49 protein-coding genes and 2 tRNA genes (1 of these 51 running past the window's edge) are annotated in these 57,110 nt (G+C 71.7%); 10 read left to right on the top strand and 41 right to left on the bottom strand.

The window, feature by feature from the left end; genetic code table 11:
* The 23 genes from KA217_00255 to guaB all read right to left on the bottom strand — a co-directional run.
* On the bottom strand, positions 1-1,321 hold the 5' portion of the coding sequence (locus KA217_00255; GenBank protein ID MBP7710886.1) for a chain length-determining protein. It extends 251 nt beyond the left edge of the window; only the first 1,321 of its 1,572 coding nucleotides appear in the window; the start codon lies at positions 1,319-1,321; its stop codon lies off the left edge, out of view.
* A gap of 64 nt (positions 1,322-1,385) precedes the next feature.
* The gene (locus KA217_00250) at positions 1,386-2,018 is read right to left on the bottom strand and encodes a polysaccharide export protein (GenBank protein ID MBP7710885.1); all 633 of its coding nucleotides are present in this window, start codon (positions 2,016-2,018) and stop codon (positions 1,386-1,388) included.
* A gap of 30 nt (positions 2,019-2,048) precedes the next feature.
* Positions 2,049-3,467 (bottom strand): PEP-CTERM-box response regulator transcription factor, encoded by a 1,419-nt coding sequence (gene prsR, locus KA217_00245; GenBank protein ID MBP7710884.1) that lies wholly within the window; start codon positions 3,465-3,467, stop codon positions 2,049-2,051.
* A gap of 9 nt (positions 3,468-3,476) precedes the next feature.
* The gene (gene prsK / locus KA217_00240) at positions 3,477-5,588 is read right to left on the bottom strand and encodes a PEP-CTERM system histidine kinase PrsK (protein MBP7710883.1); all 2,112 of its coding nucleotides are present in this window, start codon (positions 5,586-5,588) and stop codon (positions 3,477-3,479) included.
* A gap of 34 nt (positions 5,589-5,622) precedes the next feature.
* Positions 5,623-7,023, bottom strand: coding sequence for a TIGR03013 family PEP-CTERM/XrtA system glycosyltransferase (locus tag KA217_00235; GenBank protein MBP7710882.1), 1,401 nt, complete (start codon positions 7,021-7,023; stop codon positions 5,623-5,625).
* Positions 7,024-7,253: 230 nt separating this feature from the next.
* A tRNA-Arg gene (locus KA217_00230) sits at positions 7,254-7,330 on the bottom strand.
* 55 nt (positions 7,331-7,385) lie between these two features.
* A tRNA-Ser gene (locus KA217_00225) sits at positions 7,386-7,479 on the bottom strand.
* Between the two features lie 55 nt (positions 7,480-7,534).
* Positions 7,535-7,729 (bottom strand): carbon storage regulator CsrA, encoded by a 195-nt coding sequence (gene csrA, locus KA217_00220; protein MBP7710881.1) that lies wholly within the window; start codon positions 7,727-7,729, stop codon positions 7,535-7,537.
* A gap of 278 nt (positions 7,730-8,007) precedes the next feature.
* On the bottom strand, positions 8,008-9,228 hold the full coding sequence (locus KA217_00215) for an aspartate kinase (protein MBP7710880.1): 1,221 nt from the start codon (positions 9,226-9,228) through the stop codon (positions 8,008-8,010).
* Positions 9,229-9,384: 156 nt separating this feature from the next.
* Positions 9,385-12,000, bottom strand: a complete 2,616-nt coding sequence (alaS, locus tag KA217_00210) for an alanine--tRNA ligase (protein MBP7710879.1) — start codon at positions 11,998-12,000, stop codon at positions 9,385-9,387.
* Between the two features lie 185 nt (positions 12,001-12,185).
* Positions 12,186-12,677 (bottom strand): regulatory protein RecX, encoded by a 492-nt coding sequence (locus tag KA217_00205; GenBank protein MBP7710878.1) that lies wholly within the window; start codon positions 12,675-12,677, stop codon positions 12,186-12,188.
* On the bottom strand, positions 12,674-13,711 hold the full coding sequence (gene recA, locus KA217_00200) for a recombinase RecA (protein ID MBP7710877.1): 1,038 nt from the start codon (positions 13,709-13,711) through the stop codon (positions 12,674-12,676). The genes KA217_00205 and recA overlap by 4 nt, the downstream gene beginning before the upstream one ends.
* A 193-nt stretch (positions 13,712-13,904) precedes the next feature.
* Positions 13,905-14,468 carry an RNA 2',3'-cyclic phosphodiesterase gene (thpR, locus tag KA217_00195; protein ID MBP7710876.1) on the bottom strand — a complete coding sequence of 188 codons (564 nt, stop codon included), beginning with the start codon at positions 14,466-14,468 and terminating at the stop codon, positions 13,905-13,907.
* Positions 14,469-14,951: a CinA family protein gene (locus KA217_00190; GenBank protein ID MBP7710875.1), complete on the bottom strand. Its 483-nt coding sequence runs from the start codon at positions 14,949-14,951 to the stop codon at positions 14,469-14,471. It abuts the gene before it with no gap.
* Positions 14,952-15,054: 103 nt separating this feature from the next.
* Positions 15,055-15,633, bottom strand: coding sequence for a tRNA adenosine(34) deaminase TadA (tadA, locus tag KA217_00185; GenBank protein MBP7710874.1), 579 nt, complete (start codon positions 15,631-15,633; stop codon positions 15,055-15,057).
* A gap of 345 nt (positions 15,634-15,978) precedes the next feature.
* Positions 15,979-16,287, bottom strand: coding sequence for a HigA family addiction module antidote protein (locus tag KA217_00180; protein MBP7710873.1), 309 nt, complete (start codon positions 16,285-16,287; stop codon positions 15,979-15,981).
* Between the two features lie 12 nt (positions 16,288-16,299).
* Positions 16,300-16,578, bottom strand: a complete 279-nt coding sequence (locus KA217_00175; protein MBP7710872.1) for a type II toxin-antitoxin system RelE/ParE family toxin — start codon at positions 16,576-16,578, stop codon at positions 16,300-16,302.
* A gap of 268 nt (positions 16,579-16,846) precedes the next feature.
* Positions 16,847-17,623, bottom strand: coding sequence for a hypothetical protein (locus KA217_00170; GenBank protein MBP7710871.1), 777 nt, complete (start codon positions 17,621-17,623; stop codon positions 16,847-16,849).
* Complete coding sequence (locus KA217_00165) at positions 17,617-18,630, bottom strand: hypothetical protein (protein MBP7710870.1); 1,014 nt, start codon at positions 18,628-18,630, stop codon at positions 17,617-17,619. Before KA217_00165 ends, KA217_00170 begins: the two co-directional genes overlap by 7 nt.
* A 433-nt stretch (positions 18,631-19,063) precedes the next feature.
* A complete protein-coding gene (locus KA217_00160; protein ID MBP7710869.1) occupies positions 19,064-19,369 on the bottom strand; it encodes a HigA family addiction module antidote protein in 306 nt (101 codons plus the stop codon).
* Positions 19,370-19,380: 11 nt separating this feature from the next.
* On the bottom strand, positions 19,381-19,659 hold the full coding sequence (locus tag KA217_00155) for a type II toxin-antitoxin system RelE/ParE family toxin (GenBank protein ID MBP7710868.1): 279 nt from the start codon (positions 19,657-19,659) through the stop codon (positions 19,381-19,383).
* Between the two features lie 406 nt (positions 19,660-20,065).
* Positions 20,066-21,637, bottom strand: coding sequence for a glutamine-hydrolyzing GMP synthase (gene guaA, locus KA217_00150; protein ID MBP7710867.1), 1,572 nt, complete (start codon positions 21,635-21,637; stop codon positions 20,066-20,068).
* A gap of 1 nt (position 21,638) precedes the next feature.
* Positions 21,639-23,105, bottom strand: a complete 1,467-nt coding sequence (gene guaB / locus KA217_00145) for an IMP dehydrogenase (GenBank protein MBP7710866.1) — start codon at positions 23,103-23,105, stop codon at positions 21,639-21,641.
* 132 nt (positions 23,106-23,237) lie between these two features.
* Here guaB and KA217_00140 point away from each other — a divergent pair, with 132 nt between their 5' ends.
* Positions 23,238-24,617 carry an exodeoxyribonuclease VII large subunit gene (locus KA217_00140; protein ID MBP7710865.1) on the top strand — a complete coding sequence of 460 codons (1,380 nt, stop codon included), beginning with the start codon at positions 23,238-23,240 and terminating at the stop codon, positions 24,615-24,617.
* Here the strand turns inward: KA217_00140 and lipA are convergent.
* Genes lipA through pyrC form a run of 3 tightly spaced genes read right to left on the bottom strand, consistent with a single transcriptional unit; the run spans position 24,614 to position 27,239 of the window.
* Positions 24,614-25,558: a lipoyl synthase gene (gene lipA, locus KA217_00135; protein MBP7710864.1), complete on the bottom strand. Its 945-nt coding sequence runs from the start codon at positions 25,556-25,558 to the stop codon at positions 24,614-24,616. The two genes, KA217_00140 and lipA, sit on opposite strands and share 4 nt — an antisense overlap.
* The gene (rnt, locus tag KA217_00130) at positions 25,555-26,196 is read right to left on the bottom strand and encodes a ribonuclease T (GenBank protein MBP7710863.1); all 642 of its coding nucleotides are present in this window, start codon (positions 26,194-26,196) and stop codon (positions 25,555-25,557) included. Before rnt ends, lipA begins: the two co-directional genes overlap by 4 nt.
* Positions 26,193-27,239 (bottom strand): dihydroorotase, encoded by a 1,047-nt coding sequence (pyrC, locus tag KA217_00125; protein MBP7710862.1) that lies wholly within the window; start codon positions 27,237-27,239, stop codon positions 26,193-26,195. The genes rnt and pyrC overlap by 4 nt, the downstream gene beginning before the upstream one ends.
* Before the next feature lie 241 nt (positions 27,240-27,480).
* On the opposite strand from pyrC, the gene KA217_00120 reads away from it, so the two are divergent.
* Together KA217_00120 and lpdA are read left to right on the top strand one after the other, a co-directional pair.
* The gene (locus KA217_00120; GenBank protein ID MBP7710861.1) at positions 27,481-27,819 is read left to right on the top strand and encodes a sulfur globule protein CV1; all 339 of its coding nucleotides are present in this window, start codon (positions 27,481-27,483) and stop codon (positions 27,817-27,819) included.
* Between the two features lie 210 nt (positions 27,820-28,029).
* Positions 28,030-29,496, top strand: coding sequence for a dihydrolipoyl dehydrogenase (gene lpdA, locus KA217_00115; protein MBP7710860.1), 1,467 nt, complete (start codon positions 28,030-28,032; stop codon positions 29,494-29,496).
* Here lpdA and KA217_00110 read toward each other — a convergent pair.
* Genes KA217_00110 through KA217_00100 form a run of 3 tightly spaced genes read right to left on the bottom strand, consistent with a single transcriptional unit; the run spans position 29,465 to position 35,648 of the window.
* Complete coding sequence (locus KA217_00110; protein MBP7710859.1) at positions 29,465-31,033, bottom strand: sensor domain-containing diguanylate cyclase; 1,569 nt, start codon at positions 31,031-31,033, stop codon at positions 29,465-29,467. The genes lpdA and KA217_00110 overlap by 32 nt on opposite strands.
* 50 nt (positions 31,034-31,083) lie before the next feature.
* Entirely contained in the window at positions 31,084-33,921 is a 2,838-nt protein-coding gene (locus KA217_00105) for a translocation/assembly module TamB domain-containing protein (protein MBP7710858.1), read from the bottom strand.
* The gene (locus KA217_00100) at positions 33,918-35,648 is read right to left on the bottom strand and encodes an outer membrane protein assembly factor (protein MBP7710857.1); all 1,731 of its coding nucleotides are present in this window, start codon (positions 35,646-35,648) and stop codon (positions 33,918-33,920) included. The genes KA217_00105 and KA217_00100 overlap by 4 nt, the downstream gene beginning before the upstream one ends.
* A gap of 113 nt (positions 35,649-35,761) precedes the next feature.
* Between KA217_00100 and KA217_00095 the strand changes: the two genes are divergently transcribed.
* On the top strand, positions 35,762-36,403 hold the full coding sequence (locus KA217_00095; GenBank protein ID MBP7710856.1) for a GAF domain-containing protein: 642 nt from the start codon (positions 35,762-35,764) through the stop codon (positions 36,401-36,403).
* 12 nt (positions 36,404-36,415) lie between these two features.
* Here KA217_00095 and glgP read toward each other — a convergent pair whose 3' ends face one another.
* The gene (gene glgP / locus KA217_00090) at positions 36,416-38,992 is read right to left on the bottom strand and encodes an alpha-glucan family phosphorylase (GenBank protein MBP7710855.1); all 2,577 of its coding nucleotides are present in this window, start codon (positions 38,990-38,992) and stop codon (positions 36,416-36,418) included.
* A gap of 398 nt (positions 38,993-39,390) precedes the next feature.
* Between glgP and KA217_00085 the strand changes: the two genes are divergently transcribed.
* The 4 genes from KA217_00085 (at position 39,391) to KA217_00070 (ending at position 43,546) form a co-directional block, all read left to right on the top strand.
* The gene (locus KA217_00085) at positions 39,391-39,570 is read left to right on the top strand and encodes a hypothetical protein (GenBank protein MBP7710854.1); all 180 of its coding nucleotides are present in this window, start codon (positions 39,391-39,393) and stop codon (positions 39,568-39,570) included.
* Between the two features lie 314 nt (positions 39,571-39,884).
* The gene (locus tag KA217_00080; protein ID MBP7710853.1) at positions 39,885-42,281 is read left to right on the top strand and encodes a DUF1631 domain-containing protein; all 2,397 of its coding nucleotides are present in this window, start codon (positions 39,885-39,887) and stop codon (positions 42,279-42,281) included.
* A 16-nt stretch (positions 42,282-42,297) separates the two neighbouring features.
* Positions 42,298-43,215 (top strand): HDOD domain-containing protein, encoded by a 918-nt coding sequence (locus KA217_00075; GenBank protein ID MBP7710852.1) that lies wholly within the window; start codon positions 42,298-42,300, stop codon positions 43,213-43,215.
* Between the two features lie 58 nt (positions 43,216-43,273).
* Complete coding sequence (locus KA217_00070) at positions 43,274-43,546, top strand: hypothetical protein (protein MBP7710851.1); 273 nt, start codon at positions 43,274-43,276, stop codon at positions 43,544-43,546.
* Positions 43,547-43,630: 84 nt separating this feature from the next.
* Here the strand turns inward: KA217_00070 and sufT are convergent, their stop codons facing one another.
* The gene (gene sufT / locus KA217_00065; GenBank protein MBP7710850.1) at positions 43,631-44,182 is read right to left on the bottom strand and encodes a putative Fe-S cluster assembly protein SufT; all 552 of its coding nucleotides are present in this window, start codon (positions 44,180-44,182) and stop codon (positions 43,631-43,633) included.
* A gap of 153 nt (positions 44,183-44,335) precedes the next feature.
* On the opposite strand from sufT, the gene KA217_00060 reads away from it, so the two are divergent.
* A complete protein-coding gene (locus KA217_00060; GenBank protein MBP7710849.1) occupies positions 44,336-44,863 on the top strand; it encodes a DUF2878 domain-containing protein in 528 nt (175 codons plus the stop codon).
* A 33-nt stretch (positions 44,864-44,896) separates the two neighbouring features.
* On the opposite strand, the gene KA217_00055 is transcribed toward KA217_00060, so the two are convergent.
* From KA217_00055 to secA, 4 genes are all read right to left on the bottom strand, one after another.
* Entirely contained in the window at positions 44,897-45,421 is a 525-nt protein-coding gene (locus KA217_00055; GenBank protein MBP7710848.1) for a TlpA family protein disulfide reductase, read from the bottom strand.
* On the bottom strand, positions 45,418-46,371 hold the full coding sequence (locus KA217_00050) for a Nudix family hydrolase (protein ID MBP7710847.1): 954 nt from the start codon (positions 46,369-46,371) through the stop codon (positions 45,418-45,420). The genes KA217_00055 and KA217_00050 overlap by 4 nt, the downstream gene beginning before the upstream one ends.
* Complete coding sequence (gene argJ / locus KA217_00045) at positions 46,368-47,588, bottom strand: bifunctional glutamate N-acetyltransferase/amino-acid acetyltransferase ArgJ (protein ID MBP7710846.1); 1,221 nt, start codon at positions 47,586-47,588, stop codon at positions 46,368-46,370. Before argJ ends, KA217_00050 begins: the two co-directional genes overlap by 4 nt.
* 88 nt (positions 47,589-47,676) lie before the next feature.
* On the bottom strand, positions 47,677-50,502 hold the full coding sequence (secA, locus tag KA217_00040) for a preprotein translocase subunit SecA (GenBank protein MBP7710845.1): 2,826 nt from the start codon (positions 50,500-50,502) through the stop codon (positions 47,677-47,679).
* Positions 50,503-50,648: 146 nt separating this feature from the next.
* Here secA and KA217_00035 point away from each other — a divergent pair, with 146 nt between their 5' ends.
* On the top strand, positions 50,649-51,116 hold the full coding sequence (locus KA217_00035; GenBank protein MBP7710844.1) for a DUF721 domain-containing protein: 468 nt from the start codon (positions 50,649-50,651) through the stop codon (positions 51,114-51,116).
* A gap of 59 nt (positions 51,117-51,175) precedes the next feature.
* Here the strand turns inward: KA217_00035 and KA217_00030 are convergent, their stop codons facing one another.
* The 6 genes from KA217_00030 to KA217_00005 all read right to left on the bottom strand — a co-directional run.
* Complete coding sequence (locus tag KA217_00030; GenBank protein MBP7710843.1) at positions 51,176-52,093, bottom strand: UDP-3-O-acyl-N-acetylglucosamine deacetylase; 918 nt, start codon at positions 52,091-52,093, stop codon at positions 51,176-51,178.
* A gap of 157 nt (positions 52,094-52,250) precedes the next feature.
* Positions 52,251-53,402 carry a cell division protein FtsZ gene (gene ftsZ, locus KA217_00025; protein ID MBP7710842.1) on the bottom strand — a complete coding sequence of 384 codons (1,152 nt, stop codon included), beginning with the start codon at positions 53,400-53,402 and terminating at the stop codon, positions 52,251-52,253.
* Positions 53,403-53,432: 30 nt separating this feature from the next.
* Entirely contained in the window at positions 53,433-54,668 is a 1,236-nt protein-coding gene (ftsA, locus tag KA217_00020) for a cell division protein FtsA (GenBank protein ID MBP7710841.1), read from the bottom strand.
* Positions 54,649-55,533 carry a cell division protein FtsQ/DivIB gene (locus KA217_00015; protein MBP7710840.1) on the bottom strand — a complete coding sequence of 295 codons (885 nt, stop codon included), beginning with the start codon at positions 55,531-55,533 and terminating at the stop codon, positions 54,649-54,651. The genes ftsA and KA217_00015 overlap by 20 nt, the downstream gene beginning before the upstream one ends.
* A gap of 3 nt (positions 55,534-55,536) precedes the next feature.
* Positions 55,537-56,514, bottom strand: a complete 978-nt coding sequence (locus KA217_00010; protein ID MBP7710839.1) for a D-alanine--D-alanine ligase — start codon at positions 56,512-56,514, stop codon at positions 55,537-55,539.
* Positions 56,511-57,110, bottom strand: a 600-nt coding sequence (locus tag KA217_00005; protein ID MBP7710838.1) for an FAD-binding protein, incomplete at its 5' end; no start/stop codon positions are given. The genes KA217_00005 and KA217_00010, both read right to left, overlap by 4 nt.

Raw genomic sequence — 57,110 nt, 5'->3', positions numbered from 1 at the left:
CGAGCCCGAGTGCGAGCACCACGCCGAGGAGCGCGGGCCGGTTGGGGCTCGTGGGCTTCAGCGGCACCCGCGGCGGGTCGACCACGTTGAACTGCACGTCCTCGGCGGTCTTGGAGGCCTGGTCGGACATGGCGAGCGACTCGCGGCGCTTGACCAGCTCCTGGTAGTTCTGCTGCTGGACGTCGTAGTCGCGATTGAGGCGCGCGAGCTCGGCCTCGACCTGGGGCACGGTGTTCACCAGGCGGGCGAGCTCCGTTTCGCGCTTGCGGTACTCCTCGACCCGGGCCTTCAGCGCGGCCGTCTCGGCGTCGGCCGCGCCGAGGGCGATCTTCAGCTGCTGGTACACGGGGTTCTCGTTCACCCGGTACTCGCCGGTCGCGGGGTTGATGGGCCGCAAGCGCGCGGCCTCGACCTCGCGCTCCTTGCGCAGGTCCGCGAGGAGCCGGCGGGTGGAGCTGACGTCCGGGTGGCGCTCGGTGTAGGAGAGGAGCAGCTGGTCGAGCTTCTCCTCCAGGATCTTGATGCGCCCGTCGACGGGGGTGCTGACCTCGACCGCCTGGGCCGTCGGCGGGCCGAGCCCGAAGGTGGGCTCGTCGCCCTCGATCTGCCGGCGCAGGGACTCGGCGCGCCGCTCGGTCTCCTGCAGCTGCAGCTCGGCCTCGCGGATCTGCGCCCGCACCGCCTCGCGCCGCTCGTAGTAGCCCGAGCCGTCGGAAGGCATCAACCCCATGTTGGCCTGCCGGAACTCCTTGACCCGGTTCTCGGCGGCCACCAGCCGAGCCTCGTACTCCTTGATCTGCTGGTCGATGAACTCCCGGGTCTTGGTGGTGTCCTTGCGGCTCATGCCGAGCGAGCGCTCCACCATGAGGTTCAGGAGCGCCTCGACCACCCGGGTCGCGAGCTGCGGGTCGGCGTTCTCGTAGGCGATCTCGAAGATGTTGTCGCGCTGGGTGCCGCCGATCTTGACGGTCTTCGCGAGGCCCTCCACCACCCCCTCCATCTCCTCGGGCGTCTTCGCCTTGAGGTCCATGTCGGCGGTGCGCGCGACCGCCTCCAGGTTCGGGCGGGTGAGGAGCGTGCGGCGCACCATCAGGATGGCCTCCTGGCGGGCGCTGGTCTCCACCGCGAGCCCCCGGAGCACCGGGCGCAGGAGCGACGAGGTGTCCAGGAACACCTTGGCGCTGACCTCGTACTTGTTCGGCATCAGCAGGACCGCCACCCACCCCACCAGGCAGACGACGGCCGCCGCGGCGAGCCCAACCCAGCGGTAGCGCCAGGCGGTGCGGAGGTGGGTTTCGAGCTGGGCGAGTAGTTCGTGCATGTCAGTCCGCCGTGGGTCGGCCGTCGATCAGGGCTCTGGGGCGCGCTCTAGCCAGGGCCGGCACCTAGAACCAGGACTCCGGGATGAGCAGCACGTCACCGGGCTGCACGGGGAGGTTCGCGTCGATGTCCCCGTCGCGCACGAGGTCGTCGAGGCGCACCAGGGTCTTCAGCCACTTGCCGTCCGCCGGGCGGCTGAGCACCGCCTTGTTGCCGTCGGCGAAGTCGGTGAGGCCGCCCACCGCGATCATCACGTCGAGGAGCGTCATGCCGGTGCGGTACGGCAGGGCCTGGGGCTCGGTCGCCTCGCCCACCACCCGGACCTGCTCGCTGTAGAGCCCGACGAAGCCGCCGGGCATGACGGTGACGAGCGGCTCCTTGATGTACTGGGAGAGCACCTGCTCCACCTCGCGGGCGAGCTGGGTCGGGGTCTTGCCCGCGGCCACCAGGTCCTCCACCAGCGGGGTGGAGAACTTGCCGTCGGGGCGCACGATGATCGAGCCTGGGGAGACCTCGGGGTTGCGCCAGACGAAGATGTTGAGGGAGTCGCCCGGGCCGATCTTGTACTCGTAGGCCTGGGGCTCTTCGCGGAACGCCGGGGCCACCTCCACCGGGACCGTCTCGCAGCCCGCCAGCACCAGCGCCGCCAGCGCGGCCAGCCAGTACCGCCCCCGATGCAATGCGTGTGTTCTCGTCATGTGGTCGTTCCTCGCTCGGAGCTCTTCCCTTTACCGCAAATCGTACTTCTTCACCAGGTCGTACAGGGTCGGTCGACTGACACCAAGTATATCAGCCGCTTGGGAAACATTCCCGTTGTAAAGTGCCAAGGCCCGCTCGATGGCCCGGCGCTCGGCCTCCTCGCGCACCTGGCGGAGGTTGAGCGGCATCGATTCCTCGGGGACCAGGAGCTCCAGGTCCTCCGCGGCGATGCGGTTGTTTTCGGCCATGATGACCGCGCGCTTGACCCGGTTCTCGAGCTCCCGGGCGTTGCCAGGCCAGGGGTAGGTCTCGATGGCGGCGAGCGCGTGCTCGGTGAAGCCCCGCAGCGAGCGGCCGTGGTCCCGTCCGAAGAGGTCGAGGAAGTGCCGGGCGAGGAGCACCGCGTCGCCCGTGCGCTCGCGCAGGGGCGGGATGCGCAGGGAGATCTCGCTCAGCCGGTAGTAGAGGTCTTCGCGGAAGCGCCCCTCCTCGATCAGGTGCCCCAGATCCTGGTGGGTGGCGCCGATGACCCGCACGTCGACCGGGATCTCCTCGCGCCCGCCGACCCGCTCGATCACCCGCTCCTGGAGGAAGCGCAGGAGCTTCGCCTGCAGGGACATGGGCAGGTCGCCGATCTCGTCGAGGAAGAGCGTGCCCTTGTGGGCGTATTCGATCTTGCCGAGGGTCTGCTTGGCCGCACCGGTGAACGCCCCCTTCTCGTAGCCGAAGAGCTCGCTCTCCAGCAGCGTCTCGGGGATGGCGGCACAGTTGATGGCGACGAAGCGCTGCTCGGCCCGGGGCGAGAGCCCGTGGAGCGCGCGGGCGAGGAGCTCCTTGCCGGTGCCGCTCTCGCCGAGGAGGAGCACGGTGGCGCTGGTCGGGGCGACCTTCTCCACCATCCGGCAGACCCGGGTCATCTCGCTGCTCGCCGCGATGATGCCGGCGAGCGGCGAGGGGCGCTCCTTGCGGGCGAGACGCCGGTTCTCCTCCTCCAACTCGAAGAGGTTGTAGGCACGGTCGACGATGAGCCCCAGCACCTCGGGGTCCACCGGCTTCTGGTAGAAGTCGTAGGCCCCGCGGCCCACCGCGCGGACCGCGTTGTCGCGGTCGTCGTTGCCGGTGACCACGATGACCTTGGTGTGGGGGGCGGCGGAGAGGATCTGGTCGAGCGCCTCGAGTCCCTCGGTGGCGTTGGCCGGGTCCGGGGGGAGCCCCAGATCGAGCGTGACCACAGGGGGCTCGTGCCGGCGCACCAGGTTCACCGCGCTCTCCCGGTCCTCGGCCACCAGCACCTCGTAGCCCTCGAAGTACCACCGGAGCTGGCTCTGCAGGCCAGGGTCGTCCTCGACGATGAGGAGGGTCCGGCGCTCCGGGGCGCCCCGGGGCGCGCCCGGGGGGGGTGTCTCGGGAGACGGCGCGGCGGCGGGCTTGCGGTGGGTGGCAGGCATCTTGGTTCCTCAGGCGGTGGCGGCGGCCGGCGGCCGCTCGTCCTCGCGGGTCAGCGGGAAGCGCAGGCGGAAGGTGGTGCCCTTGCCGGGGGCGCTCTCGACGTCGATGGTACCCCCGTGGGCGCGGACGAACTCGCGGGCCTCGTAGGCGCCGACGCCCATCCCCGCGTTGCCCTTGGTGGTGTCGAAGGGCTTGAACAGGCGCTCGCGGACGAAGTCCACGTCCATCCCGACGCCGTCGTCCTCGACCTCGATCAGGGCGGCGTCCGCCTCGCGGGCGAGCCGGAGGGTCACGTGCCCCTTCTTGCCGGTGGCCTCCTGGGCGTTCTGCACCAGGTGGCCCAGCACGGCCGCGAGGCGGTCGCGCTCGGCGAGGACGCGCAGGCCCTGGGCGTGGCTCTCCACCCGGGGCGCGGGCACGGTGCCGGAGCGCACCTTCGCCACCTCGGCGAGCACCTCGGCGAGGTCCACGGGCTGGGCCGGCTTCCACTGCAGGCGGTTCCGGCGCAGCTGTTCCAGCATGCGGTTCATCTTGGCGACCGCGTTGTCCACGGTGCGGATGGCGTCCTCGACGAAGGCCGGGTTCTGCAGGTGGCGCTTGGCGTTGGAGACCACGAGGGAGAGTTGGGCCACCAGGTTCTTGAGGTCGTGGACCACGAAGGCCGAGACGCGGTTGAAGGTCTCGAACTGGCGGGCGTCCGCGAGCTGCTCGGTCGCGCGCATGAGCGCGAGGTAGCTCGCGACCTGGCGGCCGACGGTCTTCAGGAGGTCGGTGTCCTCCCAGTTGAAGGTGAAGTGGGCCCGGGACTCGCTCAACACGATGAAGCCGAGGAGCGAGGGGCCCTGCAGGAGCGGCACCACGAGCCACGCGTGGGCCATGCTGGCGAGCCACTCGGGGAGCTCGAGGCCGGCGTAGAGCTCAGGCTCGCGGGCGCATTCGGTGAGGTCCACCACGAGCTCGCGGGTCTCGAGGAAGCGCGCGAGCGAGCCGCTCGCGGGCTCGCGGACGTCGCCCGGGTCCGGGAGGTGGTTGCGGGCCACGGGGCGGAAGGTCTCCGTCTCGTCGCACAGCCACAGGATCCCGCCCGTCGACTCGACGATCGCGGCGACCGCCTGGATGGCGTTCTCACGCAGCTCCTGCCCGGTGCGGGCGCCGGCGAGGGTGTGGATGAGGCGCAGCCACTCCTCGCGGTAGTCGTACTTGTACTCGAAGAAGTGGCGGTTGAGGAAGAGCTTCAGGCGCGCCCGCACCGCGCCGGAGAAGAGGAGGAGCGCGAGGAGCACCACCGCCCCGAAGAGGAACACCGCCTGGAGGGTCGTGCCCCACTCCCCGCCGTGGGCCCGGATGTAGTAGCCGGCCGCGGCCATGAGCAGGAGGTAGGCGCCCGCCCCCACCAGCGTCGCCGAGTGGAAGACGATGGTCTTGGAGGCGAAGATCGACACCGACCACTGGGCGTTGCGCTTGACCGCGACCGCGAGCAGCGGCACGACGAGGGCGTAGATGGCACCCCGGGCGGCCCAGATCGCGGGGTCGAGCCGGTGGAAGAGGAGCGCGTCGGCGTAGAGGTAGAAGTCGTAGGCGAAGGCCCCGCCGAGTCCCAGGCAGAGGAATTTGATCGCCCAGCGCCGGTCGACCGGGGTGTTGCGGTAGAGCTGCTCCACGAGGAGCAGCCCGCCGACCGGGAGCAGCACGTGGCCGGCGAGGAGCAGGTTCTCGAGCGCGTGCTCCGGGAGCCCGAGGGTCCCGGTGAGGCCGAGCGCGCCCAGAAGGGGCCCGGCCAGGGTGCCGAGGAGCGTGAGTGCCCCGAGGCCGTAGAGGCCGAGGGCGAGCCGCGGGAAACCCCGCGTCGGTGCGCCTGCGCCCCGGTAGCCGAGGAGCCGGGTGAGGAAGGCCAGCCAGGCGACGGTGCGCAGGGTCTCGAGCGCCTGCGCCCCGGGGCCGGGCTCGGTGCCGAAGAAGGCGTCCGCGGCGAGCAGCAGGAGCCACGCGGTGGTCAGGCCCGAGGCGGCGAGCAGCAGCCCGCCCTCGACCCGGCCGCGCCAGCCGATGGCGAGCAGGGCCGTGAGCGCCAGGAACAGCCCGGCGCCGAGCCCGTAGGAGAGAAGGGATACGAGGTCCAAAGGGTTCGGGATCAGGCCCTGCGCGCGTGCTCGGCTACCGGGCCCCCTGCCCGGAGAGGATCACCTGCACCGTCTGGAAGAGGATCGCCAGGTCCAGGAACAGGCTGTAGTTCTTGATGTAGTAGAGGTCGTACTGCAGCTTTTCCTTCGCGTCCCGCTCGGACGAGCCGTAGGGGTAACGCACCTGGGCCCAACCGGTGATGCCGGGGTCGACCCGGTGGCGGAGCGAGTAGTAGGGGATCTTGTGCTGCAGGTCCGTCACGAACTCCGGGCGCTCGGGGCGGGGACCGACGAAGCTCATGTCGCCCTGGAGCACGTTCCAGAGCTGGGGCAGCTCGTCGATGCGGACCTTGCGGATGAGGCCGCCGACGCGGGTCACCCGGGGGTCGTCCTTGGCGGCCCACTGGGCGCCGTGGCGCTCGGCGTCGGTGCGCATGCTGCGGAACTTGACGACCTTGAACAGGCGCCCGTTCCGCCCCACCCGGTCCTGCCGGTAGAAGACCGGCGCGCGCCACCCTTCCCCCAGCTTGATGGCAAGCGCCGTCCCGAGGGAGACCGGGAGCGTCACCAGCAGCATGCCGAGGCTCACCAGCACGTCGAAGAAGCGCTTCCCGGTGTTGCGCAGCACCGCGTGGCTGAAGCCGTCCAGGAACACGATGTGCACCGGCTGGAGCACGTCGAGGGGGATGGTCCCGGTCTGACGCTCGAAGAAGGTGAGGAGGTCGGTCACCCGGATCCCGCTCATCTTGCACTCGATGAGCTCGTCGATGGGGAAGTTGCTGCGCCGGTCGTCGAGCGCGATGACGATCTCCGAGACGCGGTAGCGCTCGGCGAGCTCAAGCAGGGTCGTTTCCACCTTGAGGAGCTTGCTGCGGGCGACGACGTCCTGCTCGAGGCGGGTGTGGACGTAGCCGACGATGGTGAGCCCGCGCCGGTCGGAGCGCCGGCGCAGGCGCTGCTCGATCAGGTTGGCCTGGGGCCCGGCGCCGAGGACCAGGATGCGGCGCTTGAACGCGTCGTGGTCGGCGAGCACGTAGTAAGCGAGGCGGACCACGACGATCGCGAGCGCACCGATGGCGAGCGAGGCGGCGAACGCGAGCGGGCCCATGTAGAGACTTGGGAAGGTGTAGTACATCAGCCCGAGCAGGAGTCCGCCGGCGAGGAGACTCGAGACCAGACGGATGGCGATGCCCTGGAGCCCGTCACGCAGACCGAGGTGGTAGAGGCCAGCCGCGCTCATCGTCGACAGGAAGATGACCGGGAAGAGGAGCGCGCGGGGCAGGAGCGGGTCGAGGACCGCATTGCCCGTGGGGAACCCCTGGTGGACGATGAGCCAGACCCCTGCGTAGACGGCCAGCGTGAGCAGGACCGCCTCGACCACCCCCAGCAGGAGCATGGGGGTGGGCACGTAGTGTCGGAAGATGCGGACCGTCATGGGCTCGTGACTGGGCTCTGGGGCTGGGCTCTGGGGCTGGCTCCCCCTGGGGGGCGCCGGTCGGCGCAGCGGTTGCGCCGGGGCGTGGCAGGCCGCGCGCCGCAGGCGCGGGGCCAGGGGGCTACGCGATCACGGGTGCTGCCGGTGAATCGGTGCTGCAGGTACCGCGCGTGTTACGGGTACCGCGGGTGTTACGGGGTGTATCGCCTGGGAAGTTGGCCCTGGGAAGTTGGCGCGCCCGGAGAGATTCGAACTCCCGACCACCTGGTTCGTAGCCAGGTACTCTATCCAGCTGAGCTACGGGCGCACGTCAGCGAACCGAAAGCTTGCCCGGCACCCCCCTTCACTGTCAAGGAAAGGGGTGGCGGAGAGAGAGGGATTCGAACCCTCGATGGAGCTTTTAACCCCATACTCCCTTAGCAGGGGAGCGCCTTCGACCGACTCGGCCATCTCTCCGCAGTCTACGGTCGCTAGGATAGCGAATGCCCCGGGGCCAGGGAAGGCCGGCAGGTCATTCGGCCACGTCGTCGGCCGGCTGGGACTTCTCCTGCTGGATGCGCTCGTAGATTTCCTCGCGGTGGACCGACACGTCCTTGGGGGCGTTCACCCCGATCCGGACCTGGTTGCCCTTGACCCCCAGGACCGTCACGGTCACTGCGTCCCCGATCATCAGCGTTTCGCCCACGCGCCGCGTCAAGATAAGCATGCTTCCCTCTCCTTAGATTGTGGCCGCGGGCGGCCGTCCCGTCCGGGGACTCCCCGCTGCGGCCTGTTCCATCCGACCACGCCCGCCCTCGGTGCGCATCCGCCCGAGGTGCAGGCGCGGCACTCCAACGCTGAGACCACGCCCCGCCGGCGTGGTTCGGGCACGCTACCGCCATGTCGCTCGCCGGGGTGACCGTGCCACTACGCCCTTAGCGGCGCCCCGACACGGCCCTTGACCCCCCGCAAGCATCCCGGCCCGACTCTTGCTAAAAGGCCTCCTCAGGCCGCTGCGTCCAGCCCGAATTCGGTGTGCAGGGCCCGTACCGCGAGCTCGAGGTATTTCTCGTCGATCACCACCGAGACCTTGATCTCGGAGGTGGAGATCATCTCGATGTTGATGCCCTCCCGGGCGAGCGCCCCGAACATGCGGCTGGCGATGCCGGCGTGGGAGCGCATGCCGACCCCGACCAGGGAGACCTTGACGATCTGCTTGTCGCCGAGGACCTCGCGGGCGCCGAGCTCCGCGGCGGTCTTCTCCAGCACCTTCCGGGCCTGCTCGTAGTCGTTGCGGTGCACCGTGAAGGTGAAGTCGGTGAGACCGTCCGCGCCCATGTTCTGGACGATCATGTCGATCTCGATGTTGGCCCGCCCGATGGGGGCCAGGATCTCGAAGGCCACGCCCGGGCGGTCGGGCACGCCGCGCAGGGTCAGCTTGGCCTCGTCGCGGCTGAAGGCGATCCCCGAAATGAGCGCGTGCTCCATGACTTCCTCCTCGGAGGTGATCAGGGTCCCCTCGCCCGCCTCGAACGAGGACAGGACCCGCAGGCGGACACCGTACTTGTGGGCGAACTCGACCGAGCGGATCTGCAGGACCTTGGCCCCGAGGCTCGCCATCTCGAGCATCTCCTCGAAGGTGATGCGGTCGAGGCGGCGGGCGCGGGGGACGATCCGCGGGTCGGTCGTGTAGACCCCGTCGACGTCGGTGTAGATCTGGCACTCGTCGGCCTTCAGGGCGGCGGCGAGCGCCACGGCGGTGGTATCGGAGCCGCCGCGGCCCAGGGTGGTGATGTTACCCTCCGCGTCCACGCCCTGGAACCCGGCCACCACCACGACCCGCCCCTCGTCCAGGTCCTTCAGGATCTTGCGGTGGTCGATCTCGAGGATGCGGGCCTTCGTGAAGGCGCTGTCCGTCAGGATGTGGACCTGGCCGCCGGTGTAGGAGCGCGCGGGGCAGTCGCGGCTCTCGAGCGCCATCGCGAGCAGCGCGATGGTCACCTGCTCGCCGGTGGAGAGCAGCACGTCGAGCTCGCGGGGGCTCGGCACCGGGTCGATGGCCCGGGCGAGATCGATGAGGCGGTTGGTCTCCCCGCTCATCGCCGAGACCACCACGACCACCCGGTGGCCCTCGCCCCGCACCGCCACCACCTTCTCCGCGACCGCGCGGATGCGGTCGAGGCTGCCGACGGAGGTACCACCGTACTTCTGGACGATCAGAGACATGGAAGCGTCTTTTCCCAAGGTGTTGCTTGTGGATGGAACCGCAGAGGCGCAGAGACCCAGAGGATGATCGGGTTGGGTTGTCGTGACTCCGAAGGGCGACGACAACCCTCTGATCGTTAATTCCCTCTGTGTCTCTGCGCCTCTGCGGTTTCCCCTTCAGCCGCCGAGCTGCTGCCGCACCCACCCGGGCACGGCCTGGAGCGCGGCCTCGAGCCGGCTCGGGTCGGTGCCGCCGGCCTGGGCCAGGTCGGGGCGCCCTCCCCCCTTGCCGCCCACCTGCTCGGCCACGAAGTTGACGAGCGGGCCGGCCTGCACGCGCCGGGTCGCGTCGGGACTGACGCCCGCCACCAACCGGACCTTGCCGTCCTCGACCGCGGCCAGCACCACGGCGGCGGTGCCGAGCTTGCCCTTCAGCTGGTCCACCATGTCCCGCAGGACCTTGGCGTCCCCCTGCTCGAGCTTCGCCGCGAGGACGCGCACGCCGGCCACGTCCACCGCCCGGGCGGTGAGCTCCCCGCCCTGGGCTGAGGCGAGCTTCGCCATCAGTCGCTCGACCTCCTTCTCGAGCTCGCGGGTGCGCGCCAGGACCTGGCTGACCCGCCCCTCGACGCCCTCGGCATCCGACTTGACCAGCCCCGCGACCCGCGCGAGCCGGGACTCGAGGCCCTCGACGTACTGGAGGGCGTTCATCCCGGTCAGCGCCTCGATGCGCCGGATCCCGGCCGCGATGCCGGTCTCGTAGAGGACCTTGAAGAGGCCGATGTCCCCGGCCCGGTGCACGTGGGTGCCGCCGCAGAGCTCGGTGGAGAAGTCCCCGAGGGTGAGCACCCGCACCTCCTCGCCGTACTTCTCGCCGAAGAGGGCCATGGCGCCCGCCTCGAGCGCGGCCTTGATCGGCATGAGCAGGGTCTCGGCCCCGCTGTTCGCCAGGATCTGCTCGTTCACCAGGCGCTCCACCTCGCGGAGCTGCTCCTCGCGCATGGGCTCGAAGTGCGAGAAGTCGAAGCGCAGGCGCCCGGGCTCCACGAGCGAGCCCTTCTGGGAGACGTGGTCCCCGAGTACCCGGCGCAGGGCGGCGTGCAGGAGGTGGGTCGCGGAGTGGTTGCGGGCGGTCGCGGCGCGGGCGGCGCCGTCGACCTCCGCCCTGACCTGCTGGCCGACCCGGACGACGCCCTCGGCGAGGGTGCCCGCGTGGAGGTGGGCCGCCCCTTCCTTCTGGGTGTCGCTGACGGTGAAGCGCCCGCCCGCCCACTCGAGGACGCCGCGGTCGCCCACCTGGCCGCCGGACTCCCCGTAGAAGGGGGTGCGGTCCAGCACCACCACGCCGGACTGGCCCGCAGTGAGGGAGTCCACCCGCTCGCCGGCAGCGTAGAGGTCCACGACCGTGCCCTCGTCGGAGAGGCGCTCGTAGCCCGTGAAGACCGTCTCGACGGTGGTGCCGAGCCCTTCGCCCCAGTGCCCCTCGAAGCGGCTCGCCGCGCGGGCGCGCTCCCTCTGGGCCTCCATCGCCTGCTCGAAGCCGGCCATGTCCACGCCGAGGCCGCGCTCCCGGGCCCAGTCGGCGGTGAGGTCCACGGGGAAGCCGAAGGTGTCGTAGAGCCGGAACACCGTCTCCCCGGGGATGACCTTGCCGGCGAGGCCGGCCACGTCGTGCTCGAGCACGCGCAGGCCCTGCTCCAGGGTCTCGGCGAAGCGCTCCTCCTCCTGGCGCAGGACCCGCTCCACCACGTCCTGGCGGCGCGGGAGCTCGGGGTAGGCCCCGCCCATGACCTCGGAGAGGGGTTGGACCAGGCGGTGGAAGAAGGTGTCGCGAAGGCCCAGGCGGTGCCCGTGGCGGATCGCGCGGCGAATGATCCGGCGCAGCACGTAGCCGCGGCCCTCGTTCGAGGGGACCACGCCGTCGCAGACCAGGAAGGCCGAGGAGCGGATGTGGTCGGCGATGACCCGCAGGCTCTTGTCCCCGGGGTCGGCGCTCCCGCCCACCTCGCCGACGAGGCCGGCCGCGGCTGCGATGAGGGGGATGAAGAGGTCGGTGTCGTAGTTGTTGTGCACGCCCTGCATCACGGCGGCGAGGCGCTCGAGGCCCATGCCCGTGTCGACCGAGGGCTTCGGGAGCGGGACCAGCTCGCCGTCCGGCTGGCGGTCGAACTGCATGAAGACCAGGTTCCAGATCTCGATGTAGCGGTCCCCGTCGGCCTCGGGGCTCCCCGGGGGGCCGCCCGCGATCTCGGGTCCGTGGTCGTAGAAGATCTCCGAGCAGGGCCCGCAGGGGCCCGTGTCGCCCATCTGCCAGAAGTTGTCGGCGGGCCCGCAGCGCGAGAAGCGGTTCGGGTCGGCCCCGATCTCCTTCAGCCAGATGTCCGCGGCCTCGTCGTCCTCTTCGAAGACGGTGACCCACAGGCGCCCGGCCGGGATCTCCAACTCGCGGGTGAGGAACTCCCAGGCGAAGCGGATGGCGTCGCGCTTGAAGTAGTCGCCGAAGCTGAAGTTGCCGAGCATCTCGAAGAAGGTGTGGTGCCGGGCGGTGTAGCCCACGTTCTCGAGGTCGTTGTGCTTGCCGCCCGCGCGCACGCAGCGCTGGCTCGAGGTGGCGCGCTTGTAGGGGCGCTCCTCCAGGCCGAGGAAAACCTCCTTGAACTGGTTCATCCCGGCGTTGGAGAAGAGCAGCGTGGGGTCGTTGCCGGGGATGAGGGAGCTGGAGGGCACCACCTCGTGTCCATGGCGGCGGAAGTACTCCAGGAACGCGGCGCGAAGGGCGGAGCTGCTGTACATCGTCGTATGGGTCCTCGGAGTGGGCCGGGTCAGCGCGCCGGCAGACGAGATCCTGCCGCAAGGGGTAGCGGCGTGCCAGCACCCCGATGGAGGGCCCGGGAGGTGGAGGGCCGCGAGGCGTCCGCCCGGGGAGCCGCGGCCGGGAGGCTTCCCACCGTCCGGGTAGAGGGCCGCGAGACGTCCACCTAGGGGCTGCGGAGCGCGGCGCGCACGAGGTCGCTCGGGAAGCCGCGGTATTCGAGGAAGCGGGCCTGGCGGGCCCGGTCGCGCAGGTCGGCGGGGAGCGCCCCGAAGCGCTTGGCGCGCACCGCCTCCAGGCGCTCGGGCCACTCCCCGGCAAGGGGGGCGAGCGTCTCCTCGATGACCCCGTCGGCGAGGCCCCGCTGGCGGAGGTCCCGCTCGATGGCGAGCGGCCCCCAGCCGCGGTCGACCCGGCTGCGCGCGTAGGACTCGGCGAAGCGCCGGTCGCTCGCGAGCCCGTCCTCGGCGAGGGCGCCCGCCACCTCCCCCGCGAGCGCGGGGTCGACGCCCTTGGCCGCCAGCCGCCGGGCGAGCTCCTGCACGCCGTACTCGCGGCGCGCGAGGAGCTCGAGGGCCTTGCCGCGGGCCCTCGCGGGGTCGGTGACGTCTTTCGGCCTCACAACGCCGCCGGGGTCATCGAGGTCCTTCGGCCTCACGCCGCCGGTTCGGGCTCCGGGGCCTCGACGGTCTCGGGGACCGTCGTCGGGATCAGGCGCGCGCGCAGGGCGGCCTCGATCTCGCCTGCGGTCTCGGGGTGCCCCCGCAAGTACTCCCGGGCGTTGTCCTTGCCCTGGCCGATGCGGTTGCCCTTGTAGCTGAACCACGCGCCGGACTTGTCCACCAGGTTCTCGCGCACGCCGAGGTCGATGAGCTCCCCGAGGCGCGAGATCCCCTCGCCGTAGAGGATGTCGAACTCGGCCTGCTTGAACGGCGGCGCCACCTTGTTCTTCACCACCTTGACGCGGGTCTCGCTGCCGATGACCTCCTCGCCCTTCTTGATGGAGCCGATGCGGCGGATGTCGAGGCGCACGGAGGCGTAGAACTTCAGCGCGTTGCCGCCGGTGGTGGTCTCGGGGTTGCCGAACATCACGCCGATCTTCATGCGGATCTGGTTGATGAAGATGACGAGCGTGTTCGAGCGCTTGATGTTGGCGGTGAGCTTGCGCAGGGCCTGGGACATCAGCCGCGCCTGGAGCCCCACGTGCGCGTCGCCCATCTCGCCTTCGATCTCGGCCTTCGGCGTGAGGGCCGCGACCGAGTCGACGACGACGACGTCGACCGCGCCCGAGCGCACCAGCATGTCGGCGATCTCGAGCGCCTGCTCGCCGGTGTCGGGCTGCGAGACGAGCATGTTGTCCACGTCCACGCCGAGCTTCTCCGCGTAGATCGGGTCGAGCGCGTGCTCCGCGTCGATGAACGCCGCGGTGCCCCCCTTCTTCTGCGCCTCCGCGATCACCTGCAGGGTGAGCGTGGTCTTGCCCGAGGACTCGGGTCCGAAGATCTCGACGATGCGCCCGCGCGGCAGGCCGCCGATCCCGAGCGCGATGTCCAGGCCGAGCGACCCGGTCGACACGACGTCCACGTCGCGCACGGCCTTGGTGTCGCCCATGCGCATGATCGCGCCCTTGCCGAACTGCCTCTCGATCTGGCCGAGAGCCGCGCTCAACGCCCGCTTCTTGTTTTCGTCCATCGGGATTCCCTCTGCTTGCACGTCCCCTGTGACTCGGGCCTCGGGGAACGGTCCCGTCGGCCTCCCTGCCCGCTTCGCCGCCGGAGCGGCACGCTGCAAAGGGGATTATCCCACAGGGGTGGCGGGGGGGACTATTTCAGAGGGGGGATTCACCGCAGGGGCGCGAAGGCGCAGAGATGAATGATCTTGATATCTATCTCTGTGTCTCTGCGTCTCTGCGGTTCCCCCCCCGCAGGGGCCAGCTGCGCAGCACCCGGTACTCGCTGCCGGCGGGGGTGAGCGCGCTCTCGACCAGCACGAAGTGGTCCACCGGCCAGGGGATGGGCTCCACGTCGAGCGCGGGGGGCTCGGCGGGGACCTTGCGGGCCAGCGTCGCGTGGACCTCGAAGGGGCGGTTCTCGCGCGGGAAGCCGCAGGCCTCGCAGCCCGCCTGGAGCGCCCGGACGAGGTCCAGGAGCGGTGGCGGGGTCACGGAGGAGCCGGCCCAGAAGACCTGGGGGCGCCGCCACCAGCCGGTCCGGTCGAGGGTGACGGCGAAGCCTTCGGCCTGGATCGCGCCAGCGGCCGCCTCGACGCAGGCCCGCCGGGCGGCGTCGGCCGCGCCCAGGAAGACCAGGGTGACGTGGAGGTTCTGGGGTGGGGTCAGGCGCCCGCGGGGCAGCTTCAGGCCTGCGGTGACGCCGGCCAGGGCGGCGCGCACCGTGGGGTCGGGCCAGAGGGCGAAGAACAGGCGCTGGGCGGACTCGCCGGCCTGCACTCAACCCACCGCTTCGAGGATCCCCTGGAGGGCGGCGAGCACCGCCTGCTGGCGCACCATCTCGCGGTCGCCCGCGTAGTGGCTGCAGCGGGCCCGGGTCTCCTGCCCCGCGAGCGCCCAGGCGAGCCAGACGGTGCCGACCGGTTTCGCGGGCGTGCCCCCCCCGGGGCCGGCGATGCCGCTGATGGCGACGCTCACCCGGGCGTCGCTGCGGGCGAGCGCGCCCTCGGCCATCTGCCGGACCACCTCCTCGCTCACCGCGCCGTGGCGGTCGAGGGTGTCGGGGCTGACCCCGAGCAGCTCGCGTTTGGAGGCGTCGGAATAGGTGACGAAGCCCCGGTCGAACCAGACGGAGCTCCCGGGGACGGAGGTGACGACGTGTGCGACTCCGCCGCCCGTGCAGGATTCCGCCGTCACGAGGCGCAGACCGCGGTCTTCGAGCTGACTGCCCACCCGGGCCGCCAGCCGGCGTGCGACGTCCATAGGCTGCGAGCCTCGCAGGGACCGACCCGCTCGAGGCCCGTGCCGCCGGCCTCCCTGACCGCCCGGCCCCTGGCCTCCTCGTCCATAAGCCTAATTGATGGCCCTATTTTTCCGAATTATCACCTTTGGGATAGGTGGATCGGCGGGCCTGGAAGAAGGCCTGGAGGCGGGCCGCAGACTCCGCGGGGAGGACGTCGGGCGTGACCGCCACCCGGTGGTTCAGGCGGTCGGTGCCGAGGAGCTCGAAGACGCTCCCCGCGGCGCCGCCCTTGGGGTCGCGGGCGCCGAACACCACCCGCTCGACGCGGGCGTGGATGATCGCGCCGGCGCACATGGCGCAGGGCTCGAGGGTGACGTAGAGGGTGGTGCCCGGGAGGCGGTAGTTGGCGAGCCGCTGCCCCGCCTCGCGCAGCGCCAGGATCTCCGCGTGGGCCGTGGGGTCGCTTGCGGCCAGCGGGCGGTTCCACCCCTCCCCCACCACGACCCCGTCCCGCACGAGCACCGCGCCGACCGGCACCTCCCCCTCGGCTGCGGCGCGGTCCGCGAGCTCCAGCGCCCGGCGCATCCAGCGCTCGTCCCCAGCCGCTTCACAGGGCGACGTGTCGTTCAGCGAGGCCCTTACGGCCGCATCGGGCTCCGGCTCCAGCGCCTCGGAAACGACATTGGTGCCCAGGACGATCATTTCGACGCTCCATTGAACCCCCGCCATCAGGCTCTCGTATGGGATCTTCAAACCGTCGTGCAGCCTCTTGACCATCCGCAGGCTCAACGGGCGCCTCCGGTTCAGCACCTCAGACACGCGGCCGCTCTGCCCGATGTACGGCTCCAGATCGCGCGGCGTCAGCCCTTCCTGCTCCATCCGGAAATTGATCGCCTCCACCGGATCAGCGGGCCCGAAGTCGTAGTACTTCTCGTACGCCTCGATCATTGAGTCGTATGGCGCTCGCGGATGCTCCGCAGACTTTTACCGTCATTTTTACCGTCAAATTGCAGGGGGACACGGAAACTCACCAACAACAGTCGCGAGCTATGCAGGCGCGGCCTCGCGCGGCGATACCTTGCGAACAATGTCGTCCCGAGTGGCCAAGGTCTTCAGGTCGTAGTCGGCCTGCAGTGCCAGCCACGACGCGGCGTCGCCGCCGAAGTAGCGCGCCAACCGCTCGGCCGTATCGGCAGTGACGCCACGGCGCTCCTTCACGATCTCGTGAATGCGCGTGGCAGGTACTCCGAGCGCCATGGCCAAGGCGTTCACGCTCATAGTCAATGGCGCCAGATACTCTTCACGCAACACTTCGCCCGGATGCACGGCGCGCATTCGGTTCACCACTCGCCCCATGGCCACACTCCTTCAGTGATAGCCAACGATCTCGACGTGGTCCGGACCGGAGTCGGTCCACACGAAGCACAGCCGCCACTGATCGTCGATGCGCACGCTCCACTGCCCAGCCCGATCGCCCCTGAGCGCTTCAAGCCGATTGCCTGGCGGCGAACGCATGAAGTCCAGCGCCTTCGCCGCGTCGAGCATCCCCAGCTTGCGGGTCGCGACCATCTCGATGGCGCGGAAGCGCCTGGGATGTCCGCCTTCGAACAAGGCCTGCGTGTCCTTGCAGCGAAAGCTCCGGATCATGAGCGCATGATATTACGCCACGCGTAATACGACAAGAGGGATAGCCTTCCGACGCGTCACGACAGCCCGCTGGTGGCCGCTTCACGAGGAAGCCTGCCCAACGGGCGTTCGAGGACGCACTGCAGCCACGAAATCGTTCAAGACCTGCGGTTGGCGACCAACGCGGCCAAGCACAAGCCGCCCGAGTTCCAGCTGCTCGTCAGCAATGCCGAAAGGCTCGGCGAAGCGATCTGGGCGGAGTAGCCGCTTCCCAGCCGCCGGTTGACGATCACGCCTCGCGGGGTCGACTCAACCCGTAGGCCCGCGCGATCCGTTCGGCAATCTCGCTGACGCTGCTGTTGATCTTGAGCGACCTCGGATCGATGGAGCGATCTGCCTCGATCGCGTCGAGGAAGCGGTTCAAGTCCTGCGCGATTCGCTCGACGACGGGTATTCGCGTGTCCGGGGCGAGCAGCTGCGACAGGCGGAGCACGTCGTTTGCGTGCTTGCGAATGTTCTTGGTGTCGATCGGCTCACCCTTGGCCTGAAGTTCGCCGAGGTCCAGCCAGGCGCTGGCCTTGAGCGGAATCAGTCTGTCCTCGCCTACCCACGGCAGGCCGTCGAGTTCCCTGCGCCCGGCCAGAATGAACTCGTAATACGCATCGTCGAGCAGGATCGCGGACAAGCTCGCCACCGCCTCGTCGATGGGAATCGGCGTGAGGTGACTGCCTTCGGCCAGCCTGATCCCTTCGGGGGCCCGGCAGAACAGTTCGAGCATGGCGGGAAAACGCTCATCGGCCGGCTTCTGGAATCGATAGAAGACTGGCTTCCCGGTGTCGCTGGCCTGTCGGATTTCGTGGCGGCCCACCTCGATGAAGCGCCAGAACACTTCGCCGAATGACGGGCTGAGCGCTTCGATGTGCAGGACGATGTCCAGGTCCTTCGTCGCCCGGAACTCGAGCCCTGCCTCCTCCATTGCCAGACTCGCGGCCGTGCCACCGATCAGCACGAACTGATCCGCGGGGCCGGCCAAGTGCTCGCGAAAGACGTCAAGTCCCCTCACCACGGAAAGCGCCCCTTCAGCTCATCCAGCGCGAGTTGAACACGCTCGTCAGGGTTGCCCTGCAGGCTGAGTGTCAAGGAAAGCGGATCGACCGCATCGCTGTCTCGCACGAGTGCCGGGCTGTAGTGCCAGAGCTCCCATTCGCAGGCACCCGGCAGCGGCTCCGGCAGCGTCTCGAAGCCGGCCTGTGTCGCCGCCTTCCACTCCGCCTGTGCGACGGCGTAGGTCGGCCACTGGGGTTCACTGAGCATCGAAAACCGCGCGAGCGCGCTCAGACCCGCGAGCCTCAGCGGACGCGGCCTCGACTTCGGAGGGGGAAGCATCCAGACCCGACGCTTGACCGGGCTGCGCAGCATCGGTCTCGCGTGCTCCCAGGTCTGCGCGGCGGTGCGCTCCGTATGGAGCCATCGCACCCTCCCCTCGTTGCGCAGGGCCGCAATGCCGGCGGCCGTGAGCTCCTTGACCGCTCGCGACAGCGTCATCGGGGTGTAGCCCAACTCGCCGACCACCTCGGCAGGCTGCCACTCGGCGCGCCACGGCCTTCGCAGCAGGATGGCGATCAGCATCGCCTGCGTCGCCGGGCTGAGCGCGGTCCGCGCAGCGAGCGTCGGCTTGCGAAAGTACTCGCGCAGGTCGATCCCGAGATCCGGCAGATAGAGCTGGTTGCCAGGTACCAGAAACGGCACCTTCTGCTCGATGAGGCGCTTGCGTTCGTAGGACGCGAGGGTGCGGGTGACGTAGACCACCGGCATCCCGGCAAGTTGCCGGAGCTTGTCCATCTGGCCGCGAACGTTGGCCAGCCCGGCCCGGTCGGCCCGCTGATCGATCGCCAGGAGAATCTGGCGATCCAGGAGCGTCAGTTCCCTGACCTCGAACGCTTCCTGCAAGAAATAGGGCAGCTTGCCGGCGCCCGCCCACGCGCGAACGTTGGGCACGATTCCCAAGGTCTCATGCAGATACGCGTGGACGGCAGCGTCGTCAGCACGCTTGGTGGGGGCTTTATCTAACATAGAGCGCGCACGATAACATACGTACTGTTATCGTGCAATGCACTGTTACCTAAAGTGCCTGCCAGGGGCCCGAGCCGGTCCGGGCAAAAGTCACTCCCACTCAATCATCAACGCCTTCTGTAAGCCATTGATTCGCTTGTACGACATCTCGAACCGCGCTGGTTTTACCGTCAGATGTACCGCCAATTAGCCTGGCATCCCCGCGCGCAGCTTCCACCATCGATCGACATCTATCGAGAACAGTCGGCGCGTCCACGATGACCAGCTTTCGAGATCTATCGCGGTCTATCGAGTCCTGGGGCACTGGCGAGCGCTCCGTCGAGCCTCGCCCTGACCCGCGCGTGACCATGCGGCTCGACCCGGCACCAACGAAGCTAAGTGCTTCTTGTACATCAGTTTCTCGAACGATTTTTTACCGTCAACCGGGGCATGGTCACCCCGCCGCCGCGTGAAAGACGCGGATCCTTGGCGAAAGCTTGGCTCGCAGCTCCCGATCCGCGACCCGGATGTCGTACTCGGACTGCAGGTTCAGCCAGAACCTGGGCTCCATGCCGAAGAACAACCCGAGCCGAAGCGCGGTGTCCGCCGTGATAGGGCGCTGGCCGTTCACCAACTCACTGATCCGACTCGGTGAGACGTCGATGTCCGCCGCGAGCTGACGGGCGCTGATGCCCATGGGCTTCATGAAATCCTCCAGCAGGATCTCGCCCGGATGAATCTCCTCGAGCAGCTTGGTCATGTTCGGCGCTCCTAGTGGTAGTCCACGATCTCGACGTTGTGAGCTCCGTCCGACTTCCAGACGAAGCAGATCCGCCACTGGTCGTTGACGCGAATGCTGTGCTGGCCCCTGCGGTCGGCCTTCAGTGCTTCCAGCTGGTTGCCCGGCGGGATGCGCAGGCTGGCGAGCTCAGTGGCGGCGTGGATCTGAAGCAACTTGCGCCTGGCGACGCGCTCGATATTCCGGAAGCGGGATACCGCACGGCTGAGAAACAAGGCCTCGGTATCGGCGCACGCGAACGAGCGAATCATGTCGCATTGTGGTCCGCGAGAAAGGTTCCGTCAAGCGGAACCTCGTTCGCGGAAACAGACCGCACCACGGTAGCCCGACCACAGTTGCTGGCAACGTCGCCCTGAGCGTGCTGAGCCAGCAGGATGCAGAAGTGTCGGTTCTCCCTCGGTAGCGTATCGAAATCCCGCAGCCCCAAGCGTCGCGCAGCAATCCGACACTTTTCCTCGGAAGTCCGTATCTACAACCAAGGACCCGCAACGCCCCTCCCCGTACCCATCGCCAACGAGACCCGAGGACAGGATCAATGTGCTACTGAACAATTCGTGAGGCGCGTCGCCTGCGCGGCGCTCCTTCCCCATTTCGCGACTTGCGAGCTGCCCTACGTAACGAGGCTGGAGACAGCCCCGACGCGCCGCTTCGTCCCCCTCACTCCCACTCGATGGTTGCGGGGGGCTTGCTGGAGATGTCGTAGGCGACGCGGGAGATGCCCCGCACCTCGTTGATGATGCGGTTGGAGACGTGGGCGAGGAAGTCGAACGGGAGGTGGGCCCAGCGAGCCGTCATGAAGTCCACCGTCTCCACTGCGCGCAGGGTGACGACGTAGTCGTAGCGGCGGGCGTCGCCCATGACGCCCACCGAGCGCACCGGCAGGAACACGGCGAAGGCCTGGCTCGTCTTGTCGTAGAGGTCGGCGCGGCGCAGCTCCTCGATGAAGATGGCGTCCGCGCGGCGCAGGAGGTCCGCGTACTCCTTCTTCACCTCGCCGAGGATGCGCACGCCGAGCCCGGGCCCCGGGAAGGGGTGCCGGTAGACCATGTCGTAGGGCAGCCCCAGCTCGACGCCGAGCCTGCGCACCTCGTCCTTGAAGAGCTCGCGCAGCGGCTCCACCAGCTTCAGCTTCATGCGCTCCGGCAGCCCGCCCACGTTGTGGTGGGACTTGATGACGTGGGCCTTGCCCCCGACGCCCGCCGACTCGATGACGTCCGGGTAGATGGTGCCCTGGGCGAGCCAGCGCACGTCGGGGAGCCGGGCCGCCTGCTCGTCGAAGACCTCGATGAAGAGCCCGCCGATGGTCTTGCGCTTCTGCTCGGGGTCGGAGACGCCGGCGAGCGCGCCGAGGAACCGTTTCTCGGCGTCGACCCGGATCACCTGGATGCCGAGGTGCTGGCCGAAGGTGCGCATGACCTGGTCGCCCTCGTCGAGCCGCAGCAGCCCGTGGTCGACGAAGACGCAGGTGAGCTGGTCACCGATCGCCCGGTGCAGGAGCGCCGCCACGACCGAGGAGTCGACCCCGCCGGAGAGGCCCAGCAGGACGCGGTCGCTGCCCACCTGGTCGCGCACCCGGCGCACCGTGTCCTCGATGATGCGCTCGGCGCGCCAGAGCTCGCGGGCGCCGCAGATCTCGTGGACGAAGCGGTTGACGATGCGCTGGCCCTGGCGGGTGTGGGTGACCTCGGGGTGGAACTGCAGGCCGTAGAAGCCGCGCTCCTCGTCCGCCATTCCGGCGATGGGCGAGTTGTCGCTGGTGCAGATGGTGCGGAAGCCCGGCGGCAGCGCGTCGACGCGGTCGCCGTGGCTCATCCACACGTCGAGCAGGCCGTAGCCCTCGGGGCTCGCGTGATCCTCGATGTCGCGCAGGAGCCGCGAGTGCCCGCGGGCGCGCACGCGGGTGTGGCCGTATTCGCGCTGGGCGGAGCCCGCCACCGAGCCACCGAGCTGGGCGGCCATGGTCTGCATCCCGTAGCAGATCCCGAGCACGGGGACACCGAGCTCGAAGACGACCCCGGGGGCGCGCACGTCGAGGGACTCGGTGACCGACTCGGGGCCGCCGGAGAGGATGATGCCCCGCGGCCGGAACGCGCGGATGGCCTCGGCGGGGAGGGAGTACGGGTGGATCTCGCAGTACACCCCGGCCTCGCGCACGCGGCGCGCGATGAGCTGGGTGTACTGGGAACCGAAATCCAGGATCAGGATCCGGTCGGCGTGGATGTCGGTCATCTCAGTCCAGCCGGTAGTTCGGGGCTTCCTTGGTGATGGTCACGTCGTGGACGTGACTCTCGCGCATGCCGGCCGCGGTGAGGCGCACGAAGTGGGGCTTGCGGCGCATCTCCTCGACGCTGGCGCAGCCCGTGTAGCCCATGCTGGCGCGCACGCCGCCGAGGAGCTGGTGGATGATGGCGGCGAGCGGTCCCTTGTAGGGGACGCGGCCCTCGATGCCCTCGGGGACGAGCTTCTCGCGGTCGGCGGTAGCGTCCTGGAAGTACCGGTCGCTCGAGCCCTCGCGCTGGGACATGGCGCCGAGCGAGCCCATGCCGCGGTAGGACTTGTAGGAGCGGCCCTGGTAGAGCTCCACCTCGCCCGGCGATTCCTCGGTGCCCGCAAAGAGCCCGCCGATCATCACCGAGTGGGCCCCGGCGGCAATCGCCTTGGCGATGTCGCCCGAGTAGCGGATGCCCCCGTCGGCGATGAGCGGGACGTCGGTGTCCCAGAGCGCCTCGGCCACGTCGGCGATGGCGGTCACCTGGGGCACGCCGACGCCGGCCACGATGCGCGTGGTGCAGATGGACCCCGGCCCGATCCCCACCTTGACCGCGTCGGCGCCCGCGTCGACGAGCGCGCGCGCGGCCTCTGCGGTGGCGATGTTGCCGCCGATGACCTGCACGTGGGGGAAGTTCTGCTTCACCCAGCGCACCCGGTTCAGCACGTTCTGGGAGTGGCCGTGGGCGGTGTCGACGACCACGACGTCCACCTCGGCCTCCACCAGCGCCGCGACCCGCTCGTCGGTGCCCACACCGGTCCCGACGGCCGCGCCGACCCGCAGGCGCCCAAGGGCGTCCTTGCAGGCCCAGGGGAATTCGGTGGCCTTCTGGATGTCACGCACGGTGATGAGGCCCCGGAGCTGGAAACCGCCGTTCACCACCAGCACCTTTTCGATGCGGTGCTTGTGCAGCAGGCCCACGATCTCCTCCCGGTCGGCGCCTTCGCGCACCGTCACCAGGCGCTCCTTCGGGGTCATGACGGCGCTGACCGGCTGGTCGTAGCGGGTCTCGAAGCGCAGGTCGCGGCTGGTCACGATGCCGACCAGGTTGTCGCTGTCCACCACCGGCACGCCCGAGATGTTGTGGGCACGGGTGATCTCCATCACCTGGCGCACGCTCGTGTCCGGGGTGACCGTGATCGGGTCCTTGATGACGCCGCTCTCGAAGCGCTTGACCTGCCGCACCTGGCGGGCCTGCTCCTCGGCGGTCATGTTCTTGTGGATGATGCCGAGACCGCCCTCCTGCGCCATGGTGATCGCCAGGCGGCCCTCGGTGACGGTGTCCATCGCCGCCGCGAGCAGGGGGACGTTCAGCGCGATGCCCCGGGTGAGGCGGGTCTGCAGGCTCGTCTCGCTCGGGAGGACGGTCGAGTGGGCCGGGACCAGGAGAACGTCGTCGAAGGTGAGGGCTTCCTTGGCGAGCCGCATGGGATGGACACCTCGGAGAGTCGGGACTCGGGAGGGGGTCGAGATAAGCCGGCGAGTATAGGGTTTGGCCGGGGGGCGGTAAACCGCGCGGCCCACCTTTGCGCCTGCGCGCCTTTGCGGTAAAAGCCTCCCATGGCACCTCGACCGAAGTCCGCGAGCACCGAAGGCGCAGGGCCCGGCCCCACGGCCGACGCCCGGGACGTCTACACGGTCACCCGGCTCAACCAGGAGGCGCGGGACCTGCTGGAGCTCACCTTTCCCTACCTCTGGGTCGAGGGGGAGGTCTCGAACCTGGCGCGCCCGCCCTCGGGCCACCTCTACTTCACGCTGAAGGACGCCTCGAGCCAGATCCGCTGCGTCCTGTTCAAGAACGCGAACCGGCTGCTGCGCACGCTGCCCCGCGACGGGCAGAAGGTGCTGGTGCGGGCGCACCCGAGCCTGTACACGGCGCGCGGGGACTTCCAGCTGCTCGTCGAGTTCCTCGAGGACTACGGGGCGGGGGATCTCCGTCGGGCCTTCGAGCTCCTGCAGCAGAAGCTCCTCGCCGAGGGGCTCTTCGATCCGGCCCGCAAGCGGGCGCTCCCCGCCTTCCCGCGCCGGGTCGGGGTGGTGACCTCGCCGACGGGCGCGGCCATCCACGACATCCTCCACGTCCTCGGCCGGCGCTTTCCCTCGCTCCCCGTGCTCGTCTACCCGGTGCCGGTGCAGGGGCCGGACGCGGCGCCGGCCATCGCCGAGGCAATGCGCCTCGCGGGCGAGCGGGCCGAGTGCGACGTGCTGATCCTGGCCCGGGGCGGCGGCTCGCTCGAGGACCTGCAGCCCTTCAACGAGGAGATCGTGGCCCGCGCGGTCGCGGCCTGCCCCATCCCGGTGGTGACGGGCGTGGGGCACGAGGTCGACGTGACGATCGTGGACTTCGTGGCCGACGTGCGCGCGCCGACCCCTTCGGCGGCCGCCGAGACGGTGAGCCCGGACCGCGAGGAGTGGCGCCACCGCCTGGACCGGCTGGCCGGGCGGCTCTCCGGGGCCGTGGGGCGGCGGCTGGGGCGGGAGCGCGAGCGCCTCGAGTGGCTCGCCCGCCGGCTCCCCGACCCCCGGCGGCTGCTGCGCGAGGCGGCCCAGCGTGCCGACGGGCTGGCGCTGCGCCTGCTCGCCGCCACCCGGGGCGCCCTCGACCAGCGGGGGGCGCGCCTGGCCCGACTCGCCGCGCGGCTCGAACGCCAGAGCCCCCGCGAGCGGCTGGTCACCCTGCGCACCCGCGAGCAGCACCTGGCCCGGCGCCTGGACCTCGCCGTCGCCCACCAGCTGGAGCGCGAGCAGGCGCGCCTCGGCGCCGCGGGGCGCGCCCTGGACGCGGTGGGGCCGATGGCGACCCTGCGCCGGGGCTACGCCATCGTCACCCGCGAGGAGGACGGCCGGCTCGTGACGGCGGCCTCCCAGGTCGGGCCCGGCGATCGCCTGCGCACGCGCCTCGCCGAGGGCGAGGTGCTGAGCCGGGTGGAGGGCGGTTAGGGGCGCCGCCCCCCGGCCTGCTCCTCGGCGTGGTAGGAGGAGCGGACCAGCGGGCCGCTCGCCGCGTTGCGGAATCCCAGGCCGCGGGCGAGCTCGCCGAGCTCCGCGAACTCCGCCGGCTCCAGGTAGCGGGTCACCGGGAGGTGGTGGCGGGTCGGCTGGAGGTACTGGCCGAGGGTGAGGAGCGTGACCCCTCGCGCGCGCAGGTCCTGCAGGACCGCGTCGACCTCGGCCCGCGTCTCCCCGAGCCCCAGCATCAGCCCGGACTTGGTGGGCACGGCGGGGTGCGCGGCGCCGAAGCGGCGGAGCAGCTCGAGCGAGTGCCCGTAGTCGGCGCCGGGACGCACCGCGCGGTAGAGGCGCGGGACGGTCTCGAGGTTGTGGTTGAAGACGTCGGGCGGGGCCTCGGCGAGGGTCTCCAGCGCGAGCTCGAGGCGCCCGCGGAAGTCCGGGACCAGCACCTCGACCCGGGTCCCCGGCGAAGCCGTGCGGATGGCGCGGATGCAGGCGGCGAAGTGCGCGGCGCCCCCGTCGCGCAGGTCGTCGCGGTCGACCGAGGTGACGACCGCGTGGCGAAGCCCCAGCAGCGCCACGGTCTCCGCGAGGTGGGCCGGCTCCTCGGGGTCGAGGGGCTCGGGGCGGCCGTGGGCCACGTCGCAGAACGGGCAGCGCCGGGTGCAGACGTCACCCATCACCAGGAAGGTGGCGGTGCCGAGGGAGAAGCACTCCCCGAGGTTGGGGCAGGCGGCCTCCTCGCAGACCGTGTGCAGCCGCTGCCGGCGCAGGAGCGCGCGCACCCGCCGGACCTCGGGGCCGGAGGGGGCCTTCACCCGGATCCAGGCCGGCTTGCGCGCGGGCGCCCCCGGCACCGCTTCGACGCGCACCGGGATGCGGGCGACCTTGTCGGCGCCCTTCTCGCGCGGGGCATCCACCCGACTCATGACCCGCCGATGGGACCGTAGACGCGGTCCCAGAGATTGACGATGGCGCAGAAGAGGTCGGCGGTGCGCTCCGCGTCGTAGAGGGCGGAGTGGGCCTCGGCCTCGTTCCAGGGGAAGCCGGCGACCTGGACCGCCCGGGCGAGGACGGTCTGACCGAACGCGAGTCCGGCGAGGGTGGCGGTGTCGAAGGCGGTGAAGGGGTGGAAGGGATTGCGCTTCGCTCCGCTGCGGCGCGCCGCCGCGTTCACGAACCCCAGGTCGAAGGAGGGGTTGTGCCCCACCAGCACGGCCCGGGTGCACCCGTTCCGCTTGAGCGCCCGGCGCACGGGCTTGAAGACGTGCTCCAGCGCGTCCTTCTCAGGCAGGGCGAAGCGGAACGGGTGGTGAGGGTCGATCCCGTTGAACTTCAGGGCGTCCGGGTCCAGCACCGCGCCGGGGAAGGGCTCCACGTGGGCGTGGTGGGTCTCCTCGCGCACCAGCTGCCCGTCCCGGTCCCGGCGCAGCGTGACCGCCGCGATCTCGAGGAGCGCGTGGCGCTCCGCGTCGAACCCACCCGTTTCCACGTCGACCACCACCGGCAGGTACCCCCGGAACCGCCCCGACAACGGGGCGCCCTCGGCAGGGACGACCGGGCTCACCCGGCGAGCCTCCACGCCACGCCCTCCCCCGCCCGGAAGGGCACCAGCTCCTCCTCGCCCATCGCGAGGGTGGCCGGGACCGTCCAGGGCTCGCGCACCAGGGTGACGCGGTCGCGGTTGCGGGGCAGGCCGTAGAAGTCCGGGCCGTGGAAGCTCGCGAAGGCCTCGAGGCGCTCGAGCGCGCCGGCCTGCTCGAAGACCTCGGCGTAGAGCTCGATCGCGGCGTGGGCGGTGTAGATCCCCCCCGGGGCGCTGCCGGATTCCTTGCGCCGGCGCGGGTGCGGCGCGCTGTCCGTGCCGAGGAAGAAGCGCGGGTGCCCGCTGGTCGCGGCCTCCACGAGGGCCAGCCGGTCCTCCTCGCGCTTGGCCACCGGCAGACAGAAGTGGTGGGGCCGCAGCCCCCCCGCGAACATGGCGTTGCGCGAGAGCAGGAGGTGGTGAGGGGTGATGGTCGCGGCGAGCCGCTCGGGGCCGCCCCGCACCCGCGCGACGCCCTCGCGCGTGCTCACGTGCTCGAGCACCACCTTGAGCCCGGGGAAGCGCTCGATGAGCGGGAAGAGGCTGCGCTCGAGGAACACCCGCTCGCGGTCGAAGATGTCCACCTGCGGGTCCGTGACCTCGCCGTGGATGAGGAGCGGGAGGCCCGTCTCGGCCATGGCGGCCAGCGCCCCGTGGGTCCGGGTGAGGTCGGTGACGCCCGCGTCGGAGTGCGTCGTCGCCCCCGCGGGGTAGAGCTTCACCGCGGCGACCGCCCCGCTCGCCCGCGCCCGCAGGATCTCGGCGGGCGTCGTCTCGTCCGTCAGGTAGAGCGCCATCAGCGGCTCGAACGAGAGCCCCGCGGGCACGGCCGCGAGCACCCGTTCCCGATAGGCCAGCGCCTGCGCCGTGGTGGTGACCGGGGGCAGCAGGTTCGGCATGACGATCGCCCGGCCGAAGCGCCGGGCCGTGTCCGGCGCGACTGCGGCGAGCGTCGGCCCGTCGCGCAGGTGCAGGTGCCAGTCGTCGGGACGGGTGAGGCTCAGGGTCGGAGTCGCTGCGGTCACGGTGGGTCCTCGGGGGGCGACAGGGGGAATGCGCGATGGTACGGGCGATGGTACGGGCGTTGGAGCCGGAGTTGAAATTGGAGTTGGAAGTGACTTTAAATAAGTTATATTTATCGCATCGATAAAAACATTCTATTTGGAATATTCGAAGGCGCTAATATACTGATGCTCACCGGGGCGCCATAGGGGCCTCGCGAAAAACCGGAAAAGATTCACAAGGGCAATCTGGAGAACTGAACAAATGAAGACCATTGCAAAGACTCTTGCTGCTGTCGCCATCGTCGCCGCGTCTGCCACCTCCGCGCAGGCCTGGTGGGGTCCCTGGGGCAACAGCGGCTACGGCGGTGGCCCCTGGAACGGGATGGGTGACATGTTCGGCGACGTCGACGCCAACTTCTCGTCGCGCGGCTGGGGCCGTGGCAACGGGTACGGCTATCCGTACGCCGGTGGTTACGGCGCCCCCTACGGCTACGGCGCCCCCTACGGCTACGGCGTGCCCTACGGCGCGGTGCCCCCGGCGGTTGTAGCGCCGGTTGCGCCGGTCGCCCCGGCTGCCCCCGCTGCGGCGCCGAGCAAGTAAGAAGTACTGACGGTGCGGTGAAGAGGGGCACCGCGAGGTGCCCCTCTTCTTTTACCCACCCGCTTTACCCCTCCTCCTGCGCTACGGGCGTGCACGGGCTAACGTGCACGCCTTTTTTTTCGTGAGCCGCGCGCGGAGGCGATGCCGATATAATCCCCCGCCGCACACCCGCTGCACACCTGGTGCCACTGCGGGTGAGGAGTCCTGGAGATGGCCGACGAGGCAAAGCTGCAGGCAACGACAGGGGCCGGCGCGGCCGAGGGCGCCGACCTGCGCACGCAGGTCCTGGTGCTGGGCGGGGGGCCGGGCGGTTACACCGCGGCCTTCCGCGCGGCGGACCTGGGTCGGCAGGTCACGCTGGTGGAGCGCGGGGAGACCCTCGGCGGGGTCTGCCTGAACGAGGGCTGCATCCCCTCGAAGGCGCTGCTGCACGCCGCCGAGGTCCTCACCGCGGCCCGCGAGGCGGAGGCCCTCGGCATCACCTTCGGCCCGCCCCGGGTGGACCTGGAGAGGCTCCGGGCGTGGAAGAACGAGGTGGTGGGCAAGCTGACGGGGGGCCTCGCGCAGCTCGCCCGCCAGCGTAAGGTCCGGGTGCTGTGTGGGGAGGGCCGCTTCCAGTCCGCCCACGAGCTGCGGGTCGACGGCCCCGAGGGGCCGCGCACGGTCACCTTCGAGCACGCGGTGATTGCGGTCGGGTCCGAGCCCGTGCGCCTCTCCGGTTTCCCCGACGGGGACCCCCGGATCATCGACTCCACGGGGGCGCTCGCCCTCCCCGACGTGCCGGGCAGCCTGCTGGTGGTGGGCGGCGGGGTGATTGGCCTGGAGATGGCGACTCTGTACGCGGCCCTCGGCAGCCGGGTGACGGTGGTGGAGCTGACGGGCCAGCTGCTGCCGGGCTGGGACGGCGACCTCGTCCGCCCCCTGCAGCGCCGGCTCGCGAAGCGCCTGGCGGGGATCCACGTGGGGACCCGGGTGGTGGGCGTGCAGGCAGAGGACGCGGGGCTCGCGGTCACCTTCGAGGGACCCAAGGCGCCGCCGCCCACCGTCTTCGACCGGGTCCTGGTGGCCGTCGGCCGGCGCCCCGCGGGGGCGCGGATCGGGGCGCAGAGCGCCGGGGTCTTCGTGGACCCGAAGGGCTTCGTCCCGGTGGACCGGGAGCAGCGCACCAACGTCGCCCACATCTTCGCCATCGGCGACGTGGTGGGCCAGCCCATGCTGGCCCACAAGGCGACCCACGAGGGCAAGCTGGCGGCCGAGGTGATCGCGGGCCAGCCGGTGACCCTCGAGGCCCGGGACATCCCGGGCGTCGCCTACACCGATCCGGAAGTGGCCTGGGTGGGGCTCTCGGAGGCCGAGGCCGAGGCCCGCGGCATCGAGGTGGACCGCGCCGCCTTCCCCTGGGCGGCGAGCGGGCGGGCGCTCGGCATGGGCCGCGAGGAGGGCCTGACCCGGCTCCTCTTCGAGCGCGCCACGGGGCGGCTCCTGGGGGCCGGGATCGTGGGGCCCCACGCGGGCGACCTGATCGCCGAGACGACGCTGGCCCTGCGCATGGGGGCGCGCGCGGGGGACCTCGCCCGCACGGTCCACGCCCACCCGACCCTCTCCGAGACCGTTGCCCTCGCGGCGGAGATGGCCGAGGGGACCATCACGGACCTGCTGCCTGCACGCCGGCGCTAGCCGGGGCGCCCGCGAGGGCGTAGGTGCCCCGCGCCCGCTGTTTCGCCGCGTACATCGCCTCGTCGGCGCGCCGCAGCAGCGAGGCAGGGTCCCGGGCATCCGCCGGGTAGATCGCGACGCCCACGCTGGCCCCCGCGGGTAACTCCCGGGTGCCCACCCGCAGCGGAACCGCGAGGGCCTCGAGCACCTTGCGGGCCACCCGCTCGGCGTCGCCCGGCCCGGTGATCCCCTCCAGGATCACCACGAACTCGTCGCCCGCGAGCCGCGCCACGGTGTCCTGCTCGCGCACGCTCGCGGTCAGCCGCTCCGCCACCCCCTGCAGCAGCTGGTCGCCCACCAGGTGGCCGTGGAGGTCGTTGACCTCCTTGAAGCGGTCCAGGTCGACGAACAGCAGCCCGACGCTGCGCCGCTCCCGGTTGGCGCGGTGCATGGCCTGCTCGAGCCGGGCGCTGAAGAGCAGCCGGTTCGGCAGGCCGGTGAGGGCGTCGTGGTGGGCGAGATACTCGAAGCGGGCCTCGGAGCGCTTGAGCATGCTGACGTCGCTGAAGACGCCGATGTGGTAGACGGGCGCGCCCGCCTCGTCCCGGATGACGGTGATGGAGAGCCACTCCGGGTAGACCTCGCCGCTCTTGCGCCGATTCCAGATCTCGCCCTGCCAGTGGTTCTCGCTCGCGAGCGCCGTCCAGATCCGGCGGTAGAACTCCTCGTCGTGGCGCTCGGAGCGCAGGAACCGCGGGGTCTGTCCCAGCACCTCCTCGGACCCGTAGCCCGTGATCCCGCAGAACGCCGGGTTCACCGCGAGGATGCGGTTGCGGGCGTCGGTGACCACGATGCCCTCGGCCGCGCTGTCGAAGACGCTGGCGAGCAGGCGGAGCTTCTCCTCCGCCTCCTTGCGCTCGACGATGGTGGCGAGGGTGCTGGCAATGGAGAGCAGGAATTCCTGCTCCGGCCCCAGGTCGGGCAGGTGGTCGCAGTCCGCCGCGAGGCTCACCGCCAGCAGCCCCAGCAGGCGGTTGCCCGAGCGGATGGGCACGCAGCAGTACGGGAGGAAGGGCGAGTGCCCGTGGTCACAGGCCGCGCAGGCGATGCGGGCGCCCTCCGTGCCGAGCCCGAGGGAGGTGGTGAGCGCGCCCGAGTCGAGCAGCTCGAGGACCGCCTTCTGGAACGCCTCGCAGGCGTCCTGGCTGACGGTCAGGGGTCCGCTCGCGTGGCCAACGCTGGAGAGCGCGATGACCCCGCCGCCGCCGAGGGGGAGCCAGGGGATCGAGAGCGCCTCGCGCAGGGTGCGCTCGAGCTGCTGCTGCAGGGAAACCGGCTCGAAGGCGAGGCGCAGGATGCGGTTCAGCATCGCCTGCTTCAGGCTGCTCACCCACAGCCTCTGCTCACCGCTGCGCTCCGCGGCCTGGCGGCGCAGCTCCGCCTCGCTCGCGACCCGCGCCCGGGTCTCGCGCCGCAGGCGGGCGCGCCCGAGCAGCCACGCGCCCGCGAGACCCAGTACGAGGAACGACAGGAGTCCGAGGACCACGACGTCGCGCATAGGGTCTCGTCCCTCCCGGGCTCGTTTTCGTTATCGGTCCGCGCCGTTCGTCACCGCTCGATGGTGAAGAATAGATCAGCGCCGGTGCGCGCTCCCGTCTCCGACTGGATCTGCAGGTGGCGGTTGATGTCGTAGCGCACCTGGACCACGTCCCGGGCATCGAACAGCCCCACCAGGTAGCGCACGTAGAGGGCGGGCGAGAGGTGCCGGGCGATGACCACCGCGGTCTCTTCGGCGGTGACGCCGGGGGCGGTGCGCCGCTCCGTGGTCTCCATCCCCAGCGACTCGATGCCGAGGGTGGAGCGCAGGGTGCCGGTCAGGCCCACCTGCTCCGAGAGCCCCATCGCCGCGGCGGCCGCCGCCATCGACTGCTGGGTGCGGTCGTCGATCTGGCGGGACCGCCGCCCGAGAAGCAGGTAGGCGAACGCGTCCGCCGGGCCCAGCAGGGGGTCCGAGAACAGGCTCGCGTCGGGTGATTTCAGGGTGCCGATGATCCGCACCCCCACGTGCCCGTCCGGCACCTCGCGGATGGCCTTCACGTCGAGCCCCGGGTCGTCGAGGGGACTGTTCGCGTAGAGCGCGCGGCCGCGCTCGACCTTCAGGTCCTGGCCGTGGGCCCGGTAGACGCCCTCCACCAGGCTCACCTCCCCCTGGGCGAGCAGCAGCCGGCCGGGGGCAGCCTGCAGGCGCAGGTTGCCCTCGAGCCGGCCCTTCACCCCGAACCCGTCGATGACGACCCGCTGGCCGAGGGCGAGCGCCACGTCCGCGGTCACCTCCCAGGGGGAGACCCGGGGCGCGGGTGCCCCCCGGCGCATGACCACCACGTCCGCCGAGGCGGCGTCGGCCCCCTGGGGCAGGCCCCGCGGCTTGAGCTCGGCCGAGGCCACCCGCACCGTGCCCCCGAGGGTGGCGCGCCGGCCGCGAACCTCCACGCTGAGGTCCGGGGACAGGCGCACCCGGGCCTCGGGGACATTGACCGCGGGCACGTCCTCGCCCCGCACCCGGAGCGTCGTGGGCCAGCCCTGGGCGAGGTCGAGGGCGGTGCGCCCGGTCACGGTGAGGGGTCGGTCTCCGGAAAGGGCCCGCGCCTCGTAGGCGAGAACACCCGGCTCGGGGCTCTGGAGGGAGAGCGTGAGACCGGTGAAGCGCACGCCGAGGCGGGGCACCTCGAGGCTGCCCTGGCGCACCTCCGCCTGGCCGCGCACCTGGGGCCGGCCGAGCGTGCCGGCGAGGGTGAAATCGGCCGTCACCTCGCCCCGCAGGTCCTCGAGCTCCCGGACCAGGGTCTCGAGCAGGTCCAGGCGCCGGAGCGAGACGGAGACGGTCCCCTGCAGGGGCGTCGAGGGGGCGAGCGGCCGGTCCGGCTGCCAGCCGCTCAGGGTGGCCTGGCCCCGGGCCGAGCCCACCTCGGGCAGGGGGAGGTCCAAGCGCAGGGCAAGCGCGTTCCCCTCGAGACGGGCCTGCAGCGAGGTCTCGGCGTAGGCGACCTGGCGGGCCTGGCCGCCCGCCCGGAAGCCGATCTTCCCGGGGGCGAGGGTCAGCCGGGCCTCGCCCGTGGCGGCCCCCTTCTCCGAAAGGCTCCCCTCGGCCCGCAGCCGGGCCGACCCCTGGAGATCGAGGCCCTCCGGCAGCCAGGGCCGCAGGGGGGTGAGCGCTAGGTCGCTGCCCTCGACCCGCCCCGACCAACCCTTCGAGGGCTCCCGCGCGAGCTCGCCGCAGAGCCGGCCGAGCCGTTTCTCCCGCCAGCAGAGGGTCGCGAGGTGCAGGCGGCCTCGCCCCACCTCGAGGGCCGCCGGGCGCTCGAGCCGCCAGTCCCCCCAGCCTTCGCCCTGGACCTCCCCCGACTCGAGCGTGCCCCGCCAGCCCGGCCCCTCGCGCAACGCCCCCTGGAGCACGGCGTGGACCCGCCCCCCGGGGCCGCTCGCGTCGGCAGTGATCCGGTGCCCGGTCGTGCGCCCGGAGCCCTCGATCCGGACCCGGTCGACCCGCGCGGCGAGGGAGGCCGCAGCCCCGGGCAGGGCCCGGGCCAGGTCTTGGGTGTCGAGCGACCAGCGCAGGTCCACGGGGTCCCCGACCTTCCCGCCCGCCTCCAGCCGTCCCGCGAGGCCGACGGCGGGCAGCCCGGGGGCGAGGGCCGCCAGGTCGAGACGCTGCACCTCGGCGGCCAGGTCCAGGTCGATGCCCGACAGCAGGTCGCCGAGGCGGGCGACCACGTCAGCGTCGAGCCAGCCGCGTACGCCGAGCGTCGCGTGGAAGGCCCGGATCCCGCCCCCGAGCCGGAGCTCCCCGCTCAGGGGACCCTGCCGGGGCGCGTCCCAGCGCCAGGGGCCGACCGCGTCGATGCGATAGTCGCCGAAGGGCTGGAGCTGCCCCGAGAGCTCGACCGCGAGGGTCGGGGTGTGCAGGGCGAGGGTGCCGACCGTCAGCGCGCCGGCCAGCTCGACCCCCGTCGCCTCCCCCCGCTCGAAGACGGTGGGCTCCCGCTCCCCGAAGGCCAGCCGGAATCCGTCCACGTGCAGGCGCTCGAGGACGACCGGCAGGGGCGGGCGCAGGTCCGGGAGGCGCTCGGGCGGCGGGGTGTCGTGCTTGCGGACCTCGAGGCCGGAGACGGCGACCTCGCGCAGCAGGACCACCCCCCGCAGGAGCGCGGACGGCTGCCAGCGCACGGCGATGCGGTCCGCCCGGGCACTCACCTCGTGGTGCTCCAGGCGCACCTCCTCGAGCTCGATCCCGCCGAGGAGGCGCCCGGAGACCGCCCGCACCGAGAGCCCCGGCACGTCTGCGAGGAGCCTTGGGACGAGCCAGCGCGCCCCGGCCTCCGTGGCGAGGGTGAGGCCCCCGGCCGCCGAGGCGAGGAGCAGCAGGAGACCGAGCAGGGCCTGGATCACAGGTCCGGCCCGATCACCACGTGCACGCGCAGGGGGTTGCCCGGCTCGTCGATGGCCGAGGCCACGTCGAGGCGCACGGGTCCCACCGGCGAGAGCCAGCGCAGCCCGAGGCCCGTGCCCTGCTTCGGGTGGAGCTCGTGGGGCTCGAAGGCGTTGCCCGCGTCGTAGAAGGCCGCCAGGCTCCAGTTGCCCGCCACGCGGTGCTCGTACTCCAGGCTCCCCACCAGGAGGTAGCGCCCCCCGGCGACCTTGCCCCCGGCGTTGCGGGGCCCGATCTCGTCGAACGCGTACCCGCGCACGCTCTGGTCCCCGCCGGCGAAGAAGCGCAGCGAGACCGGCAGGTCTTCGAGGGACGAGGCGAGGGTGAGGCCCCCGTCCGCCCGGGCCAGCAGCCGGCCGTCCTCACCGACCCCCTGCACGAACTTCGCCTGGCCCCGGGCCCGCAGGAAGGTGCTGTCCGAGAAGGCCCCGGCGACCGCGCCCCGCAGATCCAGGCCGAGGCGCCGGCCGGCGCGGGGCCGCACCTCCTCGTCGGCGTCGATGCTGACCCACTGGGCCTCCGGCATCAGCCGCTCGGTGACGCCCGACTCCCGCCCCACCTCGTAGTCCTCGTACTCGTAGTTGAGCCGGATCGTCTCGCGCCAGTCCTTGCGCACCACGCTGCGGCCCACGGCGACGCTCGCCACCCGAGTGCGGAAACTGACCGTGTCCTCGTCCTCGCCCCGGACCTCGAAGCGCAGGGCCTCGGTGGCAGGTCGCGCGAGCGGGACCAGGTAGTAGGCCTTCAGGTCGTTGATGCGCTCCGAGGCCTGGCCTTCGACCCCCGCCCGGTGGCCCGACTGGTTGACTCGCCGGTTCTCCCACCCGGCCCGCACCCGGGGCCCCGTGTCGGTGCCGTAGCCGAGCCCGGCCCGGTAGCGCTGGCGGGGGCGCGGCGTCAGGCGGACATCCAACGGCACCTCCCCTTCCCGCGCCTCGCCGATGCGCGGCGTCACGTCGACGCCGGAGAAGTACTCGCTGTCCGCGAGCCCGGTCTGCATCTCCAGCACCTGGGCGCGGGAGTACGGGTCTCCGGGCGAGAACGGGACGTAGCGGGAGAGGAACGCGGGGTTCAGGATGTCCTGCTCGAAGGAGACCGCACCGAACCGGTGGCGCGGGCCCGTGTCGAGCTCGAGCGCGACCGTGGCGGCGTAGCGGTCGAGGTCCACCTCGACCGTGTGGCGGGTCCACTCGGCACGCAGGTAACCCTGGTCGGCCGCCTCCTGCTGCAGGGAGCGCTTGGCCGACTCGTACACCCCGTGCTCCAGGGGCTCACCCTGGCGCAGGGGCAGGTCTGCGAGGACGCGCCGCAGGGCGGGGTCGTCCGCGCCGTCGCCGGTCACCCGCACGGAGAGCGATTCGATGCGCACCGGCTCGCCGGGCTCGACCAGGAAGCGCGCGACCCAGGTCTCGCCCCCCTCGTCGAGCTCGCCGCTCACCCGCGCCCGGTACCGTCCGAAGGGCTCGAGCGCGGCGAGGACCTGGTCGGCCGCGCGCTCGTAGAGACGGCGGACCCGGCTCGCGAGGAGGTCGGGGGTCGCCTTTTCCTGCTCGAGATCGAGCGCGGCGAGGACGGCGGCGAGCTCCCGCCCCTCCAGGCCCTCGACCTGCACGTCGAGCGTCAGGGCTCCGGCACTCGCGACCCAGAGCCCGAACAGCAGGCAGACGAGACGGCCGGCGCGGCGCATGCTGCGATTCTAGACTCCGGGGCCCCTTGCATGCGCGTCTTACCCGCTACACTTAACGAATCGAGGCGCGGACCGACGCGTGCGCCGCTGAGGCCCCACGGGAAGACACGAGAATGAACGACCCCACCCGAGACGAGATCGACCGGCTGAGGGAGGAGAACCGCACGCTCGCCCGCGAGGTGGCCGGCCTGCGACGCTTCATCCGCAGCCTGCAGAACCTCGCGGACGCCTCCGAGGGCGACGTGAGCAGCCACATCGTGGAGCTGCTGGAGCAGATCCTGCGCAACGCGCTCGAGGCGATCGACGCCCACAACGGCTCGCTCCTGGTGCTCGACGAGGACACCGGCGAGCTCGTGTTCGTGGTGGCCCTCGGTGAATTCCCGCCGTCCTCGCTGACGGGCCTGCGGCTGCCCCCGGGCGCGGGGATCGCCGGGTGGGTCGCGAGCCACCGCGAGCCGACCATCGTCGAGGACGCGCGCAAGGACCCGCGCTTCTACGCCGGCGTGGATGACGCCTTCCAGTTCAACACCAAGAGCCTGGTGGCGGCGCCGATCATGGGCGGCGGGCGCCTGATCGGGGTGATCGAGGCGCTCAACAAGGAATCGGGCCAGAGCTTCGGCGCCGACGACCTCGCGCTGCTGATGCTGATGTGCCGGTTCGCGGGCGAGCTGCTGCGCTCGCTGGAGGAGCAGTTCGCGCTGCGCGACCCCCTCGGCGGGCAGGCGCCGGTCTCGATGGCCGCCGGAGGCCGCTGAGAGGGCGCCGGCCTACTCCAGCCAGAGCATCCGCCCCGTCTCGAAGCGGTGGGCGAGGAGCGGGTGGTAGGGAAAGAGCCGCACCTTGAAGTGGCCGAGGCCGTCGCCGAGCGGCCGGCCTCCCTCGCCCCGCAGCTTCAGCCGGTAGAGCGTCTCGCCCCCGCCCGCGTCTCCCGCGGGCTCGAGGAGCGTGCTCCCGGTGGCGACGAACGCCCCCACCTCGTCCAGCACCCCTGAGAGGCACTCCACCCGGACGTCCTCGGGCTGCAGCCCGTTCAGGGAGACCGCGACCTCGAGCGCGAGCGGGTCAGCGGCCCGGACCGCGGCGGGTAGCGCCGTGGCCAACCGCATCCGCAGCCGCGGCCAGGCCTGCGCCACACGGGCCTTCCAGGCGGCGAGGCTGCGCGCCCCCGCGCCACCCCCGTCCGCCAGGCGCACGCCGTGCCGGGCCGCCTGCGCGTAGTAGTCCCGCAGATAGTCGAGGGCCATGCGGATGCCGTTGAAGCGCGGCATCACCGTCTTCATGGAGGCCTTCGAGCGGCCCACCCACACGTCGCGGTCGCCCTCGCGGTTGCGGGCAAAGTACATGGGGGCTATCTGGTCCTCCAGCAGGTCGTAGAGCTCGAGCGCCTCCTGCTCGTCGCGCCGCGCGGGGTCGAGCTCCGGGTGCGGGTGGATGGCCCAGCCGTTCTCCCCGTCGTAGGCCTCGCCCCACCAGCCGTCCAGGACGCTCAGGTTGATGGCGCCGTTGATGGCGGCCTTCATGCCCGAGGTGCCACAGGCCTCCATGGGGTACTCGGGGACATTCAGCCAGACGTCCACGCCCGGCATCAGGCGCCGGGCCATGGAGAAGTTGTAGTCCTCGAGGAGCACGATCCGCCCCTGGAACTCGGGGCGCATGCTGACCTCGGCGATGGTCCGGATGAGGTCCTGGCCCGGGCGGTCGTTCGGGTGGGCCTTGCCGGCGAAGAGGAACAGCACCGGGCGGTCGGGGTTGTTCACGATGCGGGCGAGCCGCGGGAGGTCGCGGAAGAGGAGCGTGGCGCGCTTGTAGGTCGCGAAGCGCCGCGCGAATCCGACCAGCAGGGTGTCCAGCCGGCGCGCCGTGAGGAAGCGCGTCAGGTGCTGGATGAGCGACTCGGCGTAGCCCCCCCGCCGGTACTGCACGGTGGCCCGCTCCCGGGCGTACTCCAGCAGCTCGGATTTCAGGATCTCGTGCACGCTCTGGAAGACGTGGTTCGGGATCCGGTCGAGGACGCGCTCCCAGAAGGCCGTGTCGGTCAAGCGCGCCCGCCACCCCCGGTCCACGTACATGTCGAAGAGCGCGTTCCAGGGCAGGCCGAGGAACGTGCCCACATCCACGCCGTTGGTGACGTGGCCCATCGGGCTCTCGTCCGGAGGGACCTCGGGCCAGACGTACGCCTCGTTCTGGGCGGCGACCCGGGCGTGGATGCGGCTCACCCCGTTCTGGTAGCGCGAGCCGCGCAGGGCGAGCGCAGTCATGTTGAAACGGCCGGGGTCCCGGGGGGTCGCGCCGAGGGCGAGGAAGCGCCCCTCGTCGATGCCGAGCCCGGACCAGAACCCGCCGAAATAGGTCCGCATCAGGGCGTGCTCGAAGATGTCGTGGCCCGCGGGCACCGGGGTGTGGGTGGTGAAGACCGTGCTCGCCGCGGCCAACTCGTGGGCGCTCGCGAAGTCGAGCCCCTGCTCCACCTGCTGGCGGCAGCGCTCGAGCACGAGGAAGGCCGGGTGGCCCTCGTTGATGTGCCAGACGGTCGGCGCGAGCCCGAGGGCACGCAGCGCCCGGCCCCCCCCGATGCCGAGGGCGATCTCCTGCTGGATCCGGGTCTCGGCGTCGCCCCCGTAGAGCTGGTAGGTGATGGCCCGGTCCCGGGGGCTGTTCCCGGGGACGTCCGAGTCGAGGAGATAGAGCCGGACGTGGCCCGCCTTCGCCTCCCACACCCGCAGGAGCAGGCGGCGCCCGGGCAGGTCGACCGCGACGACGACCTCCGCCCCCCGCGGGTCGCGGGCGGCGGACACCGGCAGATCGGCCGGCTCCACCGTGCGGTAGTCGGCGATCTGGTCCCCGTTGCAGAGCAGGCGCTGGTCGAAATAGCCCTGGCGGTAGAGCAGCCCCACGGCCACGAAGGGCGCGCGGAGGTGGCTCATGGCCTTGCAGAGGTCTGCGGCGAGGATGCCGAGGCCGCCGGCGTAGAGCGGCACGCTCTGGTGGAAGCCGAACTCGGCGGAGAAGTAGGCGACGAGGTCCCGCCCGGTCTCCAGGTGCGGCTCCGAGCGGGGCCTGCCGGCCGACTCGAGATAGGTGTCGTAGGCACTCAACGCCCGGCGGAACTCAGCGAGGAAGATGGGGTCCTCGGCCGCGGCGTCGAGGCGGGCCTGGGGCACCCGGCGCAGGAACACCCGGGGGTTGTGCAGCGAGGCCACCCAGGTCGCCTCGTCCAGGTCCCGGAAGATGCGCCTGACGCTCCGGTCCCAGCTGTAGTAGAGGTCGTGGGCGAGGTCGGTGAGCCGTGCGAGCCGCGCGGGCAGCACCGGCTGGACCTCCACACTGAACGTCGTCCCGCTCATGCGCGCCTCCTCCTGCCCCGCCGGACCAGCACCCCTCGTACCCCGGGGCGGCCGAGGTAAAGCATAGTCCGGGGCCGCCGGTGGGGCTCACCCTGACGGCGGGCTTTACAGGCCGGGCGAAGGGCCAGCCCGGCGAGCACCGGCGCGCCCCCAGGGGCCTCCCCCGAGACTCGCCGGCGCGGCCTGCGTCACAGAAAGCGCCCGGTGGCTGTCGGTGCCTTTGACGCCGGCAGCGCCTGCGGGTCGCGGTCGCTGCCCCGCGGACCCGCGGACCCGCGCCGGCAGGGGCGCTGCCCCGGCCCGGCACCGCTCTTGCCTCGGCGATTGCCGGGTGGGGCCGGCACCGTGCCGCACCCCGGAATCCCCGGTAGACTGCCCCCCTGGGGCGGAGGACCGTGATGAAGCTGCCCCTGGAAGCCGCGACGTACCCCGAAGAGGTCCTGCGCTCGGCCTGGAACCCCGACCTCGAGGAGGTCGGCCGCCTGCACGCCCCACCGCGGCCCGCGCGCGAGCGCTGGCTGCCCCCCCCACCCTCGGCCTGGGCCGACGGGGTGCTGGAGGACCTCGGGGCGTTCTGAGGAAGGGGGCGTTGCGCCCCCGTCAACGGCGTTTCCCCGCGCGAGAGTGCGCGCGGCGGCTGGGTCTGCGCCCGGCAGCCCGGGGCGGCGCCGTCAACGGCGTGGACGTCGCCCCGCGCCCTGCCCCCACACCGGCACCCCTGCCCTCCCGTCCACCCCAATAAAATCAACGGGGTCGCGCGCTTCGCCCGATCTGGCACGCTCGTTGTCACGGGAGATCCCGACTCGCCGGGGTCCTCGCATCGTGCGGGTAAAGCCCGGCGGGAACAGGCCGAAGTATGAAAGACGCCGAGACCCGCGCGCACGTGAAGCTTATGAATCCGACCGCTGCCCTGGAAACCCACCCGGCGGATATCCCGCTGGCGACCCCCCGTGGCCTGCCCCCGGCGGGCGCGGCGACGCTCCTGCGCACCTGCCGCGAGATGGCCCTCGAGGCGCTCCAGCGCCTCGCGGCCCACACCCTGGACCGGCTGGACGACGCGCTGTTCGAGCTCGCCGACAAGGCGGAGAACAACGCCCAGCAGAGGGTCTACTTCGACGCCATGCGCGACGTGCGCCTGCGCCGGGCGGGGATGGAGACGGCCCTGCGGGCCCAGCTCCAGGAGCAGTTCGAGCGCCGCTCGGCGAGCCCCACGCCCTTCGGCCGCCCGGTGGGCGATTCTTCCTCCGGGGCGTCCCTCGGGCTGGTGGAGAACGACGAGCTCGAGGTCACGATCGCGGTCGAGAACATGGTGGCCAAGGCCCACGGACTCTACGAGGACGAGCTCTACGCGCTCGACCGCCGGGTCGGCCATCTCCTCGGCGACCCCGAGCTGAAGGGCGCCCGCAACCCCTTTTCCCCGGAGACGATCTGCGAGTCCGTGCGCAAGGCGAGCACGACGCTCGAGACCGGCCTCACGGTTCAGTTGCTCGTCCTGAAGCTCTTCGACCGGCACCTGGTGGCGGACCTGCAGGGGCTCTACCAGGCCCTGAACCACCACCTCGCGAGCCGCAACGTCCTGCCCTCGATCCAGCGCCCGAACCTCGGCCGGCCGGTGGTGCGGCCGACCCGGACGACCAACGCCCCGGGACGGGGGGCGATGACCGCCCCGCTCGAGCCGGACGTGGTGTCCCTCATCCAGGAGCTCGCCGCGGCCACCCGCCCCGGTCAGCCGGTGTCCTTCACGGGGGGCGGTGCGACGGTCGCCCTGCCCCAGATGCTGGGCGCGCTGAGCGTGCTCCAGACGGGCCAGAGCCCGGCGGGCATGGAGGGCTTCGAGGGCTTCGAGGGCCTGCAGGGGGTCCAGCTCGACCCGGGCCAGATCGCCGCCGGCACCGTGAACGTGCTGCGCCAGCTGCGCAGCGAGGGGTTCACGCGCGGGATGGACCAGGTGGACGACCTCATGCTCGAGCTCGTCACCCTGCTCTTCGACTACGTCCTCGACGACAAGGCCATCCCCACGGCCCTGAAGGCCCTGATCGGGCGCCTGCAGATCCCGCTGCTGAAGGTGGCCATCCTCGACAAGGCCCTGTTCGCGCGCAAGAACCACCCGGCAAGGCGCCTGCTGAACACGCTCGCCGGCGCCGCGGTGGGCTGGGACGAGAACCGCGACGGCAACGACGAGCTCTTCCACGCGGTCGAGGGGGTCGTGCAGCGCGTGCTGAAGGACTTCGACCAGAACGTGGAGCTGTTCTCCGAGCTGCTGACGGAGCTCGAGAACTTCCTCGCCGCCCAGGAGCAGCGGGCGCAACAGCGGGCCGAGCTCTCGGTGAAGATCCTCCAGGGGCGCGAGCGCCTCGACCTGGCCAAGGCGGCCACCGAGACCGAGATCCGGCGCTGCCTCGCGATGGGGCCGGTGCCCGCCCCGGTGCAGGAGTTCGTCGACCGGCACTGGCGCAACCTGCTGGTGGTCACCCACAACCGCGAGGGCGAGACGAGCGAGCTCTGGGAGACCCGGGTGCGGATGCTGGAGACCCTGGTCTGGAGCGTCCTGCCGAAACGCACGCAGGCCGAGCGCCGGGAGCTGCTGGCCGCCCTGCCGAACTTCGTGCGGGGCCTGAGCGACACGATCCGCACGTTGAGTATCGAGGACGAGGAGCGCAGCCGTTTCGTCGCCGCCCTCGCCCGCTACCAGGCGGCGGCGATGAAGGGCGAGACGCCCCCGGACGCAGCGCCCGCGGCCTCACCCGGACCCGCCTGCGGCGCGATGGAGCCCACGGTGCTGGAGCCCCGCACGGACATCGACCTGGGGAGTCCGGCCCGCTTCCCGGGCCAGGCGGGAGCGCCGGAGCCCGAGGGGCGCGACCTCGTCACCGCCATCCTCGGCCTGCCGCCCGCGCGCCCGCCGAGACCGGGTCTGCACCACGGGGGCGAATTCGAGGAGATCGTCATCGAGGACCCCCGGCTCGAGCCGGAGCCCGCCGCCCCGCCCGCGCCCGAGCACGACGCGCACCTCCAGGCCGCCCAGGGCCTCGCCATCGGCACCTGGGTGGAGTTCCTCAGCGAGAGCGGGGCCCGCACCCGGGCCCGCCTCACCTGGGTGAGCAGCGTGACCGGCGTCTACCTCTTCACCGACCGCCGGGGCATGAAGGTCGCCGAGCGCACCACGGCCGGCCTCGCGCTCGACTTCCGGCGCGGCAGCGCCCGGCTCATGGAATCGGTCCCCCTGTTCGATCGCGCCGTCAGCCACCTGATGCAGGGACTGCGGCGCTCCAACAACGCCAGCCACTGAACGCAGGAGCAGCCCCTTGTCCGCCAACCTCGCCGCGCCCCCGCCGAAGGACGGCCTCTCGGCCCGCGAGCTCGACACCCTGTCGGTCCTGGTCTCGCCCCCGCACATCTGCGTGCGGATCACCGAGCTGCTGGGCAGCCCGCGCAGCAACGCCCGCGCGGTCGGCGAGGTCATCGCCCAGGACCCCAGCCTCACGGCCCGCCTGCTGCGGCTCGTGAACAGCTCCTTCTACGGGTACCGGTCGCGCATCGACACCGTGTCCCGCGCCGTCGCCGTGGTGGGGAACGTCGCGGTGCACAACCTGGCGATTGCCGTGTCGGCGGTGAAGTCCTTCTCGGACATTCCCAACGACCTGGTCAACATGGACACGTTCTGGCGTCACGGCGTGTACTGCGGCCTCATCGCGCGGGCGTGCGGGCGGCGGGTGGGGGTGCTGCACCCGGAGCGGCTCTTCGTCGGCGGGCTCCTGCACGACCTGGGCAGCCTGGTGCTCTACCAGACACGCCCGGACGCGTGCCGGGAGACGCTCCTCATCGCCGCGGGCGACGAGGCGGTGCTCTACCAGGCCGAGCTCGAGGCGTTCGGCTTCAGCCACGCGGAGCTCGGCGGCAAGCTGATGACCCACTGGGGGCTGCCGGAGGCCCTGTCGGACGCGGTGGCCTGCCACCACGCGCCGAGCGCGGCGCGCCTGGCCCCGCTCGAGGCCGCCATCCTGCACGTGGCCGAGGCGCTCGCGAACCGGTCCCGAATCGGGGCGTTCACCGAGCACCCGGCCGAGCAGACGGCCCTGGAGGAGACCGCCTGGGCCACGATCGGGCTACCCGACCCGGAGACGGCGTCCGAGGAGCTGATCCTCGAGGCCGACCAGCACTTCCTCGAGACCGTGAGTCTCGTGTGCCCCCCTCGACGCGCGGCCGCCGGAGGGCGACGATAAGGCCCTTCACCGGCCAGACGCGCCGGCACACCGCGCCAATCTCACGGGAGCACCGTCGATGAAGGAGCTGGAGAAGACCGTCGAGCTCGAACGGTCCGAGATCCTGGAGGCCCTGCAGCGTTCCAAGCACGCGCCCGAGGTTTCCGCCGAGGAGGCCGGCAGCGCGCACACGATGGAGGAGCTGCGCCGGGCCATCGACGTCATCCGGCGCTGGGCCGAGGAGAGCCACCAGTGGCTCGTGATCCTCGCCCCGTGGGGCATGCACCACTACGGGAAGGTCACGGAGGACCAGGTCGAGGTGATCCTGAAGCGCTTCAGCTCCCGCGACTGAGAGACCACCGCCGGTCCGGCGAGACCGGCGCGACCAACCAGACCCACGAGACCGGCCAGCCGGCGCCGGGTCCCTGCGTCCGTCTCAATACACGCCCGTCGCGAGCTTCGCCACGTCGGACATGCGGTCCGGCGTCCACCGCGGCTCGAACACGATGTCCACGTGCGCCGCGGCGACCGTGGGCACGCGCTCGACCCGCCCGCGCACGTCGCAGGCGATCACGTCACCCATGCCGCAGCTCGGCTCGGTCAGGGTCATGGTGATGTGGACCTCGCGTCTCCCGTCCGGCCGCGGCTCCACCCGGCAGCCATAGATGAGCCCCAGATCGACCACGTTGACCGGCAGTTCGGGGTCGTAGCAACCCTTCAGCGCCTCCCAGACGGCCCGCTCCACGTCGCGGTCCGTCGCCTCGGGGGGAAGCTCCGGCAGGGGCACCGGCTCCCGCCCGATGGCGTCGGCGTCCTTGCCGTCCACGCGGAACATCTTGCCCTGCACGTAGACCGTGAAGCTGCCCCCCAGCGCCTGGGCGAGGGAGCCGACCGTACCCTGGGGAAGCTCGACGGGGACCCCTTCGGGAACGGCCACCGCGGGGCAATCGCGCCTGAGCCTCACCGGCTCGCAGACCTTCGCGTACATGCCACCCTCCCCTCGCGCGTTCCCGTCGCCCCGAGGATAGCGCAGTTCCGCAGGCCGGACTTGAGCCCCGGCCCCGGGCGCGAGGGCGGGGCCGGGGCGGGTGCACCGCCAGCGTATACTCGCGGCAGGGTTTCCGGGCGGCGGGAGGGCCCGATGACGACCGTTCTGGGAAACGGCCTCGCGTTCTACGTGGTCTGGGCCGCCGCGGCCTACGGCGCGGCCCGCGGGCTCCCCTGGCTCGGCGTCGGCGCCCTGCTCCTCTGGCTGCCGCTGCACCTGTGGGCGTGCGGGGTCGGCTGGCGCCACGAGCTCCGGCTGCTCGCCGCCGCCGGGGCGCTCGGCTACGGCGCCGACTCCGTGCTGGTCCTGGGCGGATGGCTCGACTTCCCGGAGCACGCCCGGCTCGGGTGGCCGACGGCCCTCTGGATGGTCGGCCTCTGGGTCGGCTTCGCCGCGACCCTGCGCCACTCGTTCCGCCTCGTGCTCGGACGGCCCCTGGTCGCGGCGCTCCTGGGCGCCTCCGGCGGGCCGTTCTCCTACTTCGCCGGCGAGCGGCTGGGCGCCCTGACCCTGGACGAGGGCGCGCTCTTCGCGGTCAGCGTGGAGTGGCTCTTCGCCCTCCCCGTGCTCGCCTGGCTCGCAGGCCAGCCCGCGCCCGGGGCGCGGGCGGCGGCCGCCTAGACCCCCGCCAACCCCCACGCCCTCCCCGGAGCCTCACTTCGCCGGCCTGCCAGCCTGCTTGCGGAGGTACTCCTCGAGGCGCCCGGGGGGGAGCGCGCCCGCGTGCCGCGCCCGAAGCTCGCCCCCCGGCCCGTAGACGAGGAAGCTCGGGGTACCGAGCCAGGGCTGCCTGGCACGCTCGGTGAACATCCGGGCCACGTCCTCGGGCTCGCCAATGAGATTCGGGAAGCCCATCCGGTGCCGGTCCCGGAAGGCCCGCGCCGCCGCGAGCCCCGCCTGGCCGTCGAGGGTCACGCCGACGACGCCAGCGCCTTCGGAGCGCCACCGCTCGTCGAAGAGCACCCACGCCGGCGCCTCCTCGTTGCAGACCCCGCAGTCCGAGGCCCAGAACATCACCACCGTCCAGCGGTCCTGGCCCACCAGGTCCTCGAGCCGCCGGGGCCAGCCGTCAAGGTCGGTGAGGATCGGCGCGTCGGCCGCGGGCCCCGCCGCCGGGGCGGGACCCGCCAGGGCGAGGGAAAGGCCGAGCAGGCTGGCGGCAAAGCCGATTCGGGTCATGGCTCGCTCCGTGGAGGGTCGCGCCAGAGGGAACGGATGGCGGCGATCCCCTGGGCACCGTGGGACCAGGCGAGGGGGAGATCGGCCAGTGTGAGGCCCCCGAGGGCGTAGACGGGGTGGTTCGCCTGCCCGGCGAGAGAGCGGAAGCGCTCCCAGCCGAGGGGCCGGGCGCCGGGGTGGGAGGCTGTCTCCCGGACCGGCGAGAGCAGCACGAAGTCGACCCCGAGGGCCTGCGCGCGGCCGAGCGCGCGCTCGTCGTGGCAGGAGGCGCCCACCCAGCGGCCGGGGCCGAGGGGACGCTCCCTCAGGGCCGCGAGGGCCGCGGCGCGGAGGTGCACACCGTCCGCCCCGATGGCCTCGGCGAGGTCAGCGTCCCCGTTGACCAGCATCCAGGCCCCCTGCGCCCGGCAGACCGCCAGGGCCTCCCGGGCCAGGGCGCGCAGCGGCGCCGGCGCGAGCGAGCGCACCCGCAACTGGACGAGGCGCACGCCCGCCTCGAGGCTGCGCTGGAGCGTCTCCAGGAACCGGGACGGGTCGGGGCCGGGCTCGGGGGTGATCAGGCAGGCCGGCGGCAGACGGACGGCCGCGGCCACCGGGAGGTCGGCGGCGGGGAGCGCGCGCTTCGGCAGGTCCCCGGGGGCCACCCACTCGATCGCCTGACCCTCGCGGCCCTCAGGCTCGCCCGTCCAGGCGTCGACCCGCCAGACGTCCAGCAGGACCTCCCGGTCCGGGTAGCGGTGGCGGACCCGGATGAGGGGCCGCATCGCGGTGGGGGTGACCCCGAGCTCCTCCTCGAGCTCCCGGGCCAGCCCGGCCTCGACCGGCTCCCCCGGCTCGAGCTTCCCGCCGGGGAACTCCCACAACCCGCCCTGGTGGGCGTGGTCGGGGCGACGGCTGAGCAGCACCCGCCCGGCGGCGTCGATGAGGGCGGCCGCAGCGACCGATATCAGGTGCGGTACTCCGCGTTGATGCGCACGTAGTCGTAGGACAGGTCGCTGGTCCACACCGTGGCCGAGGCGCCGCCGCGCCCGAGGAGCACCCGGATGGTGATCTCGGGGGCCCCGAACACCGCCTGCCCCTGATCCTCGGTGTAACCCGGGGCCCGGCCGCCGGCCTCGACGATGGTGATCGGGCCCACGTCGATGCGGACCCGCCCGATGTCGAGGTCCGCGAGGCCCGCGCGGCCCACCGCGGCCAGGATCCGGCCCCAGTTCGGGTCGCTCGCGAAGAGCGCGGTCTTCACCAGCGGCGAGTGCCCGATGGCGTAGGCGACGTCCAGGCACTCCGACTCGCTCGCCCCGCCCTCGACCGCGACGGTCACGAACTTGGTCGCCCCTTCGGCGTCGCGCACGATGGCCTGCGCCAGGTGCGTGCAGACCTCCGCCACCGCGTCCCGCAGAGCGGCATAGCCGGCCCCTCGCACCGCCTCGACGCGCGGGGCGGACGAGCGCCCGGTCGCCAGCAGCACGCAGGCGTCGTTGGTCGAGGTGTCGCCGTCCACCGTGATCCGGTTGAAGGAGCGTTCCACCGCCTCGGCGAGGCAGGCCTGCAGGAGCGCCCCGGGCACCGCCGCGTCGGTCGCGAGAAAGGCCAGCATGGTGGCCATGTCGGGACGGATCATCCCGGCGCCCTTCGCGATCCCCGTCACGGTGAATTCACGCCCGGCGACCGTGCGGCGCACGGAGAGGCCCTTGGGCACCGTGTCCGTGGTCATGATGGCGCGCGCCGCCCGGGCCCAGCCCTCTTCGGTCAGCGCCGTGAGCGCGGCCGGGAGGGCGGCCACGATGCGGTCCACGGGGAGCGGCGCGCCAATCACCCCGGTGGAGAAGGGAAGCACCGCCTCGGCGCACACCCCGCCCGCCTCCGCCAGGGCCTCGCAGGTCCGCAGCGCGTCCTCGAGCCCCTGGGGCCCGGTGCCGGCGTTCGCGTTGCCCGAGTTGACGAGCAGGTAGCGCGGGTCGCCCGCCGCCAGGTGCCGGCGCGCGAGGGTCACCGGCGCGGCGCAGAAGGCGTTGCGGGTGAAGACGGCCGCCGCGGTCGAGCCCGGCGCGGCCTCCACCACCAGCAGGTCGTCCCGCCCCGCGCGCTTCACCCCCGCCTGGGCCACGCCGAGCCGCACGCCCGGCACGGGCAACAGACCTTCGGCGGGCTTCAGGTTCACCGGCATACGCTCACCCTTGCGGCCTCGACTCTCCTCACTGCCCCGCGGGCCGGTCCCGGTGCTGCTGCGCGGGACCGGCCTCTCCTCGCGGGCGTCAGTCGAGCCGCCCGTGGCAGTTCTTGTACTTCTTGCCCGACCCGCACGGGCAGGGCTCGTTGCGCCCGATCTTGCGCCCCTCGCGCACGAAGGGCTCGCGCGCCCCCTGGGCCTCCTCCGGCCCCGCCTCCGGCACCGGCGCGTCCCCCCCGTCCGCCTCGGCCATGGCGCCGGTCGCCACCGGGTAGGGGCTCGCGTTGGGGTGCGAGTACTCGATGGGCGCCTGGGACCGGCGCCGCGCCTCGACGGCCTCCACGTCCTCCTCGGCGCGCACCTGCACCCGCGACAGGATGCCCACGACCTCCTGCTTCACGCGGTCGAGGAGCGAGGAGAACATCTGGAAGGCCTCGCGCTTGTACTCCTGCTTCGGGTCCTTCTGCGCGTAGCCCCGCAGGTGAATCCCCTGGCGCAGGTAGTCCATGCCCGCGAGGTGCTCCTTCCAGAGGGTGTCGAGCACCTGCAGCATCACCGCCTTCTCGAAGTGACGCATGGTCTCGGGGCCGACCTGTGCCTCCTTCTCGCGGTAGGCGGCGCGGGCCGCCTCCACGATGCGCTCGCGCAGCGTCTCCTCGTGCAGGCCCGAGTCCTGCTCGAGCCAGCCGCGCAGGTCGAGCTTCAGCGTCAGCTCGCGCTCGAGCGCCTCCTCGAGCCCGGCGACGTTCCACTGCTCCTCGAGGCTCTCCGGGGGAATGTACTCGCTCACGATCGAGTGGATGACGTCCTCGCGGACGCCTTCGATCGTCTCGGAGATGTCCTCGGCCGCCATCAGCTCCGTGCGCTGGGAGTAGACCACCTTGCGCTGGTCGTTGGCGACGTTGTCGTACTCGAGGAGCTGCTTGCGAACGTCGAAGTTCCGGCCCTCGACCTTGCGCTGCGCGTTCTCGATGGCGCGGGTCACCCAGGGGTGCTCGATGGCCTCGCCCTTCTGCATGCCGAGCTTCTGCATCAGGCCCGCGACGCGGTCCGAGGCGAAGATTCGCATCAGGTTGTCTTCGAGCGAGAGGTAGAACCGGCTCGACCCCGGGTCGCCCTGGCGTCCCGAACGCCCCCGCAACTGGTTGTCGATGCGCCGCGACTCGTGGCGCTCACTGCCGATGATGTGCAGACCGCCGGCGGCCACCACCTGCTCGTGGCGCACCTGCCAGTCGCGCAGGACCTCCGCGCGCTGCTCGGGCGTGGGGTCGGCCAGCGCGCGGATCTCGGCCTGCGGGTTGCCGCCGAGCACGATGTCCGTGCCGCGGCCCGCCATGTTGGTCGCGATGGTGACGGTGCCCGGCTGGCCCGCCTGGGCGACGACGTTGGCCTCGCGCTCGTGCTGCTTGGCGTTCAGTACCTGGTGCGGGATCCCGTTGTCGTTCAACAGGCGCGCGAGGTACTCGGAGGTCTCGATCGAGGCGGTGCCCACCAGCACGGGCTGCTTGCGGGCGCGGCAGTCCTTCACGTCGGCGATGATCGCGTCGAACTTCTCCTGCGCGGTCAGGTAGACCTGGTCGGGCATGTCGTCGCGGACCATCGGCCTGTGGGTGGGGATGACCACCACCTCGAGCCCGTAGATCTGCTGGAACTCGAAGGCCTCGGTGTCGGCCGTGCCGGTCATGCCCGCCAGCTTCTGGTACAGGCGGAAGTAGTTCTGGAAGGTGATCGAGGCGAGGGTCTGGTTCTCGGCCTGGATCGGCACGCCCTCCTTCGCCTCCACCGCCTGGTGCAACCCGTCCGACCAGCGCCGGCCCGGCATCGTTCGCCCGGTGAATTCGTCGACGATGACGACCTCGCCGCCGCGCACGATGTACTCCACGTCACGCTGGAAGAGCGCGTGGGCGCGCAGCGCCGCGTTCAGGTGGTGCATCAGCACGAGCTTGCCGGCGTCGTACAGGCTCTCGCCGGGCTTGAGGAGGCCGTCCTCCTCGAGCAACTGCTCCACGCGCGCGTGCCCTTCCTCGGTGAAGAATACCTGGCGCGCCTTCTCGTCGACGCTGAAATCGCCCGGGCCGTCTTCCTGCTGCTGCTTCACCAGCCGTGGGATGAGCTTGTTCACGCGCACGTAGAGCTCGGAGCTCTCGTCCGACGCGCCGGAGATGATGAGCGGCGTGCGCGCCTCGTCGATCAGGATGGAGTCAACCTCGTCGACGATGGCGAAATTCAGCGGCCGCTGCACCCGCTCGGGAAGGCTGAAGGCCATGTTGTCGCGCAGGTAGTCGAAGCCGTACTCGTTGTTCGTGCCGTAGGTGACGTCGGCGGCGTAGGCCTCCTTGCGCGTCACGGGGCGCAGGTGCAGATAGCCGATGTCCGTCGTCTTCCACTCGGGGTCGTAGAGGTAGGAACTGGTGTCGGGGCCGCGCCCGCCGGAGGAGTTGATGACGCCGACCGACAGGCCGAGTGCGTGGTAGATCGCACCCATCCACTCCGCGTCGCGCCGCGCGAGGTAGTCGTTCACCGTCACCAGGTGCACGCCCTTCCCGCCGAGGGCGTTCAGGTAGACGGCGAGCGGGGCGACGAGCGTCTTGCCCTCGCCGGTGCGCATCTCCGCGATCCTGCCTTCGTGCAGCACCATGCCGCCGATCAACTGCACGTCGAAGTGACGCATGTTCAGTGTGCGGCGCGCCCCTTCACGGACCGTCGCGAAGGCCTCGGGCAGGATCTCGTCGAGCGGCGCGCCCTGGGCGACCCGCTCACGGTACGCCTCGGTGCGCGCGCGCAGGTCCTCGTCGGAGAGCGCCTCGGTGGCAGGCTCGAGCGCGTTGATCCGCTCCACCGTCCGCCGCATGCGCTTGATCACGCGCTCGTTTCGGCTGCCGAAGATCTTGCGCAGGAATTTCATGGCCATGGGCGGATCCGGTCCCCGGGGAATCAAAAGCGAAATGATCGGCGCCCCATGCAGGGTGCGTCAAGCACAGAGGGGGGCGCACGCCGGCAGGGGACGCCGCACTGGCCCCTTGCGGAGTGCCGGCAGGCCGGCTAGGGTCACCGGCCATGGGCGCAGGAGGACCGAAGCCGCTGGGTGGGCTGCTCGCGCACGCCTCCGGGGACCTCGGCCGGCTGATCGAGGAAGCCCGGCGGCTCGCCCGGGCAACGGAGTTGCTGCGCGCCCGGCTCCCGGCCCCCCTGGATGAGCACAGCCGGGTCGCGGGCCTCGCCGGGGGCGTCCTCGTGATCCAGGCGGACTCCGCGGCCTGGGCCTCCCGGCTGCGGTTCGTGACCCGGGAGGTGGCCGAAGCGGTGGCCCCGGTGCTCGGCCGGGTGACGCGGGTGCGGGTCGCGGTCGCCTCGCCCACCCCTCCGCCGCCCTCCGGGCCCCTTCGCCTGCCGGGGCGGGCAGTCCTCGGCGAGGAGCCCGCGCGCTCCCTCGCCCAGGCCGCGGGGGGCGTCAGCGACCCGGCGCTGCAGGAGTCCCTGCGGCGCCTGGCGCGAAACGCCGCAGGCCCTGGCGAGAAAGGCTAGCTGGACGGGAAACGCCGGCCCGGCGGGAAAGGCTGGCCCGGCGGGAAAGGCTGGCCCGGCTAGGTCGGTGCGGGGACGGGATTCAGCAGTCCCGCGGAGTCCTCCCGGGCCGAATCGGCCGGGGTGGTGAGCTCCCAGGCGCTCTGGTCGGCCCAGAAGGTCTCCAGCAGACGGTTGTTCAGGGCGTGGCCGGCCTTGTAGCCGGTGAACGCGCCGATGAGGCTGTGCCCGAGCAGGTAGAGGTCGCCCACCACGTCCAGCACCTTGTGCTTGACGAACTCGTCCGCGTAGCGCAGCCCCTCCTCGTTCAGGATGCGGTAGTCGTCCACCACGACCGCGTTGTCGAGGCTGCCCCCCAGCGCGAGCCGGTTGGCCCGCAGATACTCCACCTCCCGCATGAAGCCGAAGGTTCGCGCGCGGCTCACCTCCCGCACGAAGGAGGACCTGGAGAAGTCGAGGGTGATCGACTGGTTGCGGTCCCGGAAGACGGGGTGATCGAAGTCGATGGTGAAGGAGACCTTGAACCCCTCGAACGGGTCGAACCGGGCCCACTTGTCGCCGTCTTCCACCTGCACGCTCTTCAGGATGCGCAGGAAGCGCTTCGGCGCGCTCTGCTCCTGGATCCCCGCGGACTGGATGAGGAACACGAAGGGACCGGCGCTGCCGTCCATGATCGGCACCTCGGGGGCGCTCACGTCCACCCGGGCGTTGTCCACGCCGAGGCCCGCGAAGGCCGAGAGCAGGTGCTCCACCGTGGCCACGCGGACGTCCCCCTTCGCCAGGGTGGTGGACAGGCGGGTGTCGCCGACGAACTCGCAGCGCGCCGGGATCTCCACGGCCTCGTCGAGGTCGGTACGCCGGAAGACGATCCCGGTGTCGGCCGGGGCCGGCCGCAGCGTGAGGAACACCTTCGCGCCGCTGTGCAGTCCCACGCCGGTCGCCCGGATCACGTTCTTCAGCGTGCGTTGCCTGGTCATGGCCTCCCCGTCCCCCTGCTCGTAATTCGTTGTGATTTAACCACAGAGTGTGGCAATTCAGCCTCGATAATGCAACTGCGGGGACCGGGCAGCCACGGAAACCGGGACGCCCCGTGGGGGGCGTCCCGGCGAGGGGAGGAAGGGGCGGGACCGGGCCTCAGTCCGCCTGGCGGCGCAGGAAGGCGGGGATGTCGAGATAGTCCGGGTCGGAGGAGTCCACCGCCTGGGGACGCATCTCGATCGGCTTGTTGCGGATGACGGTGGGCTTCTCGAGCTCGCGGAAATCCACCTCGACGCCACGGGTGCCGGTCTTCACCAGCTTCACGGGCACGTCCGCCCGGGTGACGGCCGCCTGGTCGAGACCGGTCGCCACGACCGTGACCCGCAGCTCGTCGCCGAGGCTCTCGTCGAGCACCGTGCCCATGACCACCAGGGCGTTCTCGGAGGCGAAGGCGTTGATCGCCGCGCCCACCTCGGCGTACTCGTCCATGGTCAGCTCGGGTCCGGCGCTGACGTTCACCAGGATCCCGCGCGCCCCGGCGAGGTTGACGTCCTCGAGCAGCGGGCAGTTGATGGCCGCCTCCGCCGCCTTGCGGGCACGGTCCTCACCGACCGCCCGGCCCGAGCCCATCATGGCCCGGCCCTTCTCCGACATCACCGTGCGCACGTCGGCGAAGTCCACGTTGATCAGGCCCGGGCGGGTGATCAGCTCGGCGATCCCCTGCACCGCGCCGTAAAGCACGTTGTTGGCGGAGCGGAAGGCGTCGGTCAGGGTGATCCCCCTGCCCAGCACGCTCAGCAGCTTCTCGTTCGGGACCGTGATGAGCGAGTCCACGTGCTCGGAGAGCTCGCGGATCCCCTCCTCGGCGATCTTCATGCGCCGCTTCAGCTCGAACGGGAACGGCTTGGTGACGACGGCCACCGTCAGGATGCCCATCTCCTTGGCCAACTGCGCGAACACCGGCGCGGCGCCCGTGCCCGTGCCCCCGCCCATCCCGGCGGTGAGGAAGACCATGTCGGCCCCTTCCAGGACGTCCACGATCCGGTCGCGATCCTCGAGGGCCGCCTGCCGGCCGATGTCGGGGTTGGCGCCCGCGCCGAGCCCCTTGGTGACGTGCGCGCCGAGCTGCATCGCGGTGCGCGCGCTCGACTTCTTCAGCGCCTGCGCGTCGGTGTTGGCGCAGACGAACTCGACCCCCTCGATGCTCTCCGTGACCATGTGCTCGACGGCGTTTCCTCCGCCGCCGCCAATCCCGATGACCTTGATGACTGCGTTGCTCTGACTGTAAGTGTCCATCAGCTCGAACATCTGGTTACCCTCCTCGGCCCTCGAACCCGCTCAGAAATTGCCCTGGAACCAACTCTTCATCCGGTCCCACACCCCGTGCAGCCCACCGCCGACCGCGCCCTCGGTCTGCTGATCGCGGATGCGCTGGTGACCGAACAGAAGAAGCCCTACACCGGTCGCGTAGATGGGGTTGCGCACCACCTCCGCGAGCCCGGCGACCGCTTGGGGGACGCCGACCCGGACCGGCACGTGGAAGACTTCCTCGGCCAGGTCGACGACTCCCTCCATCTTGGCGCTGCCGCCCGTGAGGACGATCCCCGCGGCCATCAGGTCCTCGAAGCCGCTGCGCCTGAGCTCCGCCTGCACCAGGGTGAGGAGCTCCTCGTAGCGGGGCTCGACCACCTCGGCGAGCGTCTGGCGCGCGAGCCTGCGCGGCGCCCGGTCCCCGATGCTCGGGACCTCGATGGTCTCCTCCGGGCTCGCGAGCTTCGCGAGCGCGCAGGCGTACTTCACCTTGATGTCTTCCGCGTGCTGGGTCGGGGTGCGCAGCGCCACCGCGATGTCGTTGGTGACCTGGTCGCCGGCGATGGGGATAACCGCGGTGTGGCGGATGGCCCCTTCGGTGAACACCGCGATGTCGGTGGTGCCGCCGCCGATGTCCACCAGGCACACCCCGAGCTCCTTCTCGTCGTCGGTGAGCACGGACTGGGCGCTCGCGAGCTGCTCGAGGATGATGTCGTCCACCTCGAGCCCGCAGCGGCGCACGCACTTGATGACGTTCTGGGCCGCGCTGACCGCGCCGGTGACCAGGTGGACCTTGGCCTCGAGCCGCACGCCCGACATGCCGACGGGCTCGCGCACGCCCTCCTGGTTGTCGATGACGAACTCCTGGGGCAGCACGTGCAGGATCTTCTGGTCGGCGGGGATGGCGACGGCGCGCGCCGCGTCGATCACCCGCTCCACGTCGCCCGGGGTCACCTCCTTCTCGCGGATCGCCACGATGCCGTGGGAGTTCAGGCTGCGGATGTGGCTGCCCGCGATCCCGGCGAAGACCGAGTGGATGCGGCAGCCGGCCATCAGCTCCGCCTCCTCGATGGCCCGCTGGATCGACTGGACGGTGGACTCGATGTTCACCACCACGCCCTTCTTCAGGCCGCGCGAGGGGTGCGAGCCCAGCCCGATCACCTCGATCTCGCCCTCGGGGGCCACCTCACCCACGATGGCGACGACCTTGGAGGTGCCCACGTCGAGCCCTACGATCAGCCGCTTATCGGTTTTTTTTGCCATTGCCCTGTCTATCCTCGGACCGCGCCCCGGTCCTGGCACCCGGCCTGGCCTGCGGCTTCACGGCCGGCCCGGTGGCCGACCTCGCTCCCGATTCCGCTCCCGACTTCGCCTGCGGCCTGCTCTCCGTGCGGGCCTGCGGTTTGGGCTCCTGCACGGCCGGGGGCGGGGCCTCGGCCTCCGGCGGCGGCCGCCAGCGCACCGCGAAGCCGTTGGGGTAGCGCAGGTCCGCCACGGCCAACGTGCCCCCGGACTGCACCTGCAGCGCCGGCAGAACCCGGCTCACGCGCCGCACCGCCGCCTCCGCCGGGTCGCGGCCGAGCACCAGCGTGACCCCGCCGTCCGTGTGGACCCGCCAGGACCGCCGGCCGTCCGCCGTCAGCCGCCGGACCTTCCAGCCCCCCAACACCAGCCACTCCTTGACGTCCCTGTACCGGCGCAGGACCAGCCCCTGGGTGCCCTCCGGGCCCTCCAGCTCCACCAGGCCGGCCGGGTATTCCGACTCGGCCGGCCGGAACAGCGTCCCGTCGCTGTCCACCAGCCCACCGCCCACCCAGCGCGCCGCCGGCACCCGCTCGGTCACCGTCACGCGCAGGCGGTCGGGCCAGACCCTGCGCACCTGCGCGTCCCGCACCCAGGGGACCTCCATCAGGCGCCTGCGCACGAGCGGCAGGTCCACCCGGAAGAACCCGACGCTCGCCGGCTCGGCCACCGTCCGCACCAGCACCTCGTGCGTCAGGTAGCTCAGCTCGCCCTGGACCTCGACCGCCGCGACCGGCATGCGCCGCGGGTCCGAGGCCACCACCACGGCCCACCCGGCGGCTCCGGCCAGGGCCAACGTCACCAGGGCGACGACCCAATGCCGCATCGCTCACGCGTCGCTCTCGAGTTGCGGGCCCCCGGCGCCCGGCGTGGGCCCGGAGGCCGTGGCCAGGACCCTGACCACCAGCTCATCGAAATCCATGCCGGCCGCGCGCGCCGCCATAGGCACGAGGCTGTGGCCGGTCATCCCGGGCACGGTGTTGATCTCCAGCAGCCAGAACCGTCCGGCCCCGTCACGGATGAAATCCACCCGGCCCCAGCCGCTCGCCCCCACCGCGTCGAAGGCCGCCAGCGCGAGCGCGCCGACCTCGGCCTCGGCCTCGGGATCGAGACCGCAGGGACAGAGGTAACGGGTGCTACTGGCCTGGTACTTGGCCTCGTAGTCGTAGAAGTCGCGCGGGGTCTCGAGCCGGATCGCGGGGAGGACCCGGCGGCCCAGGATGGCCACGGTGTACTCCGCCCCCTGCACCCAGCCCTCGGCGATCACCTCCGCGTCGTAGCGCCGGGCGGTCTCCCAGGCCCGGCGCAGGGCATCGAGGTCGTCCGCGCGCCCCATGCCGATGCTCGAGCCCTCGTGCACGGGCTTGACCATCACCGGGAAGCCCACCTCCCCCGCCACCGCCTCGAGGTCCGCCTCGCCGGCGAGCAGCGTGGAGGCCGGTGTGGGCAGCCCCGCGGCCTGCCAGACCATCTTGGTGCGCCGCTTGTCCATGCCGAGCGCCGAGGCGAGCACGCCGCTGCCCGTGTACGGCAGGCCCAGGACCTCGAGCGCCCCCTGGATGACCCCGTCCTCCCCGCCCCGCCCGTGCAGGGCGATGAAGGCGCGGTCGAAGCGCTCGGTGGCGAGGCGGGTCATCACGTCCCGGCCCACGTCGATGCCGTGGGCGTCCACACCGCAGCGCCGCAGCGCGGCCAGCACGGCTGCACCGCTCTCGAGGGAAACGGGCCGCTCGGCCGACCAGCCGCCCATCAGGACGGCGACGCGTCCGAAGCCCCGGGTCTCGCCCCTGTTGCCGCTCGCCGTCATCCCTCCCCCCGACCGGCCCCGGCGGGGCCGTTCTCGACGCCCACGATGTGCACCTCCGGCTCGAGCCGCACCCCGTGCACCCGCTCGACCGTCTCCTGCACCTGCCGCAGCAGGGTCTCCAGGTCCTTCGCCGTGGCCCCACCCTCGTTCAGGATGAAGTTGGCGTGCTTCTCCGAGACCCGCGCCCCGCCCACCCGCGTGCCCTTCAGCCCGCAGGCCTCGATCAGGCGGCCGGCGAAGTCGCCCGGCGGGTTGCGGAACACCGACCCGCAGCTCGCCTGCCCGATGGGCTGGGTCTGTGCCCGGCGCCGCAGCAGCGAGCGCACGCGCAGGGTCGCCTGCGCGGGGTCCCCCTGGGGCAGGCGCAGCCAGACCGTGACGAACCACTCGCCGGCCGGCCCGTGGACCTCCCGGTAGCCCACCCGGTAGTCCGCCCGGGGGCGCACCCGCCGCTGCCCCGCGCGGTCCAGGGTCTCGACCCGATCCACGTGCTGCCAGATCTCGCCGCCCCAGGCCCCGGCGTTCACGGCGAGCGCCCCGCCGAGCGTGCCCGGGATCCCCGCGAGGAACTCGACGCCGGTGAGACCGTGGCGCGC

The sequence above is a fragment of the Gammaproteobacteria bacterium genome (genome assembly GCA_017999615.1).
Lineage (GTDB): Bacteria > Pseudomonadota > Gammaproteobacteria > JAABTG01 > JAABTG01 > JAGNLM01.
This window is presented reverse-complemented; position numbering and strand designations above follow the sequence as displayed.

Bases quoted from the DNA above. Each gene is read 5' to 3' on its own strand.
- KA217_00140 (MBP7710865.1), top strand. From the start codon at position 23,238: ATGGCACCTCGACCGAAGTCCGCGAGCACCGAAGGCGCAGGGCCCGGC.
- KA217_00155 (MBP7710868.1), bottom strand. From the start codon at position 19,659: ATGATTCGCTCGTTCGCGTGCGCCGATACCGAGGCCTTGTTTCTCAGC.
- KA217_00035 (MBP7710844.1), top strand. From the start codon at position 50,649: ATGGGCGCAGGAGGACCGAAGCCGCTGGGTGGGCTGCTCGCGCACGCC.
- KA217_00015 (MBP7710840.1), bottom strand. From the start codon at position 55,533: ATGCGGCATTGGGTCGTCGCCCTGGTGACGTTGGCCCTGGCCGGAGCC.
- guaB (MBP7710866.1), bottom strand. From the start codon at position 23,105: ATGCGGCTCGCCAAGGAAGCCCTCACCTTCGACGACGTTCTCCTGGTC.
- KA217_00120 (MBP7710861.1), top strand. From the start codon at position 27,481: ATGAAGACCATTGCAAAGACTCTTGCTGCTGTCGCCATCGTCGCCGCG.
- KA217_00085 (MBP7710854.1), top strand. From the start codon at position 39,391: ATGAAGCTGCCCCTGGAAGCCGCGACGTACCCCGAAGAGGTCCTGCGC.
- KA217_00100 (MBP7710857.1), bottom strand. From the start codon at position 35,648: ATGCGCCGCGCCGGCCGTCTCGTCTGCCTGCTGTTCGGGCTCTGGGTC.
- csrA (MBP7710881.1), bottom strand. From the start codon at position 7,729: ATGCTTATCTTGACGCGGCGCGTGGGCGAAACGCTGATGATCGGGGAC.
- secA (MBP7710845.1), bottom strand. From the start codon at position 50,502: ATGGCCATGAAATTCCTGCGCAAGATCTTCGGCAGCCGAAACGAGCGC.
- KA217_00110 (MBP7710859.1), bottom strand. From the start codon at position 31,033: ATGCGCGACGTCGTGGTCCTCGGACTCCTGTCGTTCCTCGTACTGGGT.
- KA217_00235 (MBP7710882.1), bottom strand. From the start codon at position 7,023: ATGACGGTCCGCATCTTCCGACACTACGTGCCCACCCCCATGCTCCTG.
- KA217_00160 (MBP7710869.1), bottom strand. From the start codon at position 19,369: ATGACCAAGCTGCTCGAGGAGATTCATCCGGGCGAGATCCTGCTGGAG.
- lpdA (MBP7710860.1), top strand. From the start codon at position 28,030: ATGGCCGACGAGGCAAAGCTGCAGGCAACGACAGGGGCCGGCGCGGCC.
- KA217_00095 (MBP7710856.1), top strand. From the start codon at position 35,762: ATGAACGACCCCACCCGAGACGAGATCGACCGGCTGAGGGAGGAGAAC.
- lipA (MBP7710864.1), bottom strand. From the start codon at position 25,558: ATGAGTCGGGTGGATGCCCCGCGCGAGAAGGGCGCCGACAAGGTCGCC.
- argJ (MBP7710846.1), bottom strand. From the start codon at position 47,588: ATGCCGGTGAACCTGAAGCCCGCCGAAGGTCTGTTGCCCGTGCCGGGC.
- KA217_00010 (MBP7710839.1), bottom strand. From the start codon at position 56,514: ATGACGGCGAGCGGCAACAGGGGCGAGACCCGGGGCTTCGGACGCGTC.
- ftsA (MBP7710841.1), bottom strand. From the start codon at position 54,668: ATGGCAAAAAAAACCGATAAGCGGCTGATCGTAGGGCTCGACGTGGGC.
- prsR (MBP7710884.1), bottom strand. From the start codon at position 3,467: ATGCCTGCCACCCACCGCAAGCCCGCCGCCGCGCCGTCTCCCGAGACA.
- glgP (MBP7710855.1), bottom strand. From the start codon at position 38,992: ATGAGCGGGACGACGTTCAGTGTGGAGGTCCAGCCGGTGCTGCCCGCG.
- KA217_00080 (MBP7710853.1), top strand. From the start codon at position 39,885: ATGAATCCGACCGCTGCCCTGGAAACCCACCCGGCGGATATCCCGCTG.
- alaS (MBP7710879.1), bottom strand. From the start codon at position 12,000: ATGTACAGCAGCTCCGCCCTTCGCGCCGCGTTCCTGGAGTACTTCCGC.
- KA217_00250 (MBP7710885.1), bottom strand. From the start codon at position 2,018: ATGACGAGAACACACGCATTGCATCGGGGGCGGTACTGGCTGGCCGCG.
- KA217_00190 (MBP7710875.1), bottom strand. From the start codon at position 14,951: ATGGACGTCGCACGCCGGCTGGCGGCCCGGGTGGGCAGTCAGCTCGAA.
- KA217_00060 (MBP7710849.1), top strand. From the start codon at position 44,336: ATGACGACCGTTCTGGGAAACGGCCTCGCGTTCTACGTGGTCTGGGCC.
- KA217_00030 (MBP7710843.1), bottom strand. From the start codon at position 52,093: ATGACCAGGCAACGCACGCTGAAGAACGTGATCCGGGCGACCGGCGTG.
- KA217_00070 (MBP7710851.1), top strand. From the start codon at position 43,274: ATGAAGGAGCTGGAGAAGACCGTCGAGCTCGAACGGTCCGAGATCCTG.
- KA217_00175 (MBP7710872.1), bottom strand. From the start codon at position 16,578: ATGATCCGGAGCTTTCGCTGCAAGGACACGCAGGCCTTGTTCGAAGGC.
- KA217_00215 (MBP7710880.1), bottom strand. From the start codon at position 9,228: ATGTCTCTGATCGTCCAGAAGTACGGTGGTACCTCCGTCGGCAGCCTC.
- KA217_00180 (MBP7710873.1), bottom strand. From the start codon at position 16,287: ATGGGGCGAGTGGTGAACCGAATGCGCGCCGTGCATCCGGGCGAAGTG.
- tadA (MBP7710874.1), bottom strand. From the start codon at position 15,633: ATGATCGTCCTGGGCACCAATGTCGTTTCCGAGGCGCTGGAGCCGGAG.
- KA217_00165 (MBP7710870.1), bottom strand. From the start codon at position 18,630: ATGTTAGATAAAGCCCCCACCAAGCGTGCTGACGACGCTGCCGTCCAC.
- KA217_00055 (MBP7710848.1), bottom strand. From the start codon at position 45,421: ATGACCCGAATCGGCTTTGCCGCCAGCCTGCTCGGCCTTTCCCTCGCC.
- recA (MBP7710877.1), bottom strand. From the start codon at position 13,711: ATGGACGAAAACAAGAAGCGGGCGTTGAGCGCGGCTCTCGGCCAGATC.
- sufT (MBP7710850.1), bottom strand. From the start codon at position 44,182: ATGTACGCGAAGGTCTGCGAGCCGGTGAGGCTCAGGCGCGATTGCCCC.
- ftsZ (MBP7710842.1), bottom strand. From the start codon at position 53,402: ATGTTCGAGCTGATGGACACTTACAGTCAGAGCAACGCAGTCATCAAG.
- guaA (MBP7710867.1), bottom strand. From the start codon at position 21,637: ATGACCGACATCCACGCCGACCGGATCCTGATCCTGGATTTCGGTTCC.